Genomic DNA, 56,975 nt, shown 5'->3' with positions numbered 1-56,975 from the left:
CGACGAAGGCGTCCTTCTCGGCGAACCAGGCGCGGTTCCCGTCCAGTTCGAGGGCGCGCATCTCGCCGGGCAGTACGCCCGCGAAGCCGACGGTGCCTTCGCCGCCGGTGGAGGTGAAGTACTGGAAGGCGAGCGATTCGCCCGCGAGGGCGCGCTGGCCGACCTGCATCGCGGTGCCCATGGCGCCCCGCAGCATGCCGCCGAGCCCGCCGCCGCCCGCGCCCGTACCGCCGTCCTGCTGCCCGCCGCCCGGTCCGGAGAGCCGGGTCTCCATCGTGACGTTCGCCGTCTTGAAGAGGAACTTTCCGGCCTCGCAGTAGACGGTCTGGCCGGGTTCCAGGGTGCAGACGGCCATCTGCATGGCGTTGCCGACGATCTCTTGCCGCAAGGTCACAGCAGGTTCTCCTGACGGGTCATGAGGGAGCACGAGCACACATCGAGCGAATGGGGCGCGGCGGAGCCACCCCACCCAGCGGAGTCGCTCCCCAGCAGCGGAGCCACCCCGCCCAACGGACCAAACGACGAATCCGACGGATTTGGTTCCGCGCTCCGGCGACATCGCCGCATACGGCGTGCACAACCATTGCCACGCGGTGTGATGTCGATGAATCATGCACCGAGTCTGCTGCGCACGCGCCACAGGAAACCTCGTTCACCCGAGAGGACCACAGGATGCTCAGAACGCGCCAGGCGGCGGTCGCCGCCCTCGCTCTCTCCCTCGCAGCTCTGCCCCTCAGTACCGCCGGAGCGACGGACCGCGGCGACCGCGGCGGCGGGAGCACGTCCGCCGGCCCGGCCGCCTCGTCCGCGCCCGGGATCACGCCTACGCCCCAGTCCGTACACGCCCGCCACGGCGGCGTGACGATCACCCGCACCGTCGACCTCGTCACCGGCCCGAAGGCCGATCCGGCCGCGGTCGCGCTGGTGCGGCGCGCCCTCGAACAGGCCGGCGCGCACCGCGTCGAGCTACGGTCCGCCGCCCGCCCGGGGCGCCTGGCGGTGTACGTGGACGGTCCGTCGGCGGCGAAGGCGCTGCGCGGCCTGGGGGCGCGCGGCACGGCCGGGCTGCCCGCCGAGGGGTACGCGCTGGTCATCGGCAAGGGCCGGATCGCGCTGGCCGGGGCCGACGCCACCGGCACGTACTACGCCGCGCAGTCGCTGCGCCAGCTGCTCCCGCACACCCGACACCCGTACGCGCACGTCCGTGGCGTCACGGTCCGGGACTGGCCGGCCACGCCGCTGCGCGGGGTCATCGAGGGCTTCTACGGCACCCCGTGGTCGCACGAGGCCCGCCTGGAGCAGCTCGACTTCGACGCCGCGCACAAGATGAACATCTACGCGTACTCGCCCAAGGACGACCCGTATCTGCGCGCGAAGTGGCGCGACCCCTACCCGGCGCCGCAGCTCGGCCAGTTGAAGGAGCTGGTGGACCGGGCGCGCGCCGACCATGTGGAGTTCACCTACGCCCTCTCCCCCGGGCTGTCCGTCTGCTACAGCTCGGACGCCGACGCCAAGGCGCTGACCGCCAAGTTCGAGACGCTGTGGAACATCGGGGTGCGGACCTTCGCCGTGCCGCTCGACGACATCAGCTACACGAAGTGGAACTGCGACGCCGACGAGAAGAAGTTCGGTACGGGCGGGGGCGCGGCCGGGGCGGCCCAGGCGCAGCTGCTCAACCGTGTGAACCACGACTTCATCGCCGCGCACAAGGGGGCTCAGCCCCTGCAGATGGTGCCGACGGAGTACTACGACATCAAGCCGTCCCCGTACAAGAAGGCGATCGCCGACCAGCTCGACCAGAACGTCCTGGTCGAGTGGACCGGCGTCGGGGTGATCGCGCCGACGATGACCCGCGCGCAGGCGAAGACCGCCCGAAGCCTGTTCGGGCATCAGATCCTGACCTGGGACAACTACCCGGTCAACGACTATGTCTCGGACCATCTGCTGCTCGGTCCGTTCAACGGGCGCGAGAAGGGACTGGCGGGGGACCTCGCCGGGATCACCGCCAACCCGATGGTCCAGCCCGCGGCCTCGAAGATCGGGCTCTACACGGTCGCCGACTTCGCCTGGAACGACCAGGCGTACGACGCCCGCACCTCGTGGAACGGCGCGCTGCGCGAGCTCGCCGGCGATGACGCGCGCACCGAACGGGCGCTGCGGGCCTTCGCCGACGCCAACTACGGCTCCCGGCTCAATCCGCAGCAGTCGCCCGAGCTGGCCGCCGCCTTCGGAAAGTTCTGGAAGAGCGGCGATGTGCGGCGGCTGGACGCGACGCTGCGCGCGCTGCGGGCCGCGCCCGACGTGCTCCGCGCCCGGCTGGCGGACCGCGGGTTCATCGACGACGCCGGGCCGTGGCTGGACTCGACGAAGGCGTGGGGCACGGCCGCCCGTACGGCGCTGGCCATGGTCGACGCGGTGCGCGACGGCGACCGGGCGACGGCACAGCGGCTGCGGCAGCGGCTGTCGGGGCAGGTCAAGACCGCCAAGTCGTTCGTCTATGTCGACTTGAACGGCAAGCGGATTCCGGTGGTCGTCGGCGACAAGGTGCTCGACGCCTTCGTGGACAAGGCCGTCGCGGAGTACGACGCGGGCCGCTTCAAGGGAGCCGGCGCGCGCTGACGGTTCCTGCCGGGCCGTCGCGGCAGGGGCGATTTCACTCCCCTGCCGCGACGGCTTTCGGCTTTTCCGTCCGGTGTGCTGAGGATTGTCAGTGGCTTCTGGGAGCCTGGGGGCCGGTTGCCGTCCACGGCGCAGGGAGGCGGAGCGATGGCTCGTACAGCTGAGGAGATCGTGGCGGGGGCGGTACGGGAGCTGGCCCCGGACACCGCCGCGAACCGCTTCGTGCCGCAGGTCGCCGAGGGCAAGGCGCCGCGCGAGGCCATCGCCGCCTTCGCCCTGGAGCAGCACCACATCATCACGAGCGACCGGCGCAGCTTCCATCAGCTGGCGCTGCGGGCGGCGGCGGAGCCGTCGACGTCGCCGTTCTTCGACGCCCTCGCTCAGGGCGAGACCGTGGCCCTGGAGCGGCTGGGGTCGCTCATCGCCGCCTGCGGGCTGGATGACGCGGCGGTACGGGCGTACGAGCCGCGGGCCGGCTGCCAGGCGTATCCGGCATACGCGGCATGGCTCGCGCTGCACGCCGAACCGGCGGACGTGGTGATCGCGCTGGCCGTGAACTTCGCGGCATGGGGCGACTACTGCGCGACCATGCGGGAGGCGCTGCGCGAGCAGTACGGCTTCGGGGCCGAGGCGTGCGGTTTCTTCGACTTCTTCGCCGAGCCCGATCCGAAGGCCGCCGAGCAGTGCCTGTCCGCCGTGCGGGCGGGGCTCGACGCGGGCCGGGTCACGGAGCGGCTGGCGCACCGCTACGGCCGCCTCCTCCAGGAGTACGAGCTGATGTTCTGGAACACGCTCGCGGGGGCGTGACGCCTGGCCGGCGAGTCCGCGTCGTATGCACGGATGCACATATCTGCGCATCCGCGTGCCTGGCCGCCTCTCTGTCCGCCGGGCCGTTCCGTGGCCACTTCATCCCGCCATCCCGTTACTTGGCGGTCTCGTCGTCCCGCCATCCCGTCGCTCGGCGGTCCCGTCGTTCGGCGATCGAGGCCGCCCTGCCCGCCTCGGAACCGCCCGGCGTGCGGTGCGGGCGGGTCAGCCGCCGAGTTCGCGGTGGCGGGCGGCCAGGCGGCGGGCGCCGTCGGCCGTGAGGGAGCCGTGGGCGCGCAGCCGGGCGATGCCGCCGTCGGGGAAGATGTCGATGCGCAGGTGAGTGGCGGCGGGGGCGGCCGGCAGCGGGAAGCGGTGCGCGGTGTCGGGCTGGAGGCGGGTGCGGGGCAGGATCTCGGTCCAGCCGGCGGTGTGGTCGGCGGGGTCGGCGCCGGTGGCGGCGTCGAGCACGTACAGGGCGGCCCAGCCCGCGGCGTTGCCCTTGAGATAGGCCGTGTCGATCTCGACGGCCTTGATCAGGCACTGTTCGGTGAGGCGGTAGCGCACCCAGTCGTGGCCCTGGTCGCGGCGGCGGCGCGTCTCCCAGCCGTCGTCCATTTTGCGGGAGCGGCCGGGGCGGATGGAGTTCAGCGGCGGGGAGTAGAAGCGGTCGGAGGCGTCCTCGGCGTGGCCGCCGTTCTCCAGCGCGGCCGTGTCGAAGGTGCCCAGGGCTGTCAGCCAGCCGGGGTCGGGGGCAGGTTCGCCGTGTACGCGCAGCCGGGCGACGCCGCCGTCGGGGTACTGGCGCAGGCGCAGGTGGGTGAGGCGCCGCCCGGCGTCGACGGCGAAGCCGTTGGCGGCGTGGCCGCCGACCGGGGTGCGGGGGACGAGCACGTGCCACTTCACGTCGTCGGCGAGGAGTTCGGCGGCCGACGGCGCGCCTTCGACGGCCGTGCCCTCGACGCTGACGGCGCCGGGGTAGTTGCCGCGGAAGTGGGCGGTGTCGACCACGAGGCCGCGTACGACGCCGGGCGCGCCGAGCCGGACGAGCGCCCAGTCGTGGTCCTCGTCCGCGGGGTGCGGGGTCTCGGCGGACGGGCCGCGGCGGCGGCGGGTCTCCCAGCCGTCCATGACCTTGCCCTTGTGGCCGAAGTGGTGGGGGTCGAAGCGCGGGGTCTCGGGCCGCAGCAGGTTCTCGCGTTCGGCGAAGAACTCGTCGTTGGCGGCGACGACCCCCGAGCCCAGCAACCGGTCGGCCAGGTTGGGCAGTTGGGTGAAGGGGAACGCGGCGGTGCGGTAGTCGGCGTAGGGGTCGCCGCCGCCGTAGGGCGCCGCGTCGCCGGTGTAGTGGGGGATGCCGGTGCTCATGCGTGCCGCGTCCTTTCGAGGAGCCGGCCGGTGGGCGCGGTGGGCGCTCCGCCGTCGGCGATCTTGTGGCCGCGCAGCCAGGTGGACCGTACGACGCCGTGCAGGGTCCGTCCGGCGTAGGCGGTGATCCGGTTGCGGTGGTGGAGCGCGGCGGGGTCGACGGTGAAGGCGTCCTCGGGGGCGAGGACCGCGAAGTCGGCGTCGCGGCCCGCCGCGATGGCGCCCTTCCTGTCCAGCCCGGCCAGTCGGGCCGGGGCCGTGGACATCCAGCGCGCGACGTCGTCCAGGGTGTGGCCGCGCCGCCGGGCCGCGGTCCAGACGGCGGGCAGGCCGAGCTGGAGGGAGGAGATGCCGCCCCAGGCGGTGTCGAAGTCGCCGGTGTCGGGGTGTTTGAGCTCCGGGGTGCAGGGCGAGTGGTCGGAGACGACGCAGTCGATCGTGCCATCGGCGAGCCCGGCCCACAGCGCGTCCTGGTTGGCCGCTTCACGGATGGGCGGGCAGCACTTGAACTCCGTTGCCCCGTCCGGCACTTCCTCCGCCGCGAGGGTCAGGAAGTGCGGGCAGGTCTCGGCGGTCAGCCGGACTCCGGCGCGCTTCGCCTCGGCGATCAGGGGCAGCGCGTCGCTGGAGGAGAGGTGCAGTACGTGCACCCGGGCGCCCAGTCGGGCGGCGAGCGCGATGAGGGTGGTGACGGCGTCGTTCTCGGCGGCGCGCGGCCGGGAGGCGAGGAAGTCGGCGTAGCGGCGGCCGGTGCGCCGGGGTGCGCTCTCCAGCCGGTCGGGGGCTTCGGCGTGCACGATGAGCAGCCCGCCGAAGCCCGTGATCTCTTCCATGGCGGTGGCGAGCTCGCGCTGGTCGAGCGCGGGGAACTCGTCGACGCCGGAGGGTGAGAGGAAGCACTTGAAGCCGAAGACGCCCGCGTCGTGCAGGGGGCGCAGCGCGCCGGTGTTGCCGGGGATCGCGCCGCCCCAGAAACCGACGTCGATGTGGACCGCGCCCGCCGCGGCCCGCTGTTTGATCAGCAGGTGATCGGGGCTGGTGGTGGGCGGGAGGCTGTTGAGGGGCATGTCAATGAGGGTGGTGACGCCACCCGCGGCGGCGGCGCGGGTGGCGGTGCGAAACCCCTCCCACTCGGTGCGGCCGGGGTCGTTCACATGCACATGGGTGTCGACGAGGCCAGGGAGGAGGGCGGCGTCGCCGAGGTCCTCGGTACGGGCTCGGGGCGGGGCGGCGGTGTCGTAGGGCAGTACGTCCGTGATGTGGCCGTCGGCGACGGCGACGGCCGCGGCGCGCGTTCCCTCGGGTGTGACGACGCGCTTCGAGCGCAGCAGCAGTTCCGTTTCGGGCATCGGTCCCCTGTCCTGTGTCCTGTCTGTCTAGCGCTCTCTCCCTGCCCCCGTCGCTCTCCCCGCCCCCGTCGCTCTCTCCGACACGACCGCCTTCAACGTTCTGTTGAAGGCGTCGGCTTGGGGCGCAGTCTCCAATCCGCGCCCGAACCCGTCAAGACCCCGGCGGCCACAGGGGCTCTGACCGGCCACGACGGGTGCCGCGACGGCTGCCGCACGGCCGGTACGGAGATCGCTTCGGCCCGGTAGGCTGCTGTCACCCGTCCCGGAAGGACCCGTCTCGTGCCCTCGTCCGCCGAGCCCAAAACCGCGCCCACCGGAGGCGTGCAGTCGCTGGAGCGCGCCTTCGATCTGCTGGAGCGGATGGCCGACGCCGGCGGCGAGGTCGGGCTGAGCGAACTGGCCACCAGCAGCGGCCTGCCGCTGCCGACGATCCACCGGCTGATGCGCACGCTGGTCGCCTGCGGCTACGTGCGCCAGCAGCCCAACCGCCGCTACGCCCTCGGCCCGCGCCTGATCCGGCTCGGCGAGAGCGCGTCCCGGCTGCTCGGCACCTGGGCCCGCCCGTACCTGGCGCGGCTGGTGGAGGGCACCGGCGAGACCGCCAACATGGCGCTGCTCGACGGGGACGAGGTCGTGTACGTGGCGCAGGTGCCGTCGAAGCACTCGATGCGGATGTTCACCGAGGTCGGGCGGCGGGTGCTGCCGCACTCCACCGGCGTCGGCAAGGCGCTGCTCGCGCACGCCTCCGACGACGAGGTGCGCGCCCTGCTCGCCCGTACGGGCATGCCGGCCGCGACCGAGAAGACGATCACCACACCCGAGGGCTTCCTGGAGGCGCTCGTCCGGGTCCGCGAGACCGGCTACGCGGTCGACGACAACGAGCAGGAGATCGGCGTCCGCTGCCTGGCGGTCCCCGTGCCCGGCTCCCCCACCGCCACGGCCATCTCGATCTCGGGCCCGGCGGGCCGCGTCACGGACGCCGCCACGGAGACGATCGTGCCGCTGCTACAGGAGGTCGCGAGCCAGCTCGCGACGGAACTGACGACTACGGAACCGGGCTGACGGGCTTTCACAGGCCCCTATAGGCCAAGCCTGACCTGACCGCCCGGTACGACACGACCAACGGACCGTCACCACCAGTGCTACGTCCGGGAGTCGACCCCATCCCGCCTGACGGGGGGCATTCCGGCCAGATTCGGCGACGTGCCGCTTCCCAACCCGCCCCGCGCGAGCGGCCGGGGCCGGGGAGCGGCACGTCGCAGCAGTGATGATGGCGGAACGGCGGCGTCAGCCGCCCGGGTGCGGGCCGGTCGTCCGCCGGCCGCACAGGTCCACCGCGTCCCGGACCTCCCGCAGGGCCGGGGCCAAGGCGCTCACCGAACCCAGGGCCCCTGCCACCAGGAGCAGGGAGCGGTGCAGCCGCGGCTGTTCCAGCTCGCCTGCGCGGGCCATCGCGGCCAGCACGGCCAGTTCGTCCTCGGCTACGGCCCGGTCGGACAACTCGGCCGGGTGCACGGCGAGTTCACGGCGCAGCCGGGATACGGCTACCCCCAGCCCGCTCACCCTCGGGTCCGCACCGGAACCGGCCCTCCGCCTCTGCTCCACGACTACGGCGCCCTCCACCCGCACGGCGCCCGAGGGCACGCCCTGCCCCGTCTGCTGACTTACCGGCACAGTCCTCCCCTTCGTGCTCGTCGACTCCCCTGCGCGCCCCGCGAGTTGATCGGGGCGCTCTCGTGACTGCGGATCAGTTAACGCCACTTTGCGTGCGACACGCCACACTCTGAGCGAAAATCAGACCGCAGAAGGACCTTCCGAGAGTAAAGCGAAGGCCATGACTTGCCTCCGGCATCCCGTATGCCGCACAACGCCGGACGGTGACTGCCGATCCCACGGAGTGTGATCACCGCGGCCGGACTTCGGCGCGAAGCCGTCGGGCCGGGCGCCGGAGGCATCCGCACAAGAAGCGGGTCCGTACGGGCGTACGAGCGTACGGGCCCCGTGTGCGGTATGCAGGGGCCATGGCACGTACGACTGAGGAAGAGCGAGCGCCCGTGGCCGGGCTGCTCCTGGCGGCAGGCGGCGGGCGCAGGCTCGGTGGGCGGCCGAAGGCACTGCTGGAGCACCGCGGGAGGCCCCTGGTGGAGCGGGCGGCGCGGGAGCTGCTGACCGGCGGCTGCGCGCCGGTGCGGGTGGTGCTGGGCGCGGCTGCCGAGCGCGTACGGGCCCGTACCGATCTGGCAGCGCTGACCGGCCACGAGCCGCTGGTCAACCCCGACTGGGAGCAGGGCATGGGGACGTCGCTGCGCGCCGGGCTCCGTTCGCTGGAGGGGTGCGGGGCGTCGGCGGTGCTGGTGATGCTGGTGGACCAGCCGGCGATGGGGGCCGCGGCGGTGGCGCGGGTGCTCGCGGCGCACCGGGCCGGGGCGGACCTGGTGGCCGCCTCGTATGACGGCCGGCGGGGCCATCCGGTGCTGTTCGGCGCGGAGCGCTGGCCGGAGGTCGCGGCGAGCGCGACGGGCGACCAGGGGGCGCGCGCGTATCTGCGGGCCCACGCCGAGGAGATCGCCCTCGTCGAGTGCGCGGACATCGCCGCCCCGGACGACATCGATACGCCGGAGGATCTCGCGTTGCTGGAGTGAGCGGAGGGCGGGCGGGCCTGCGCCGGCGATCGCGGCGGGGATCTGATGGCACGGAATGCGGCACGTCATCAACAAACCATTGAACTTCCACCATGAGGAAACTATTCTCCACTGATCAGCAGTGACGCCCCCGGAAAGCGCCCTCGGCCGCGCCACGGAACATCGCGGCACCCCGTGCCGCGAGGCCGTGGCCCGGCGGCCGTCGGGCGCCGCCCGCCGAAGGAGTGACAGCTCATGTCCGCACCAGCGCCGTCCCCGTCGGCCGCCGTCCGCGCCGAGCCGCTGCCGCGCCAGGAGGAGGTGCTGACCGACGCGGCCCTCGCGTTCCTCGCCGAACTGCACCGCCGGTTCTCCCCGCGCCGCGCCGAGCTGCTCGCCCGGCGCGCCGCGCGCCGCGCGGAGATCGCCCGTACCAGCGCCCTGGACTTCCTGCCGGAGACCGCGCACATCCGCGCGGACGACAGCTGGCGCGTCGCCCCGGCCCCGGCCGCGCTGGAGGACCGGCGAGTGGAGATCACCGGGCCGACCGACCGCAAGATGACCGTCAACGCGCTGAATTCGGGCGCCCGCGTCTGGCTCGCCGACTTCGAGGACGCCACCGCCCCGACGTGGGAGAACGTCGTACTCGGCCAGCTCAATCTGATCGACGCCTACGAGCGGCGCATCGACTTCACCGGCCCGCAGGGCAAGTCGTACGCGCTGCGGCCCGCCGAGGAACTGGCGACCGTCGTGGTCCGGCCGCGCGGCTGGCACTTGACGGAACGTCACCTCACGGTGGACGGCGAACCCGTGCCCGGCGCCCTGGTCGACTTCGGCCTCTACTTCTTCCGCAACGCCCAGCGCCTGATCGATCTCGGCAAGGGGCCGTACTTCTACCTCCCCAAGACCGAGTCGCACCTCGAAGCCCGGTTGTGGAACGACGTGTTCGTCTTCGCGCAGGACTTCCTGGGCATCCCGCAGGGCACCGTCCGCGCCACCGTCCTGATCGAGACCATCACCGCCGCGTACGAGATGGAGGAGATCCTCTACGAGCTGCGGGACCACGCCTCCGGGCTCAACGCGGGCCGCTGGGACTATCTGTTCTCGATCGTCAAGAACTTCCGCGACGGCGGGGCCAAGTTCGTCCTGCCGGACCGCAACGCGGTGACGATGACCGCGCCGTTCATGCGCGCGTACACGGAGCTGCTGGTGCGTACGTGCCACAAGCGCGGCGCGCACGCGATCGGCGGCATGGCGGCGTTCATCCCCTCGCGCCGCGACGAAGAGGTCAACCGGGTCGCCTTCGAGAAGGTCAGGGCCGACAAGGACCGCGAGGCGCGCGACGGCTTCGACGGCTCCTGGGTCGCCCACCCCGACCTCGTCCCCGTCGCCCGCGCCTGCTTCGACGCGGTCCTCGGCGACGCCCCCCACCAGAAGCGGCGACTGCGCGAGGACGTCCACGTCACCGCCGCCGAACTCATCGCCGTCGACTCCCTGAACGCCGCGCCGACCTTCGAGGGACTGCGCAACGCCGTCCAGGTCGGCATCCGCTACATCGAGGCGTGGCTGCGCGGCCACGGCGCCGTGACCATCTTCAACCTCATGGAGGACGCCGCCACCGCCGAGATCTCCCGCTCCCAGATCTGGCAATGGATCAACGCAGGAGTGGAGTTCGACCACGACGGCCGGACCGTACGGGCCACCGCCGAACTGACCCGCGAAGTCGCCGCCGCCGAACTGACCGCGATCCGCACCGAGATCGGCCCGGAAGTCTTCGCCGCCGGGCGCTGGCAGCAGGCCCACGACTTGCTGCTGACGGTCGCCCTGGACGAGGAGTACGCGGAGTTCCTCACCCTGCCGGCGTACGAACTACTGTCCTGACGCGGTCAGTTGCACGGGCGGGCCGCATACGAAGACCTGATTTCGAGAAGCTGGATGCGGATCTCTACCCGCAGTCGCCCAGGATCGGGCCCGCGTCGACGGGCGAGTACGTGGCGTACAGCAGGAAGAGCTCCAGCGGAATCGTCAGTACACCGGGCCACGCACCGATATGAGCGACGAGTCCCAGTTTCGTCTCCGCCAGTCGGGACCCGTGCTGCCGACGAATCCGCCTGGCGAGCAGCACGTAGACAACGACTGCCGAAATCCCGAGGACCGGCCCGCCCCACGCGGCGACATGTTCCATCTTCGGGAAAGGCATGTGCCGGCATGCTGCCTGTTGCAGGTCGACCCAGTCGCTGTCGATACTCTGCACCTGCCACGAGGTGATCACTCCGGCAATGGTCGCGAACGGTACCCACAGTGCGGCGATCAGAGCGCCGGGCGTGCTCGGACGCCTCTCCCCGGTGCGGCCGGACGTGGAGGAAGTCGAATTAGCCATCAGTACCAATTCGAGTATCGCCCATGGGCCCCAGCCAGGATCGGCAGCGGACTGAGCCACTCCCCTCCCCGGCGCACCTGGTGCGTTTTTATGTCTATGTCCATACCCCACCCTCCAATAGCAACTGAATCACTTTAGGACCCACACCGTCTCCACCGGCGACGGTCAGCGAAGCGCGTTCAGCTCGTCGAGGGCGCGATGGCCGCGCTTGACCGCCCCTGGTACGGCATCGTGGCGCCCGTGACGGATGGGGATCTCAAGCATGTGGAGGATCTGCGCCGCCGCGAGCACCGCCGCCCCCTCCCAGCCGACCAGGTCGAGAATCCTCGTCCACAGCCGCCTTCGGACACCGTCCAGCAGCGGATCCCGGAAGGTGTACCACACGAGGGTGGCGAGATCAGTCGCCCGCGTGCCGCTGCCCGCGTTCCCGATATCCACGACCGCCACCACCGCTCCGTCGCGGACCAGGATATTGCCGGGGGTTGAGAGATCGGCATGGACCATGTCAGGTGCCTTTTGCGGTGGTGGGACGTCGGCACACACGAGCCGCAGACGCTCGACCAAGGCCGACACCGTGGAGGAATACCCCGAGAGCCTGGCCACGGACTGGCGGAGAGCCGACTGCTCCGGCGTCTCGTGGAAATCCAGCCCGGCGGCAGCCGATTCCTGACCGGTGGCGACCAGCCAGGCGTACGACCAGTGGTCGTAGGGCTCGGAGGCTTGGCCGGCCTGGAGTTCGATGATTTCCATCAGCTGCTCAACGAGGGACGGGGTCAGCTCTGGCGCGGGAGCCGCGTCGACGAAGTCCATCAGATGCCATACATGAGCGGCTGTGGCCCCCACTCCGAGCCAGGCCGGGGTGGGATAGCCGCGCCTGCGCATGTGCTCGACCACTCTCTGAGCTCGCAACGTCTCGTCCAGGTGGTCGCAGTGTGCCCGGGGCACTGCTTTGAGCACTGCATTTGCCCTGTCGGCCAACTGGACGCGCATGGCACCCCCATTGACGCCTCCGGGGAGGCGACGGAGAAGAGTGATTTCCGCCCCGACCACTCTGGCCACGTCGTCCAGGACCTCGGCCGGCGGCTCTTCGGGATGGGTGCCCTGGTTCATTCTTGTGGAGGGTACTCCTGGCCGCGTGGAGGCCGATGAACGCTGAGCGGGCCGAGCCGCGGCGGCGTCCCAGTGTTCGCGGTCTATCCGCGCGAGTCCTTATTCGACTCCTGATTCGACTCCTTATTCGCCTGTGAATATCCGGGGGCTGCGGATGGCATGGCATCGACTCGCCCGCGCACCCGGCCGCTCAAAGGGAACGCGAACGCCCACGGCCTCCGCCGGAAAACCCGGCATTCCCATCTGGAGATGCCGGGCTCACGTGGCCGAGGAGGCGGCGGTCAGCGTCGGTAGAGCTGTGCGGCGGGGACGATTTCCTGGGGCTGGTTGGGGCTGGACCACAGCAGTTTCATGGTGGCCTCGCCCGTCTGCTCGGTGTGTTCGACGCGGATGGCGTACTTGTGGCCGGCGCGCAGTGCTACGGATGCTTTGTCGACGGCGGCGTCGTGCGGCTTGGTGTTGTCGATGACGAGGCGGCCGTCGATCCAGAGGCGGGCGGTGTCGTCGGAGACGGTGGTGAACGTGTAGGTGTCGCTGAAGCGCGGCTGGATGAAGCCGGTCCAGCGGGTGGAGAAGTGGTCGGCGGGGATGCTCGGTGCGGGTGAACCGCTGAATTTCCAGGAGTAGTTGATGGTGCGGTCGGTGCGGGTCAGCGCGGGCGGGCCGCTGAGTGTGTCATTGGCGAAGATGTCGGCGCGCAGTCCGCTGCCGTGGCCGCGCGGCGCGGGGCGGGGTGTTCTGACGGTCAGTTCGATGACGGTGGCGGACGGGTTGGTCGGCCGGCCGGACGGCGTGATGTCGTAACCGTCCCCCTTAGCAGTCACCTTGACGTGTTGTCGGCTTCCCAGCACCCGCGCCCCGGTCACCTGGAACGGGGACCGCGCGGTGAGGTGCAGTGGCTTCCCGGCGGCGGGCCAGTCGGTGACGGAGGCGTAGAGCTTGTCGCCCGCACCGGAGCGGGAGCGGCTGACCGCGCCCCAGGACGGTTCCTCGACGAGGCCGGCGTACCCGGCCCCGTACACCGCCCTGCCCTGCCCGGCGGTGCGCAGCCACTGGCCGACGTCGTGCAGCCGGTCGAGGGAGGGGCGCGGAATCCGGCCGTGCTTGTCGGGGCCGACGTTGAGCAGGTAGTTGCCGCTGCGGCTCGCGGTGGCGAGGAGGTTGCGGGTGATGGTCGCGGACGACTTCCAGTCCTGGTCGTACTTGGCGAATCCCCAGTGCCCGTTGAGCGTCATGCAGCTCTCCCACAGCTGGCCGTCCACGGGCGCGGCGGGGATCTCCTGCTCGGGGGTGCCGTAGTCGCCGTCGGTCACGCGGCGCTTGCCGACCCGGTTGTTGATGACGAGCTTCGGGTCGAGGCCGCGCAGGTACGACTCCAGGGACTCGCCGTCGCGGGCGGTCCAGGGGTTGTGCGGGTTGTCGGTGTCCCACTCGCCGTCGAACCAGAGGAGCGCCGGGTCGTATCCCTTGACCAACTCCTTGAGCTGCGCGTACATCCGTTCCCGGTACTTGGGGAAGGTGGCCGGGTCGGCGAAGTCGGGGTCGTGCCAGTCCCAGATCGAGTAGTAGAAGCCGAGCTTGATGCCGGCCCGGTCGGCGGCGGTCTTCAGCTCGCGCAGGATGTCGCGGCGCTTGTCGAAGGCGGAGTGGTCGCGCAGGTTCCACGTGTTCACCTTGGTGGGCCACATCGCGTAGCCCTCGTGGTGCTTGGCGGTGATGACGATGTAGCGCTGGCCCGCGTCCTTGGCGGCCTTGACGATGGCCTTGGCGTCGAAGCCGGCGGGGTCGAAGGTGCTCGCCTGCTTCTCGTACGCGTTCATCGGGATGTCGCACTGCCGCTTGATCCACTCTGCGTCGCGGCAGACGGTCCCGTCCGGCCGCCGGTACTCGCCCTCCAGGTTGGAGTACGCGCCGAAGTGGATGAACATCCCGAACCGGTCCTGCCGCCACCAACTGGTGCGGTCGGCGGTGAAAGGGTCGTCCGCCGCGAAGTTGGTGCCGGGCCCGACGCCCGGCCCGGCGGTCGGCCGCTGCGGCGCGGGGGCGGTGGGGTGAGCCGGCCGGGCGGCTGCCGTGGCGGCCGGCAGCACGATGGCCAGCAGAGCGGCGGCGAGCAGCGGCGCGAGCACACGTACTCTCCGCGACTTCCGCTCGGGTCGATGGCGGGGTCTGGTGGGCGTCGTACGCATGGCGGCTCCTGGACTGGGCGGTGGGCGTGCAGGAGGGCCGGCCGGCCGCGTACGGAACTTAGGGCCGCTAAAGGTGGGATGTCAACGGGGAGTGTGGGGCGAATTCCGTTCATCGGTGGGTGGTTTAAGGGGCACACATCCGATGTCTTGCGACTTGGCTGACCGGCTGACTCGTCCCGGACCCGGGCCCCGGCCCCCCGGCCCCGGACCGTACGAGCGGCCTCAGCGCGCCACCGGGACCGACGGTTCCGCAGTCCCCTCGCCCTCCTCCGCCCCCTCCCCCTCACGTGAATCCGCCTCCGCCTCACGCGAATCCCCCTCCACCGACGCCGCCCCTCGTCGCTTGCCGAGGTGGTTGAAGACGAGGTTGAGCACGACGGCGGTGAGGCAGCCGGCGCTGACCCCGGAGTCCAGGATGATCTTCAGGCTCTCGGGAATGGCCGCGTTGTCGTAGAACGTCCTGGAGATCACCGGGATCAGGCCCATGCCGAGCGACGTGGCGGCGATCAGCAGGTTGTCGGCCTTCTCCAGACCCGCCCCGAGCAGCACATTGACGCCGCCGGCCGCGACGGAGCCGAACAGCACGATGCCCGCGCCGCCCAGCACCGGCTGCGGCACGACGGCGATCAGCGAGGCGAAGACCGGGCTCAGCCCCAGCACGACGAGCATGCCGCCGCAGGCGGCCACGGTGAACCTGCTGCGCACCCTGGTGATCGCAACCAGCCCGATGTTCTGCGCGAAGGCGCTGTTGGCGAAGCCGTTGAAGAACGGGCTGACCGCGGAGGACAGGGTGTCCGCGCGCAGCCCCGCGGCGATGGTCCGCTCGTCCGCCGGGCGGCCGACGATCACGCCGAGGGCCAGCATGTCCGCCGTGGACTCCGTCATGCAGACCAGCATGAGGACGCACATCGAAATGATCGCGGAGAGCTGGAACTCGGGGCCGCCGAAGTGGAACGGCGTCGGGAAGCCGACGAGGGCCGCCTGGCGCGTCGCGGTGAAGTCGACGGCCCCGGCGGGTATCGCGATCAACGTGCCTGCCGCCAGGCCCAGCAGTATGGCGATCTGCTGGAGGAAGCCGCGCAGTACGCGCCGCAGCGCCAGCACGATGACCAGCGTCGCCGCCGCCAGCGCGAGGTTGGTCAGCGACGTGGGCCGCTCCGGGTGGCCGCCCTGTATCCAGCCGAACGAGACCGGCAGCAGCGTGATCCCGATGAGAGTGATCACCGTGCCGCTGACGATGGGCGGGAAGAAGCGTACGAGCCGGCAGAAGTAAGGGGCCAGGACGAAGCCCAGCGCCCCGGCGACGATCACGCCGCCGAAGATGACGGGCAGGGCGCGCGTACGGTCGCCGCCCTGGGCGTCGACGATCGCGATCATCGGGGCGACGCCCGCGAAGGAGACGCCGTTGACGAACGGCATCCGCGCGCCGACCCGCCAGAACCCGAGGGTCTGCAGGAGCGTGGCGATGCCCGCGGTGAACAGGGCCGCACCCACCAGGAACGTGAGGTCGCGCGCCGAGAGGCCGACGGCCGCGCCGAGCACCAGCGGCGGCGCGACCACCCCCGCGTAGCTCGCGGCGACGTGTTGCAGTCCGCCGGCGAGCAGCCGGCCGGGCGGAAGCATCCGGTCCACGGGGTGGGGCGCCGCGGCCCCGGTGCGTCGCCGTAGGCGTTCCCGCAGCCGTCGCGGTGGTCGGGCGGTGCTGCCGCCCTTGCTGAACCTGGGCGCTGACGTCACGGCGGTTCCTCCTGTCGCTTGTCGTGCCGCCGATGGCACGGTTTCAGGGAGGCGGTACGGAGGGTGCGCGGTACAGGTGCGGTGGTGGAGCGCGTACGGGCGGGGTGGGATCGAGCGCGTACGGACGGGGTGCGGTGACGCGCGTACGGGCGGGACGGGGTGGAGCGCTTACGGGCCCGGCCCGCGGACGTACGTGGCCGGCCTGCCCATACGGACGGGCCGCCCCGCCGCGTACGAACCCGCCCCCGCGTACCGGCAGGTCCGGGCCGGGGCGCGGTGCTGCGCTCGCGCCCCGGCCCGGTACTCGCGGGCCCCGGCGGAATCCCGTGGCCCGCGAGCCCGGCCGAGGGCCGTCCCCCTCGGCCGGGACTCGGGTGGCGTCGAAGCGGCGGTGAGGGGAGAGGGCTGAGGCGTCAGGCCGACGCAGCGAGCGCCGCCAGCCGGCGGGACTCGTCCCGCGCGGCCCGTGCGACGGCGGCCTCGTCGACGGTCGTCAGCCGGTTGTCCTCGACGACCGCCCGCCCACCCACCAGGGAGAGCGTCACAGGTGCCGCCGCGCCCAGCACGAGGGCGGCGACGGGGTCGGCGATGGTGGAGTGGCCGATGCCGTCGAGCTTCCACAGCACCAGGTCGGCGAGTTTGCCGGGTTCGACGGAGCCGAGTTCGGCGCCCCGACCCAGCACCCGCGCGCCGCCCTGCGTTGCCAGCCGCAGCACTTGACGTGCCGTCAGTGCTGACGGGTCGTCGGCTCCGAGGCGGTTGATGAGCAGCGCGTTGCGCAGTTCGGTGTGCAGTTCCCCGGATTCGTTGGAGGCCGTGCCGTCCACGCCGAGGCCGACTGGGACGCCGGCCGCCAGCATGGCGGGGACGCGGGCGATGCCCGCGGCGACACGGGCGTTGGAGGACGGGCAGTGCCCGACCCCGGTGCCCGTACGGGCGAAGGCGGCGATGTCCGCGTCGTTCATGTGGATGCAGTGGGCCATCCATACGTCCTCGCCGAGCCAGCCCGTCGATTCGAAGTAGTCGGTCGGCCCCATGCCGAACCGCTCGCGGCAGAACTGGTCCTCCTGCGCGGTCTCCGAGCCGTGCGTATGCAGCCGCACCCCCTTGCGACGCGCCAACTCAGCGCTTTCTCGCATCAGTTGAGGGGTGACGGAGAACGGAGAGCAGGGGGCCGCGGCAATATGCGTCATCGAGCCGAAGGAGGGGTCGTGGTGCTCGTCGATCGCCTTCTCGGTCGCGGCGAGCGCGTCGTCGGTGGACTCGACGGCGAAGTCCGGCGGCAGCCCGCCGTCGGAGGCGCCGAGGTCCATGGAGCCGCGGGCGAGGGTGAAGCGGACGCCCAGTTCGGCGGCGGCCGACAGTTCGGCGCCCACCAGGTCGCCGGAGCCGCTGGGGAAGATGTAGTGGTGATCGGCGGCGGTGGTGACCCCGCCGCGCGCCATCATGGCGAGCGAGCCGCGGGCCGCCGCGTGCACCATGGGCTCGTCGATCCGTGCCCAGATGGGGTAGAGCGCGACCAGCCAGTCGAAGAGGCGGTGCTCCGTGGCGAGACCGCGGGTCAGCCACTGGTAGAAGTGGTGGTGAGTGTTGACCAGGCCCGGAGTGAGCAGGTGGCCCGTACCGTCGACGCGCCGGACGACGTTCGCGAGCTCTTCCGGGGCCCGGCCCGCGCCCAGGGATTCGATCCGGTCTCCGGCGATGACGACGTGGCCGCTCGTGTACTCGGTGCCGTCGGCGTCGACGGTCGCGATGGCGCAGTTCTCGATGACCGTGCGCGATACGGCGCCGGGGGATGCCGATGCTGCCATGGTGCGTCCTCGTCCTTTCGGTGGGGAGTGCCGCGGGCCCGGCGCCTAAAGGTTCGTCAGCTCCGGAGGGATGCCGGGCTCGACGCCCTCGCGCAGGACGGTGGCCTCTATGAGGCCGTACGGGCGGTCGGCCGCGTGGTAGACGGCCGCGTCGGCGGTGTCGTTCTCCAGCCCGAACGGCTCCAGGTCCACGAGGAAGTGATGCTTGTTCGGGAGCGAGAACCGCACCTCGTCGATCTCGTCGCCGCCGGAGATGACGCGCGTGCCCATCTCGTAGAGGGTCTGCTGGAGCGAGCGGCTGTACGTCTCGGCGAACGCCTGGAGCATGTCCGTCCTGACCCGTTGATACGAGCGCTCCCAGTCGGGTTCCCGGTGCGGTTCGCCGTCCCAGCCGAACCGCCAGCGGGCGGACACCTCGGTGGCGAGGACACGGTCGTACGCCTCCTCAAGCGTCGTGTACGCATCCTTGATGTAGCCCCAGAACTCCGAGTCGGTGGAGTTCAGCACGACCAGGTCCTTGAGGCCGGAGACGACCTGCCAGCGCTCACCGTCGAAGGTGACCTGGACGAGGCGGGTCTCCTGCCCCCGGCGGACGAACGAATGCCCGCCCGCTCCCCCGGTTCCGCTGCCCCCCTCGGGCCCGCCGTCTCCCTCGGCCTCGCCCGTCCTCCCCGTCCTCCCGGTCCTGCCGGCGATCCGCTCCCAGGCGTATTCCTCGATGCGAATGCGCGCCCGCTTGATCGGCCCCTGGCTGGTGACGAAGTGACGGGCCAACAGAATGGCGAAGTGTTCTGCGGATTCGATGCCGTGCTTCTTCGCGAAGGCGTACACGGTGTTCTTGGTCGTGTCGGTGGGCAGGCAGTTGGCGTTGGAGCCGGAGAGGTGGACGTCCTCCAAGTCGCCGGAGAGGGCGACGGAGACACTGAGATCCTTGATGTGGTGAGTGGCGCCGTCCCGCGTGATCCTGACGACGTGACACTCGGCCTTGCCGTACTGGTTCTGACCGAGGACGACGGCGGCGGGGGCCGGCCGGGAATGGACTGTCATATTGGTGCTAGCTCCCTCGGTATACGGAGTAGCCGAACGGGTTGAGCAGCAGCGGTACGTGGTAGTGCGCGCCCGGCGCGACGGCGAAGGCGACCGCCACTTCGGGGAAGAAGACCCCGGACTCGGATCGGTCTCCGGACTCGAAGTAGTCCGCGGTCTCAAATACCAGCCGGGCGTGAGTAATTGACTCCGGGAGGGCCGGCAGGTCCCGGCAGCGCCCGTCGGCGTCGGTCCGGGACGCGCCGTGGTCCCGCCACTGGCCGGCACCCCCGGTACGCACCGAGAGCGTGACGGGGACACCCCGCGCGGGGCGTCCGGCAGTGGTGTCCAGGATGTGGGTGGACACCGACGCGGTGGCGGCGGGGGTGCCGGTGCTCATGGCCGCAGGGCTCCTTCGGTGACGAGGCGGGTCAGCCGGACGCGGTTGATTCTGGCCAGTTCGGTCCGCACGATCTCGTTCTCCCGCTCGGGCGTGTTGCCGATCCGGGCCCGTACCGCGTCACGCAACTGCTCGCCGGACAGGCCGGTGGCGCAGATCAGGAAGACGTGTCCGAACCGTCGCCGGTAGGCCCGGTCGAGTTCGATCGTCTCGGCTCTGACCTGCGCGGACGCCTCGGTCATACCCAGCTGCTCGTGGGCGGACACGGCGTCCCCGGCGGAAGGGCGTCCGAGCGGCGGGTGCCCGGCCACCGCCGCGGCCAGCTCCGCCGGGCCGAGCCGGGCGGTGGCGTCGTCGCTGGCGCCGGAGAGGGTTTCGGAGTCGGGGTACGGGCGCCGCGCGAGGAGCGTGGCGCACCACTCCTCGCTGGCGCAGACCTCGTGGAGCACGGCGTGGGCCGCGTTGTCGTCGGCTGCGTTGAACTGGGCGAGGTCCGGATCTGTGCTCGGCCTCACGTGGGCCTCCGTGGCTGCGATCTGAGGGTTTCGCTGGTCCTGCTCGCGCGTCGGCGGTGCCGGGGACGGCGGGCTGGGCATAGCTAACGCCCTCGAAATCGCATCGTCAACAGTTTGTTGAAACCATCCGGTGAAATCCGCGACCGCGAGTCCGGCCGGCCCGCCGGCCCGTTCAACCCGCCGAATCGCCCAACGCGCCAGCTCACTCAACCTGTAGGCCCGATCGGCCCGTTCAGCCCCTCGGCCCGATCGGCCTGTTCAGCTCGCCCAGTCCGATCGGTTCGTTCAGCCCGCTCAGTTCGTTCAGTCCATTCAGCCCGTTCAGTCCGTCAGCGCCTGCGCGATGCGGTCGAAGTCATCGAGAAGCGCGGCCAGTCGACCCTCCGGGACCGCCTGGACCATGCGGGCCTCAATGGCGTAGACGGCGACCTGTGCGGCGTCCAGACGGCGGCGCCCCTCGCCGGTGAGGGTGGCGGGGCGGGCGCGGCCGTGGTCGACGGTGGAGGGGCGGGTGAGCAGCCCGCCGTCCTGGAGGCCGCGCAGGACGACGTTCATGGACTGGCGGGTCACGAAGGTGGCGCGGGCGAGTTCGGCGTTGGACATGCCCGGCCGGGCGGCGAGGACTTCCAGGCAGGCGTACTGCGGAACGGTCAGCCCGTGCTCGCGCAGCACCACATCCATGGCGGCGCGCAGGGCGGCGTGTGCGCGTTTGAGGCGGTATCCCACGTGATCGAGTACGTCTGCGGCCGGGTGGGGCGATTCTGCCTGCGAGCTCTCCTGCATGTCCATATTTTGACATCTCCGGGGGTCGGGTTTAGCTTCGAGTATGTCAAAGTCCTGACATCGAAACACCAGGGCATCGAGACCGGCGCCCAAGAATCGGCACCCGAGACCCAGCACCCCGGCCCCGGCAGCCAAGCCCTGGTACTCCGAGTCCCGGCGTCCACAGCCCCACCCCGAGGAGAGCCCCCATGACCGTCAGCATCGATGGCCCCGACTTCATCGCCTTGCAGGTACGCGACCTGGAGGCGGCCGCGGAGTTCTGCGAGAAGAACCTCGGCCTGCGCCGCGCCCCCTACTCGCCGCCCCACGCGGTCGTCTTCGACACCAAGCCGACCCCGATGGCCGTACGCGAACCGCTGCCCGGCACCGACCTGGACTCCGGGCGCCCCGGCCTCGGCGTCGCCCTGTGGTTCGCCACCCCCGACACCCAGGCCTTTCACGACCAGCTCACCGCGAACGGGATCGAGATCCTCACCCCGATCACCGAGAGCCCGTTCGGCCCGATGTTCTCCTTCGCCGGCCCCGAGGGCTACGTCCTGACCGTGCACCAGGCGGGCTGACCGTGACCGCCGCCTCCTTCACCCCCGCCGGGCCGTTCTCGCTGGCCGCCGCCATCCGGTTCCTGGAGGCCTTCACTCCCGCCTCCTACGACGGCTCTCCTGACGGAGTGCTGCGGATGGCCTTCCCATCGGATGACGGCGAAGCCGTCATCGGGTGCGCCGTGCGGCAGGAGGAGGCGGCGGACGGGGCCGAGGCGGCGGCAGGCGGGGCCCCCGCCACGGTGCACGCCGAGTACAGCCTCCACGTCGACGGGCGAGCGGTCCGGCCCGTCGACGGCGCCCCGGCCGCCGAGGCGGCGCGGGCCCAGATCGCCCGCATCCTCTCCCTCGACGTCGACGCCACCGGCTTCCCCGGCCTCGGCGACGCCGACCCTGTGGTCGCCGGGCTCCAGGCCGAGTACCCCGGCCTGCGGCCCGTACTGTTCTACTCGCCGTACGAGGCCGCCGCCTGGACGATCATCGGCAACCGCATCCGCATGGACCAGGCCGCCCGCATCAAGGCCCGCCTGGCCGAGGAGCACGGCCAGGCCGTGGAGGTCGCCGGCCGCCGGCTCCACGCCTTCCCCGCCCCGTCGGCGCTGCGCCGCCTCGACCGTTTCGCGGGACTGACCGACATCAAGACCGAGCGACTGCGCACCCTCGCCGACGCGGCCCTTGACGGGCGCCTGATCGCCACTCAACTTCGTTCATTGCCAGCCGAGTTCGCGCTGACCGACCTGAAGGAGCTACCGGGGATCGGGCCGTTCTCCGCCGAGCTCGTACTGATCCGCGGAGCCGGCCACCCCGACGTCTTCCCCGCGCATGAACCCCGCCTGCACCAGGCCATGGCCACCGCGTACGGCCTCGACGCAGCAGCGGCCGACACCGCCCGGCTCACCGCGGTCGCCGCCGCCTGGCGCCCGTACCGCAGCTGGATCGGACTCCTCCTGCGCGCCCACGCGCAAGAGAGGGCCGCCGCACGCCCGTAGCCCTCGCCTCGCGGACCGCTTCCCCTGGCCCGATGCGGGAGGGCGCCGAGGCGCTGACCTCGTTCGACTGCCGCGGGAGTGCGCGGCGACCCGACCATGACCACGATTCTAATACCGGTATAGTATGGCCGGTATAGTTATTGGTTGCATGCGAAGGACGCCACATGATCGAGATCCTGAACCCCACCCAGCTGGGCCGAGCCAAGGACACCGGCGCCCTGGTCGCCGATATCCTGCAGACGCTGAAGGGCCGCAGCACGGTCGGCACGAACCTGCTGGACATCGACCGGTGGGCCAAGGCCATGATCGTCGAGGCGGGAGCGGTGTCCTGTTACGTCGACTACGAGCCGTCCTTCGGGCGCGGCCCGTTCGGCCACTACATCTGCACGGCCGTCAACGACGCCGTGCTCCACGGACGGCCGCACGACTACGCGCTCGCCGACGGCGACCTGCTGACGCTCGACCTCGCCGTCTCCAAGGCCGGAGTCGCCGCGGACGCCGCCATCAGCTTCATCGTGGGCGACGCGGCGCCCCCGGAGAGCGTCGCGATGATCAGCACGACCGAGCGCGCGCTGGCCGCGGGAATCGCCGCCGCCGGGCCCGGGGCCCGCATCGGCGACCTCTCCCACGCCATCGGCACGGTCCTCAGCGAGGCGGGGTACCCGATCAACACCGAGTTCGGCGGCCATGGCATCGGCTCGACCATGCACCAGGACCCGCACGTCTCGAACACCGGACGGCCCGGCCGCGGATACAAACTGCGCCCGGGGCTGCTGCTCGCACTGGAGCCGTGGGTCATGGAGGACACCGCCAAGCTCGTCACCGACGCCGACGGGTGGACGCTCCGCAGCGCGACGGGCTGCCGAACGGCGCACAGCGAGCACACGATCGCCATCACCGACGACGGAGCCGAGATCCTCACCCTGCCGAGCGGGGCGCGCCCGTAAGGCTGTGAAGCCGCGTGATGCCGTGAGGCCGTGAGGTTCAAAACCCTCACCTGAGGTTCAAAACCCGTGTGAGGTCAGCGAGTTCGCAGCCCGTTGCCCGACGTCCCGGCCTCTCTGTTCAAGTAGTTGTAGATGGTGAAGCGGCTGACGCCGAGCGCGCTCGCCACCGTCTCCACGCCGTGCCGCACGGAGAACGCGCCCCGCTGCTCCAAAACCCGGACGACCGACTGCTTGGTCTTGCGGTCGAGGTCGGGCAGCGGCATGCCGTGCCGCCGCTCCAGGGCGGCCAGTATGTGGTCGAGCGAGTCGGACAGATGCGGCAGCCGCACGGCGACGACGTCCCTGCCCTCCCAGGAGAGCACGACGTCGTCGCCGCTCGCCTGCTCCGGCGCGAGGAGGTCGCCGCCCATGGCGTCGACGAGCGGCTTGATCGCCAGCAGGAACGGGTGGTCACCGGGCGGCGGCGGATCCCCGGGACCGGTCGCGCCCGTCATGAGTCGCCCTCCGCGACGACGTTGACCTGCAACGACACCCGGGTGGCGCCGGCCGCCAGCGTCTCGCGCAGCATCGAGTCCACCGCGGTCAGCACCGTGTCCGCCGTCCCCTCGGCGGTGTTGCCGAACGGGCCGACGTCCACCGCGTCCAGCGCGGCGGACTGCACGACCTCGCGCGCTATCACCGCGTGCTGCGGAGGCTCGTCGAGGTCGAAGGGCTCGGTCGTGAACTCGACCCTCAATCGCACTGTGCCCCCAACTCTGCCCGCGCCTCTGCCCGCATCTGCGCCCGCATCGGAATCTGGCCCCCATCGCGTCGAACCGCTTCCGCCCGCGCCGCGCCGCGGCGCACGGGGCCCGCACTCGCCGGGGCCCACGGCGGTGACCAGTCTAGGAGCGGCCCACTTCGGAGAGCGTAAGGAACGTTCCAGCCCGGCCGGGGTGCGAAATCCGGTTGTCCCGGCGCGCGGGCGTCCGGCACGGTCGCGGCATGACGATCCACGACGCCCCGTTCGTACCCGGCATCGAGCTGGCCAGGGCGCTGTACGAGGAGGCGGTACGGCCGATCCTCAATGACGCGTATCCGGGGCTGCGGTACGCCGCCGGGCGGGTGGGCGGCGGTTCGGAGGTGCTGGGCTTCGACACGCCGCGGTCCGCGGACCACGAGTGGGGCCCGCGGCTGGAGCTCTTCCTCACGCCGCGGGACCGCGCCCGGCACGGCGCGGACATCCACCGGCTCCTGGCGGACCGGCTGCCGAAGCAAGTACGCGGCTGGCCCACCCACTTCGAGGAGAGTGACGATCCGCTGGACCCCGTCGGCCTGATGCGGCTGACCGACGGGCCGGTCAACCACCGCGTGGCCGTGCGCGACGTGGACGAATGGCTCAGCGCGCAGCTCGGGCTGAGCGGCGGGCTGAGTTCCACGCCAGGCGGCGGGCTGGACTCCGGGCCGGGCAGCACTGGCAGGGAGCCCAGCACGCGCGAATGGCTGGCGATGCCGCAGCAGCGGCTGGCCGAGACCACCGGCGGTGCGGTGTTCCACGACGGCCCCGGCTCCCTCACCGCCGCGCGGCGCGCGCTGGCGTGGTATCCGGAGCAGGTGTGGCGGTATCTCCTGGCCTGCCAGTGGCAGCGGATCTCGCAGGAGGAGGCGTTCGTGGGGCGCTGCGCCGAGGTCGGGGACGACCTGGGTTCGGCGGTGGTGGCCGGGCGGCTGGTGCGGGACCTGATGAGGCTCTGCCTGCTGCTGGAGCGCCGGTACGCGCCGTACGGCAAATGGCTCGGCAGCGCGTTCCGGCAGCTGGCGGCGGCCGAGTCGCTCACCCCGTCGCTGCGGGGCGCGCTGGCGGCGACGGACCACGCGGAGCGGGAGCGGCGGCTGGCCCACGCCTACGAGACCGTCGCCGGCTTGCAGAACGCGTCGGGGCTCAGCGCCCCGGTGGACCCGAAGCCCCGGCCGTACCACTCCCGCCCCTTCCTGGTCCTGCACGCCGAACGCTTCGCACAAGCACTATCGCGTACGGTCACGGACCCTTGGCTGCGGGAACGGCCCCTGACGGGCGGCGTGGACCAGTGGTCCGACAGCACCGACTTCCTCGACCAGTACGCCGGCCGGCATGACGATGGGTCAGCCGCGACCGGCCGACCGCCGGAGGAACCGCAGGAGGAGTCTCAGGAGCCGCCCGCTCAGAGCTGATGCCCTTTCAATTCGATGGTTTCGACGGGCGGTTCGGCCGGAGCGGTGAACTCCGGGTCACCGGCTCCCTCGCCGCCGGGCGCGAAAAAGGCTTCGGCCGCGCGGCGGCCGATGAGCTGGTTCTCGGCCGCGTAGTCGCGCATCTCCTTCTCGAAGGCAGCGAAGGCCGGCCCGTGGTCGCCCGCCGCTGCCGCGAGCTCGCCGGCCAGGACGTACGCGCCGGCCATCGCCTGCGACGTCCCCATGCCCGAGGACGGGGCGGCGCAGCAGGCGGCATCGCCGAGGAGCACGACGCGCCCGCGCGACCAGGTGTCCATCCGGATCTGGCTGAGGGTGTCGAAGATGAAGTCGTCGGCGCTCTCCATGATGTCGAGGAGCCGCGGCATCTCCCAGCCCTCCCCGCGAACCGCTCCGCGACGAGGCGCTTCCGCGCGGCGGGGTCGTGCCGGTCGTAGTCCGGCGTCCCCTCGGCGAAGAGTCCCGCCCGGCCCGGACGTCGACGCGGTACGGGAGTTCGAGCCCGTACCGTCCGGGTAATCCCCGGTCTCGCCCAGCGGCGCGAGCGTCCTTCGCGCCCGCTCGGATCGCGCCGCTGGGCGGCCCCACCTGGATCTCCGCGAGGCGAACCGGGGTTTCCGTCCCCAACTCGTCGCACATCATGGACGATGGACAGAACCTCCCCTACGGACCGCGCAGGAGCCGAACATGGCAGAGAGCGTGCCGGTGTGCTGCCCGGCGTGCCGCCGCGAGCACTGTTTCACCCCGCCGACCTTCCCCTGCGCGTGCGGAGCCCCGCTCACCCTGCCCGTACTGCCGGGCTGCAGGCCCGAGTTGCTGGAGCACCGCACGTGGCAGGAGTCGTGGGTGACGGTGCGCTGCCCGTCCTGCGACCGCCGGGACTCCTGGCCCGCGCCGGAGCTGGGCTGCACCTGCGGCGCGGTCGTCCGGCTGCCCGTCACTCCCCCGCCGGGCCTCGACTGCCGAGACGCCGGCCGCGCGGCGGGCGCGTCCACGGGTTCCGGCCGGCCTCCGTCGCCCACCTCGGCGGTGCTGCGGCCCGCGTTCCGCCCGGTGACCATCCGTACGGCGCGGGACGCCGTGACGGCGGCCGCTCAGTACCTGAAGTGGCTGGGCTTCGCGGGCATCAGGCAGTCCCAGGACCGGTCCATATCCGGGGTGGACCTCCGGGGCCCGGGCATCATCGCCCAGGTCGACCCGACCACCCACCCCACCGGGCTGCGCGCCATCGAGTGCCTGTGGCTGCACGGCATGGGCGATTCGGCGCTCGGCGTCTTCTTCTCACTGGCCGGGTACGGGCGCGACGCGCGGCAGCGCGCGGACGACCTGCTGATACCCCTGTTCGTCATGGACCTCACGGGCACCCCGCAGCCGGTCAACGACCCGGCGGACGAACTGATCCGGATGGGCCCGTGACCCGCTCCGCACAGCCGCGCCGAAAGGCTCCGTGCGGTCGCGAGGCCGGATCGGGGCCGGAAGACGGGCCGATGCCGGAGGCCGCACCGGTGCCGGGCCAGAGGGTCGGCCAAGGGGGCCGCCAGCGGGTGTGAAGCAGCCGTGCGCGCAGCTCGTCCAGCTCGGCCTCGGGGACGGCGATCAAGGGCGTGGTGCTGGTCGCTGAGGGTCTCCAAGGCGTCGTACGCGCCTGAACAGCTGGGCGGACGCCTGGACTTCGGAGCCATTCCGCGTGCCGCACGCTCTCGGGACGGCGGCGGGCCGGTCGTACAGCCGCGAGCCCGGTCCGTACAACTGCCGCACCTGCCCGGGCCGGCGACCGCGCGAGGCGCGGGGCGCGGGTGACGGCCGGACCGCCCGCTGTTCGCGCGGCGGCTACGTGCCGGAGGGCCGCGCCGCCGCCTCCTCGCGCAGTTCGATCTTGCGGACCTTGCCGCTGACCGTCATCGGGAAGGCGTCGAGGATGCGCAGATAGCGCGGGACCTTGTAGTGCGCGAGCCGGCCGCGGCAGTAGCGGGCGAGTTCCTCGCGGCTGAGCGTCCCGGCCCGGTCACGGAGTATGACGCAGGCCATGATCTCCTCGCCGTACTTCTCGTCGGGGACGCCGATGACCTGGACGTCCGAGATCTTGGGGTGGGAGTAGAGGAACTCCTCGATCTCTCGCGGGTAGACGTTCTCGCCGCCCCGGATGATCATGTCCTTGATGCGGCCCACGATGACGACATAGCCGTCCTCGCGCATGACCGCGAGGTCCCCGGTGTGCATCCAGTGGCTGCCGTCGACGACCTCGGCGGTGCGCTCGGGCTCGTCCCAGTAGCCGAGCATCACCGAGTAGCCGCGGGTGCACAGCTCACCGGCCTCGCCGCGCTCCAGGGTGGTGCCGGTCGCCGGGTCGACGACCTTCACCTCGATGTGCGGCAGCACCCGGCCGACGGTGCCGGTGCGGCGCTCCAGATCGTCCTCGCGCCGGGTCTGGGTGGAGACCGGGGAGGTCTCGGTCATGCCGTAGCAGATGGAGACCTCGGCCATGTTCATCTCGTGGACCACGCGCTTCATGACCTCGGCGGGGCACGGCGAGCCGGCCATGATGCCGGTGCGCAGCGTCGAGAGGTCGTACGTCGCGAAGTCGGGCAGGTCCAGTTCGGCGATGAACATGGTGGGGACGCCGTAGAGCGAGGTGCAGCGCTCGCGTTCGACGGCGTGCAGGGTGGCGACGGCGTCGAAGGACGGCGCGGGGATGACCACGCAGGCGCCGTGGCTGGTCGCGCCGAGGTTGCCCATCACCATGCCGAAGCAGTGGTAGAAGGGCACGGGCAGGCAGATCCGGTCCCGCTCGGTGTAGCCGACGGTCTCCCCCACGAAGTAGCCGTTGTTGAGGATGTTGTGGTGGGAGAGAGTGGCGCCCTTGGGGAAGCCGGTGGTGCCCGAGGTGTACTGGATGTTGACGGGGTCGTCGCAGGAGAGCTGCGCCTCGCGCTCGGCGAGCCGGGCGGGCGGCACCCCGGCGCCCGCGCGTACCAGGCCCTGCCAGGTCGGGTCGCCGATGTAGACGACGTCGCGCAGCGCGGGGCAGCGGGAGCGGACCTGCTCGATCATCCGCCGGTAGTCGCTGCTCTTGTGCTCGACGGAGGCGACCAGCACCTCGATGCCGGACTGCCCGAGGACGAACTCCAGCTCGTGCACGCGGTAGGCCGGGTTGACGTTGACCATGATCGCGCCGAGCCGCGCGGTGGCGTACTGGACCAGCACCCATTCGGGGCAGTTGACCGCCCAGATGCCGACCCGGTCGCCTTTGGCGACGCCCTTGGCCAGCAGTCCGAGGGCGACTTCCTCGACGGCCCGGCCGAACTCGGCGTACGTCCAGCGGCGGCCGCTCGGGACGTCGACGAGCGCGTCCCGGTCGCCGAACCGCTCGACGGCGCGGGCCAGGTTCGCGCCGATCGTGTCGCCGAGCAGCGGGACCTCTCCGACGCCGCTCGCGTACGACAGGGAACTGCTGTGCGGTGCGCTCATCGGTGGTCTTCCTCTCGGAACTCCGCACCGCCGCCCTGCGCCGTGCGCTCGCGCAGCTCGATGCGGCGGATCTTCCCGGAGACGGTCTTGGGCAGTTCCGCGAATTCCAGGCGCCGGATGCGCTTGTACGGCGCGAGGGCCGCCCGTGAGTGGGCGAAGAGGGCCGTGGCCGTCTCGGTGTCGGGCTCCCAGCCCGCCGCGAGGACGATGTACGCCTTGGGCACGGCGAGCCGCAGCGGGTCGGGGGCGGGGACGACGGCCGCCTCGGCGACGGCCTCGTGCTCCAGCAGCGCGCTCTCCAGCTCGAAGGGCGAGATCTTGTAGTCGGACGCCTTGAAGACGTCGTCGGCGCGCCCGATGTAGGTGATGTAGCCGTCGGGGTCGCGCGCGCCGATGTCGCCGGTGCGGTAGTAGCCGCCCGCCATCGCCTCGGCGGTGCGCTCCGGGTCGCCCTCGTACCCGGTCATCAGCCCGACCGGCCGGGCGGAGAGGTCGAGGCTGATCTCGCCCTCGTCGCCGGGCTTGCCGGTCACCGGGTCGAGGAGGACGACGCTGAAGCCGGGGCTCGGGCGGCCCATGGAGCCGGACTTGACGGCCTGGCCGGGGCAGTTGGCGATCTGTACGGACGTCTCGGTCTGCCCGAACCCGTCGCGGATGGCCACGCCCCAGGCCCGCCGCACGGAGTCGATGACCTCGGGGTTGAGCGGCTCACCTGCGGCGACGGCCTCGCGGGGCGGGGTGCGCAGCGCGCCGAGGTCCGCCTGGATGAGCATCCGCCACACGGTGGGCGGCGCGCAGAAGCTGGTGATGCCGCAGCGGTCCATCTCGGCCATGAGGCGGGCGGCGTCGAAGCGGGTGTAGTTGTGGACGAAGACGGTGGCCTCGGCGTTCCACGGCGCGAAGAGGTTCGACCAGGCGTGTTTGGCCCAGCCGGGCGAGGAGATGTTGAGGTGGATGTCGCCGGGCCGCAGCCCGATCCAGTACATCGTCGACAGATGGCCGATGGGGTAGGAGACGTGGGTGTGCTCGACCAGCTTCGGCTGGGCCGTGGTCCCGGAGGTGAAGTACAGCATGAGGGGGTCGCTCGCGAGGGTGGGCCCGTCGGGCTGGTACGCGCCGGGGCACTGGTAGGCGTCCTCGTAGACGAGCCATCCGTCGTCCGTGCCGACTGCGCTGTCCGTGCCTTGCGGTCCCCCGCCGACGACGATCCGCGTGTAGTCGCCCGGCACGTCCGTGAACTTGTCGCGGTCCTCGGCCCGTACGAGCACGTGGGCGGCGCGGCCGCGCTCGATGCGGTCGGCGAGGTCCGCGGGGCCGAGCAGCGGGGTGGCGGGGATGACGACGGCGCGCAGCTTCATCGCGGCGAGCGCGGTCTCCCACAGCTCGGCCTGGTTGCCGAGCATGACGACGATGCGGTCCCCGGCCCGTACGCCCTGGGCGCGCAGCCAGTTCGCGACCCGTCCGGAGCGGTCGCGCAGCGCGTCGAAGGAGAGCCGGGTCTCGCCGCCGTCCTCCTCCACGATCCACAGGGCGGTCCGCTCGTTGCCCGCGGCGATCCGGTCGAACCAGTCGAGCGCCCAGTTGAATTCCTGGGGGCGGGGCCAGGAGAATCCCGCGCAGGCGGCCGTGTAGTCCTCCCGGTGCCCGAGCAGGAAGTCCCGTGCCGCGCGGAACTCTTCGGTCACGTCGGTTGCCGTCACATGTCCTCCTCATTGCAGAACCCGCTCGTTAGCATCGTGCGACGAGTGATCTGAGTCTCACCACCCCCGGACGGGGGTGGCCGTAATTCGCGAATTCGGGAGTTGGCCGTGGCGCAACCGGACGGGGCGACAGAAGTACGTGCGGCGCTGCTGCGGATGCGCCGGAACAGCGGGCTGCCGGTCGCCTTCGGCGGGCTGTTCGCCGGGCCCCGGCAGTTCCGGATCTCGGAGCTGGCCGGCACGGAGTCGGGGGCGCTGGGCGGGCTCGCGATCCGGCCCGGGGCGGGGCTCGGCGGCAAGGCGGCCACGCTGAGCCGGCCGCTGTCGGTGACGGACTATCACGCCTCGCGCGTGATCAGCCACGAGTACGACACGGCGGTGGCGGCGGAGGGGCTGCGCTCGATGCTGGCGGTGCCCGTGGTCGTACGGGGCCGGGTGCGCGGCGTCCTGTACGGGGCGCTGCGCCAGCCGTTCACGCTGGGCGATCGCCCGCTGTCGGCGGCGGTCGAGGCGGCGCGCGAGCTGGAGCAGGCGCTCGCCGTGCGGGACGAGACGCGGCGGCTGCTGTCCATGGCCCGGCAGCCCGCGGCCGATCCGGCGGTGTGGGAGGAGGTGCGCGAGGCGCACGGCGATCTGCGGGCGCTCGCGCACCGGGTCGTCGATCCCGGCCTGCGGCAGGAGCTGCTGGCGGCGTGCGGCAGGCTGGCGGCGGCCTCGGGCGCCGCCCCGGACCGGGGGCAGCCCGCGGTCGAGCTGTCGCCGCGCGAGGTGGACGTGCTGGCCCGGGTGGCCGCGGGCGCGACGAACGCGAGCGCGGCGGAGCTGCTGGGGCTGCGGCCGGAGACGGTCAAGAGCTATCTGCGGTCGTCGATGCGGAAGCTGGGCGCGCACACCCGGCTGGAGGCGGTGGTCGCGGCGCGCCGGGCGGGGCTGCTGCCGTGACCTGACGCCCCGCCTTGCCCGGCGGGGCGATGCTGCGCGGTGGCTCACGGTGAGGTGCCGCCCTGGGGTGTCCGTCGTCGGCGCGCCACGATGGAGTGAAGACCCGGCACTGTGACGACTCGTTCGAGTGAAATTGCCCGATGGGGTGACCCGACCCCCGTGACGGGTCACCCCATCGGTTCTCACACGTGGTACGTCACAGCCCGGCCAGCCGTTCAAAGGGGAACGGCGGCTGGGCCAGTGGGCGGACCGCGAGCCGCGTGAGCGGCAGCGCGTTGTCGTCGCCCGCCGTCCGGTTGGCGTGCAGCACGCCGCAGCCGGTGCAGCGGTGGACGATCACCCACTCGCCGTCCTTGCGGACGGATATGGCGAGCGGCTCCATCCGCGCACCGCAGTCGGCCGCCCGGTCGCCTGGGGTGTCGTCGAGGTGACGGCTCCACAGGCAGTTGGGGCAGTGATTGCGGTGACTGGTGCCGGCGGCGCTCATCGGTACGTCGAGGCCGCAGTTGAGGCAGCGGAAGGAATCGGCACGCGCCTGCTTGGCGGTGGCGCGGATGATGCGGGTGGTATGGCTGGTACGGCTGGTGCGGAGTTCCTGCTGGTCGCTGGATTCGCCGTATCCACCGTTGCCGCGGCGTCGGCCGCCGTCACGGCGGTCGTCGCCGTCGCGGTATGCGCGGCGGTCGCGACGTTTGTGTCGGTCACGGTTTTCATGCTGGTCGCGGTGGTCGCGGGACATGGTGATGAGGACTCCTGGCTACTGCGAGCTGACGGGACCGTACGATCACCGCTCGCGCCCGAGGAGTACGTGCCGTGGTCAGCCCTGCCGTACAGGCAGCGCCGCCGATGCGGACCGTCCTCGATGACGAGAGCGATTCCGCGGGGCCCCGGGCATACAACACCACCTCTTCAGCACTGCTCCGGCCGTGTGCCGGAGTCCCGTGTCGCCCTTGATGAAAGCCGGTGCGTTCGCCTCGGGGCAACCGGTTTTCCGCGGCGTGCGGCTACCCGCCGTCCCGGCCGAAGAGCCCGGAGACGGCGGGCGTGTACAGGTCGGCCACCTCGTCCGCGGTGAGGTCGGCGACGGCGGGGACGCGCAGGAGGTAGCGGGTGAGGGCGAGGCCGAGGAGCTGGGAGCAGAGCAGCCCGATACGGCGCTCGTCGGCGAAGGCGCCGAGCGCCGGCGCGACCTGTTCGGTCAGGAGCCCGCGTACGCGCTCGGCGGCCCGTTCGTTGGTGACCGCGCAGCGCAGCAGGAGCAGCAGCGCGTCGTCCGTGGGCTCGCCCTCCCAGCGGGCCAGGAAGTGGCGCACGAGCCGGCCCGGGATGTCGGCGCGGGGCACGTCCCGCAGGTCCGGCAGGCGCAGATCGATGGCGAGGGCCGCGTCGAAGAGCCGGTCCTTGCTGCCGTAGTAGCGCATGACCATGGCGGGGTCGATTCCGGCGTCGGCGGCCACGGCGCGGATGGTGGTGCGCTCGTACCCGTGCTCGGCGAAGCGGTAGCGGGCGGCGGCGAGGATGGCGGCGCGCGTGCCGTCCGACCGCCGTACGGCGCGGTCCTCGCGCCCGCCGCGGCCGTCGTTCCCGGTCTGTGTCGTCACGCCGCCGACTGTAGGCCAACGCCCGTTGGCAGGTCACTCCGGCGGGCGGCGGAACCGTCGGCCGTGCCCCGCCGCGCCCCGCGGGCCGGTCCCCCTCCGCGCCCCTCCGCGCCCCGCGGGCCGATCCCCCGCCGCCCTCGTCGGTCGGCCGCCGCGGCCCTTCGAACGACGTCGACGTCAACAGCACGTCAAATCACCGTGACGGGGAATCAACAGCATGTCAGGGCCCGGTACCGGGCCGCCCCGGGCGGCCTAGCGTGTGGAGTGCACTGTTCCGACGCCTTGCAAGGACCGTCATGCATATCAGCCGCACCCCCGCCGAGACCTTCACCGCCGAGCCGCGCTCCGCCGGCGCACCCTGCGCCGCCGAGGACGGCGACCCCTCCGATAGTCACGAGGCAGGGCCGCTGTACGTACCCGTACGCGCCTGCCCCGCCGGCTGCGCCCTGCGCGTCTTCCGCACCCCGCTCGGCACCCGGACCGCCGTCGCCTTCACCTCCAGGCGGCGGCTCTCGCACGTCCTGGGCCCGCAGCAGCCCTTCATCCGGCTCGCCCGGCCCGCCGTGCTGGCGCTGGCCGAACCGCTGGGCATCGCACGGCTCTCGGTGGACCCGCTGCTCACCGCCCGCGCGCCGAAGGCGCGGCAGGGCGAGCCCGGCCCGAAGCAGCACGCGCCCCGGCGGCTCTCCTGGGACCCGGACGCCGTCGGCGCGCCGCGCGTGACCGGTGCGGCGGCGGCCGTGGCCGCGCTCCAGGCCTTCCTCGCCTGAGCCGGGCCCGCCCCGCCCGCCCTCACCGTTTCCGTGGCTCCCGGTCTCCCGCGCGTTCCAGACTGTCCGCGCGCCCCCGGCCGTCCGCGTGCTCCGGACCGTCCACGTGCTCCCAGCCCGTCGTGTGCTCCGGGCCGCCCGTGCGTGCCCGGCCGCGCACGCACTACGCACCGCCCGCGCGTTCCCGTCCCCGGCTGTCCGTACACCGTGGTCCCGCCGCACGCCCCGATCCATCCGCTCGACGGCCCACCGCCCCCGCGGCGGCCCTCCCGCTCCGTCCCTGAAGGAGGCACTCCCATGTCTCTGTCACTCGCGCCCGTGCCCGTGTCCCCGCCGCCGTCCCAGCCGTCCCCGCCGCCCGCCGACGACGGCGCCGCGGCCTCCCCGTGGCCCGCCTCGACGCGGGCCCTGCCGTCGGGCGACCTGTCGGTCGGCGGCGTCGCGCTCGCCCGGCTCGCCGACCGCTTCGGCACCCCCGCCTACATCGTCGACGAACAGGAGGTACGCGACCGGGCCCGCGCCTGGCGCGCGGCGCTGCCGCACGCCGAGGTCGCCTACGCGGGCAAGGCGTTCCTCTCCCGGGCCATGGTCCGCTGGGTCGAGGAGGAGGGGCTGTCCCTCGACGTCTGCTCCGCGGGCGAGCTGGAACTGGCCGCCCACGCGGGGTTCCCGGCCGAGCGGCTCGTCCTGCACGGCAACGCCAAGAGCCCCGCCGACCTGCGCACCGCCCTGCGGCTGGGCGTCGGCCGGATCGTCATCGACTCCACCGGGGAGATCGCCCGGCTCGCCGCCCTGGTGCCCGCGGGCAGTCGGCAGCGGGTGCTGGTCCGCGTCGTGCCCGGCGTCGAGGCGGGCGCGCACGCGGCCGTACGGACCGGGGTGGAGGGCCAGAAGTTCGGGGTTCCGGTGGCGGGCGGCGAGGCGGCGGACGCCGTCGCGCGCATCCTGGGCCAGCCCCGGCTGAACCTGGTCGGCCTGCACTGCCACCTCGGCTCGCAGATCGCCGGCCTGGACCCGTACGTCACGGCCGTACGGCGGCTGGTGCCGCTGCTCGCCGAGATCCGCGACCGGCACGGCGTGGCCCTGCCCGAGCTGGACCTCGGCGGCGGCTTCGCCATCGCCTACCGCGCGGGCGAACCGACGCTGGAGCCGCGGGCGTACGCGGACCGGGTCGGCGGCGAACTCGCCCTGAACTGCGCCCGGTTCGGCCTTCCCGTGCCCCGGCTGGCGATCGAGCCCGGCCGGTGGATCGCCGGCCCGGCGGGCGTCGCGCTGTACCACGTGCTGTCCGTCAAGCACACCGGCGACCGCACGTTCGTCGCCGTCGACGGCGGCATGAGCGACAACCCGCGCCCCGCGCTGTACGGGGTGCGCTACACCGTCCGGCTGGTGGGCCGCGCCTCCGACGCGGCTCCCCGCTCCGTGACGGTCGTCGGCCGGCACTGCGAGGCGGGCGACATCCTCGCCGACGACGTCGAGCTGCCCTCGGACATCCGCCCCGGCGACCTCCTCGCCGTCCCGGCCGCCGGCGCATATCACGTCTCCATGGCCTCCGGATACAACCTCGTGGGCCGGCCGCCGGTGGCCGCCGTCCGCGACGGCCACGCCCGGCTGCTCGTACGCCGTGAGACGCTGGCGGACCTGCGGAGCCGCGACGTCGGCGAATGACACGGGACTGCGGCCGGGACGAGTGCGCCCCGGCCCCCGGCCGCAGTCCGCAGTCCGCAGTCCGCAGTCCGCAGTCCGCCCAGCCTTCACGGTCCCCGCCTTCACGGTCGCGCGATTCGGCCCGTATATCCTGCTCTGTGCTCCAGCGGTCCGAAGTGGTCCGGTCACAGCGCGGGCCGGGCGGCAGCGTCCGCCCGGTGTACCCGCCCGTCCAGCGACTGCGACCGTGAAGGAATCCCGATGCCCGATCGCCGGAAACCGCCCCGGAGGACCGGGGCCTCCATCAAGAAGCACGGCTGGCTGCGGCCGCCCGGAGCGCCCGGCGAGCCGGCCCCGCCGGCGGCCGGGGAGCCCGAAGCGGCGGAACCGGCCGGCCGGGGCAGCATCGTGCGGGCCGCGGTCTACCGGGACGGCCACCGCGTCGCCACTCCGGCCACGCTCGCCGAGACCTACCGGCAGCTGCACGCGGAGCCGTCCGGCATGGCGTGGATCGGGCTGCACCGCCCCAGCGAGGCCGAACTGGTCTCCCTGGCCGAGGAGTTCGACCTGCACCAGCTGGCGGTGGAGGACGCGCTCGAAGCGCACCAGCGCCCCAAGCTGGAGCGGTACGGCGAGACGCTCTTCGTCGTGCTGCGCGCCGCCCGCTACCTCGACGCCCCGGAGGAGGTGGACTTCGGCGAGCTGCACGTCTTCGTCGGCCCGGACTTCGTCATCACCGTCCGGCACGGCGCGGCCCCCGACCTGTCAACTGTGCGCAGCCGCATGGAGGCCACCCCCGAGCTGATGGCACTGGGCCCGGAGGCGGTCCTCTACGCGATCCTCGACACGGTCGTCGACGGCTACGCCCCGGTCGTGGAGGGGGTGCAGAACGACCTCGACGAGATCGAGACCGAGGTGTTCGGCGGCGACCCCGCCGTGTCGCGGCGCATCTACGAACTCTCCCGCGAAATGGTGGAGTTCCAGCGCGCCACCCGCCCCTTGGTGGGGATGCTGCGGGGGCTGATGGCGGGGTTCACGAAATACGGCACCGACGAGGAGTTGCAGCGCTATCTCCGCGACGTCGCCGACCACGTCACCCACACCAGCGAGCGCGTCGACGGCTTCCGGTCGGCTCTCGCCGACATCCTCGCCGTCAACGCGACGCTGGTCACCCAGCAGCAGAACGCCGAGATGCGGGCGCTCGCCGAGGCCGGTTTCGAGCAGAACGAAGAGATCAAAAAGATCTCCAGCTGGGCGGCCATCCTCTTCGCCCCGACCCTCGTCGGCACGATCTACGGCATGAACTTCGATCACATGCCGGAGCTGCACTGGCTGTTCGGCTACCCGTTCGCGATCGGCCTGATGGCGCTGGTCTGTGTGAGCCTGTACTTCATCTTCAAGCGGCGCGACTGGCTGTAGCGAGGAGCCGAGAAGCTAATCTACTTCGCTTATGCGAATGACTCAGAGGGCTCCGTCGAGCCCTCTGAGGGAATGGACGGAGCTGGGGAGCGGCGCGCCGTCCGCATCGTCAGCCACTCCGCAAGCCTCTCCCAACCAACTTCCGTCGGCTTCCTACGTAGGCCGTTACGGTGAGTGTTGACTGAACGGCCACATGGAACCGCGTACACCGGGAGGATCGGTTGGAACCGAGGAGCGCCGCGGAGGTAGGGAAGGACTTCCCCTACGCCGCACGTACGACGTGCTATATAGAGGTCCACGAAGACGGAAGAGTGACGCACGGGGACGATCGCGCCGCGTACGAGCGGGCCGTGGCCGGCAAGTCCCGCCTGTTCGCGGTCTGGCCCGGCGAGTGGTCGAGTCACTTGTTCGTGATCGATGACCTGGACGAGTACGCGAAAGCCCACGGCATCAAGCACGATGAGGAGCGCACCGGTCTCAAGGAGCATGTCCACGACGTGCGATGGGAGCCGAACCCCTACGCGTCGGACAGCCCTCGAAGCCCCTACATCAGCGTCAGCGTCACGCTGGACTGCGGCTGCGAAATCCACGATCTGCGCGCCTTCGCCGACCAGATGAAGGAACAGCGCGGGTGGAACGTAGCCACGAGCGGCGGCTGGGGCAGCAGCGGCCGGCCTGGAGAAAGCCGGACGTACTCCCTGCGCGTTCGCCGCAAGAGCCTTACGCAATGACCCCAACTGGCCGCCAGAGTCCGCACAACAGAATGGGTGGCACAGCAGACGCTGTGCCACCCATTCTCTGCCTCACGCCCGAGCCAGGTCGTCCGATATGTACTCGGGAACCACACCGAGCAGTGCGTCGACGGCCGCCCGCCCCTTCCCACCGGCCTCCGGCATGAAATGCGCGTAGTGGTCGAGGGTGATGGTCGGGCTGGAGTGGCCGAGCCATCGGGCCAGGGTGACGACAGACTCGCCCGCTTCGAGGATGATCGAGGCGAAGGAGTGCCTTGTGTCCGCAGAGGCCGTGTGCGGATGACCTCGTGTCGCGATTGAGCAGGCCAGGTGTCGAGGCCGCATTCGCGACGCAGATCGTCGGTCGTGTTGCTTTCCACGGGGTTTCCTGTGATGCGGATCACTTGCTACTGCTGTTCGTGGTGCCGTGTTGTCAGTGGGTGCTGAGATCGTGCCTCCGTGAGCGAACTGGTTGAGCATGTCGATGAGCATGACCGCGTGTTGGGGATAGTCGAGCGAGACGAGGCGGTGCGCGAGCACTGGCCGCATCGCATTGCAACAACGATCTGCCGTGACTGCGAGGGGCGGATCTTGATGCTGCGGCGGGCCGAGACGATGTCCCGGTTCCCGGGCCACTACGACGTGATGGTCGGCGGCGCAGTGGACGTGGGCGAGTCGTATGAGGAGGCGGCGGTCCGCGAGCTGGCTGAAGAGCTCAGCGTTCGCGTGCCGGTGCGCTTCCTGTTCAAGTTCTTCTGCAGGGAAGGGATCAGCCCCATATGGTTCGGGGTGCATGAGGCCCTCTTGTCGACGGAGTCCCTGGCCCCGGACCCGGGTGAGATCGGCTGGCTGGACTGGCTGACGTTGCACGAACTGCGCGACGTACTTGATCAATGGTGCTTCGTTCCGGGAGGGCGGGAAGCTCTGCGCCGATATCTGGATTCCGGGTCCGACGGCGGTGCGGGCGAAGTGGCAGCTGGGTGATCGGCGATGCGGGTGGTCTCGGTTCAGGGCGGGTATTTCAGCTGCATGACCCGATCACTGTGGTTCGTGGTGCTGGAAGGCGCCTGACCTGGGTGGTTTCGGCGGAAGGTTCGCGGAGCCGGACGATCTCTTCGTGTTGTGCGGCGAGCCGGGCCAGGGCCTGAGTGCGGAAGTCGGTGAGGTCGTCGATCGTCTGTTCCGACTGGGTCAGCCGGTCTTTGAGCTTGGTGATCTCCGCCTTGAGTCGGACGATTTGAGCTTCGCGGGGGTCGGGGATCTTTCCGGCCTGGTGCAGGGCCTGGAGGCGCCGCTCGAACTCGACGCGGAGGTGAGAGTAGGGGCGGGTGCCGTAGAACGCGGTGCGGTCGACTGCAGCCTCGTTGGCGAGGGTCTTGATGTCGCACTTTCCGCCGGGCGGGATCTCGCCTCGGAGGAGCCGATCCATGGCGGCCCGGATGCGGTTCTCGTTCTCGGTGCGCTGGGCTGCGGAGACTCTCATGCGGATTCCTCGTCCATGGTGCTGGCGGCGTCGATCTCGGCGACGCGGAGGGCTCGGTCGTAGTCGGACTGGAGTCGGGTGCATTCCGCCTTACGGGTGGTGCCGAGTTGGCCGATGAAGATCTTTGTTCTGTCGGCGCTCGGCCCAGACGGGGCGGTGACCGGGGTGGTGGGTGGCCTGCGGGCAGCGGGCGGAGTCACACATCCCAATCAGCGGACGGTCGGGGGTGGGGGTGCCCGCGAGTTTGAGGCAGAGCGCCCGGGAGGGGTCAGTGAACCAGCAGTAGTTCGCGGGCCCGAGGTGAAGGACCTTGGCGCGTTTGGTCAGCAGGTTGAGGACGTCGCGGTCACTGCGCTGGGTCTTGGGCGCTGGTGCGGTTGTCAGGTCGAGCTTTTCGTCGATGCTGGAGAAGAACTCGGTGAGGCTCCGGGCGCCGGGGCTGGCCGGGAGGATGCCCTGCTGGTAGTTCCGGAACTCGGGGCAACTCCCCAACCCGGGCCAGAGCAAGTCGGAACGGAGCCCCTGCCGCGTCGGCCGATCCGTCGACGAGGGTTACCAGCTTCCACACGGGCCGCTCGTCCTCAACCGCCGGCGACAGGAACCAGACAGCGGCACCGCGCGAACGCATTTCGAGCGGTGCTCGGGTTCGAGCCGTCGGTCGTCGAGAACGCCGTAGGCGAAGCCCATCGGTCGCCGACGGCTACCGCCCCGATCGCTTTGACGTCACCGGCACCCTGGTTTGACTCACCGGCACGACGGTCATCATGTACGCACCTCGCGGAAACTGACTTGCCGCTCGCCCCAGTAGGACAGCCGGCCAAACTTGCTTCCGCGTCACGAACGGCACCTCAAGGTTGTACGCGACGACCTTGGCGCGGGCTTCGCCCCCGTCACCACCGATGCCACGGACGAAGGCCGGACGTGAGCACACGTACCAACCCGGCCTGATCGCCCCTAACACTGGGGCATCTGCAGACGCCCCCGGGTCCCGCCATTCACTTTGCGCCACAAATCATCTGCAGACAGCGACCTCTACTGGTTGACCGATCAGGCCACCAGGGCGTGCTGACACTGACGCCATCGGCGAACGAGGCCCTCCAGTGAGTCTCCCCTCATCGGCCCCAACCTGCGTAGAGGCCCGTGCGGCAGGTCCGCTAGGCACAGTCGCCACACGGACCGGCCCAAGGCGACCTGCCTTCCCGACAGTGTGCGTGGGGATCGGAGCCGCGAGTAAATTCGGTCATCCTCATAGAAGCCCATTGCTGCGTAATTGAACGGCCCTCATTCTGGAACGTTCGTCAGCAGCCGGGAGGAGAATGGTGAACGTTCCGCGACGCCACGCGAGTGATCCTGACGTGATCGGGCAAACGGCAGGGTTGGTCAACTTCCTGCGTGACGTGGTCCACAGCAGCCATCAGCGTCAGCGTGACGACCGTGGTCGTGAACGCTTGTGGCTGGCCCGGCTCCCGGAGTCGGTCCGCAGGCCGACACCACGTGACGACGGTCTACTGCTGTCGCTCGACCACGTTCCGCAGTCTGCACCGCCTGATCTGCCCCAATCGCTCGACGGCTGGGTGGAACCGGCACGTTGCCTGGACCCGGGCAGCGGTGATCCACCCCTCGCAGACGAGGGCCCAGGGCGCGAACTCATACGCGCCGCGGACGCAAGGGAACGCTGGGAGGAGGAAGGCACCCTTCGGCGTGAAGAAGCCGGCGACGTGCTCCGGGAGTACAGCACGTGGTTGGAGCGATGGCGAAGGTGGGCAGAGCGCGAGCGCGCGGAACGACCGTTGCGCGAGCTCTACGACGGCATCTACGCGTGGCACCAGCGGCTGGCCCAGGAGGACGACCAGACTGAACTCGTCTTCGCCATCGGCCTGCTGGCTTGGCGCGACCCGAACGAAGACGTGTTGCACCGGCACCTGTTCACCCATCGTGCGGAAACCTCGGTGGACCGCCGCACGGCGAAGCTGACGGTGCGGCTGTCGTCAGAAGGCGCCCTGCGGCTAGAGGACCAGGACTTCCTGGACAGCGACGACGGATGGGTGCGTGAGCGCGGAGCAGCTCTCTCGGAGGAGGTCACCGCTCGGGCTATGCATCCGCTGGGCCCCGAGGCCCTCGACCAGCTGGCTCAGTGGCAGGAGCGGGCAACCACGCGCCCGATGGGATTCAGCGCCGAGTGGGAACCGCCGCGCGCACCGGAACCAGGAGCCCGGCTCACGTACGCGCCTGCCCTCGTGATGCGCCCGCGCAACCTCAACGCACTACTGCGGCTCTACGACCAGATCGCTGAGACCGTGGCGACGGAGGGCCATGCGCCACTCGGTCTGGCTCAGATGGTGCTGCCGCTCAAGTCCGAGGAACGCGCCACCTGGAACGGAGCCGAGACAACACCGCTGTTCGGGGACGATCCACTCTTCCCTGGCAAGACAAACGCTCAGCAGCGCAGCGTGCTCGGGCGCCTGGAGCACGACACCGGCGTAGTCGTCCAGGGTCCTCCCGGCACGGGTAAGACCCACACAATCGCCAACCTGGTCTCCGCGCTGCTCGCGCAAGGACAGAGAGTTCTCGTCACCAGTGCCCGCGACCAGGCACTGACCGTGCTGCGCGAGAAACTCCCACCCGCCGTACGGGATTTGTGCGTGCTACTGCTCAGCTCTACCCGCCACGACGGCGCGGGCGAACTGGAGCGCACGATCAACTCTCTAACCGATCAGGTGGCCACCAGCGACCCCGACGAATTGCGCGCCGGCATCCGACGCCTCACCGGTGAACGAGACGAGATACGGGGAAGGATCGACACGCTCACGGAACAGGTGATCTCGCTCCGGGAAGCCGAGTACCGGCATCGAAACGTGGCACCGGGCTACGGGGGAACGCTCGCCGAGATCGTGGAACGCGTGCACACCGGTGCCGAGAAGTACCGATGGATCGCCCCTCTCGCAGACACTGCCGAGGACGAACCACCCTTGACCGCCGAGCAGGCCCAGGAGCTCCTCCTGCTGCTGCGCGACGGGGCGGGCGAGCCTCGCGCGGGCGGTGCGCTTCCCTCACCTGATGCGTTGCCCTCGCCCGAGCACGTCGCGGACGCCTTCGTGGACAGTCGCCTCATCGACGACGGACTGGCCACGGAGACGATCGGGATGCGCGACATACTCGCCGGTCTCGATTCCTCCGTAACCACCGAGTTGACCTCGCTGCTCGAAGCCTGCGTGACGGCCCTACATCACTTGGGTGTGCCCACGGATTCCGCGCACTGGGATCCGGACTCGTGGATCACCCGAGCACTCACGGACCGTCTGTCCCGCTCCAATCTCGCGCTGTGGCAGCGCGTGGTCGCCGCAACGGACGAGATCCGTGAAGTCGCCCAAGCCGTGAACGCGTTGGGCCTGCGCCTGGTGTCCGTGCCCGAGGACCTGACCCCGCAGAAGGCCAGGCAGATGGCGACCGTAGGAACCGTGCTCCGTGACCATCTGGCCGCCGGCAAGTCGTTGCGCCCCCGATTTGCGGCCAAGGCACAGAAGAACGCCCAGGAGCTGCTGGACTCCTGCACCGTCGACGGCCGTGCGCCGCAGACGGCCGAGGACCTAGACGCCGTGCTGGTGCACCTCCGGGCCCATGCCACGCTCGCCGGTGCGGCCACCCGCTGGCAGCAGGTGAGCGCCGTGGTCGCCCTCGGGGACGTGGAGGTACGGCTGGCCGAATTGACCGCACGGGCAGACCGCCTCGAACACATCCAGGCTTTCGGCTCGGCACGGGAGCGCATCGACGAGCTCCTGGTACATCACGGGGTACGCCTGACGATCACCTCCCGCCGGTCATGGGGAGACTTCACCGCTGCCGTGGCCGCTCTAGCAGGCCGGCGTGCTGCCGACGAGGCCATCCGGCAGTTGGCCTCTTGGGACGAGTTCCTGCGTACGCCCGTGAGTGGGACACACCCGTCCGCGGAGGCCATGGCTTTGGCGCAGGCGCTTCGGTCTCAGGATACGGATGCCTATACGGAGGCGTTGGGGGCGCTGGCCTCCGCGCACCGCCGAGAGCACCACACACGTCGGTGCGCCGAATTGATGGGCGCCCTCCACACCGCGCACCCGCTGCTCGCGGGTCGCCTCATGGACAACCGTGACGCTCCTGCCTGGGAAGAACGATTGGCGGCGCTGAAACAAGCCTGGTCGTGGGCGAAGGCTTCACAGTTCGTACGCAGGCAGCGCACGCCCGGACTGGAGCGCAAGCTCGAAGGTGACCTGGGCGAGCACGAGGCCAGGCTGGAGAATGTGACGGGCGAACTTGCCGCGGCCTGGGGCCGGTTGCACTGTCTTGAGCGGATGACGCAGGAACAGCGCTCGGCGCTGCAGGCATATCGGACGCACATGGCGTCCTACGGCAAGGGCAAGGGGCGGCACGCAGGCCGCTTCCGAGCTGCGGCACGCGACGCGATGTCCATAGCCCAAGGCGCGGTACCCGCGTGGGTCATGCCGATTCCGCAGGTCGCCGAGATGATCCAGGCCAGAAGGGACGCCTTCGACGTCGTCATCGTCGACGAGGCCAGTCAGGCCGGCATGGACGCGCTGTTCCTCATGTGGCTGGCTCCCCGCGTGATCGTCGTCGGCGACGACAAGCAGTGCGCGCCCGCCATCACTGGCAAGGGCCGTCTCCAGGCCATCCAGGACAAGCTGGCCGCCCACCTGCCGGACATGCCTTCCCGGCTGCGGGAGCTCTACACGCCGCACACCAACCTCTACCAGCTCCTGTCCACATTCTTCCCGAAGGTGATCCGTCTCGAAGAGCACTTCCGCTGCGTGCCCGAGATCATCAACTGGTCCTCCAGCACCTTCTACGACAACAAGCTGCTGCCCCTGCGCCAGTACGGCAGCGAACGGCTCGATCCGCTGCGCACCCACTACGTCGAAGACGCCGTGGCGAAGGGCCGTGAGAGCCGTATCCACAACCCCATGGAAGCCGAGGCAGTCGTCGACTGCTTGGCCCGTCTGGTCGAGGACCCCGTCTATCAGGACAAGACCATGGGCGTGATCGTGCTCCAGGGCTTCGGTCAGACCAGGCTCCTGGAGTCCCTCATCGAGCAGCGTCTGCCGGCCACGGTGCGCGAGCGCCACAGGATCCGCGTCGGCAATGCGGCCTCTTTCCAGGGCGACGAACGCCACATCATCCTCCTGTCCATGGTCGTGACGAACCCGCCGCGTGTCCAGGGCGGGGCCAAGAGTGACCAGCAGGCGTACAACGTCGCCGCCAGCCGGGCCCAAGACCAGATGTGGCTCTTCTACTCGGTCCCGCCTGACCGCCTCAAACCGCACGACCTTCGGCTCAACCTCCTGACGTACATGGAGAACCCGCCCGCCGCGCTGGAGGCCGCCGACGACATCGGCCCGGTCCTGCCCGACGTCCGAAGGACCCCCTTCGACTCGCTGTTCGAACAGCAGGTGTACGTGCGGATCAAGGAGCGGGGCTACCACGTGGTCCCCCAGTTCCCAGCAGGGAGCAAGCGCATCGACCTGGTGGTCGTCGGAGCTCGCGGCCGCCTCGCTGTCGAGTGCGACGGCGACCCCTTCCACCGCGCCACGCGGGAGCAGATCGAGAGCGACCAACGACGCGACCGCGAACTGCAGCGTGTGGGCTGGCAGTTCTGGCGTATCCGGGACAGCGATTTCCGCTTCGACCCCGACACCGCGCTCAACGGTCTCTGGGAAGAGCTCGACCGCCAGGAGATCCGGCCCGCGAGTTACACCCGCCCGGCGACAGCCACCCCACCGCCGTGCCCCACGACCGAGTGGAAACCGCTCGACCTCTCCTCGGACGAGGCCCTTACCGAAGAGGGCACCGACAACGAACAACCCGACGAAGACACCGAAGACACCACGGAGGACGCCGCGTGACGCAGGAAACGACCGTTCTGGGCCGACTTGACGGCAACACCCTGAAGGAACTGGCTCGCGTCATCTGCGGCGATGAGCACCTCTACTACCGCCGAGGCTTCGAGATCGCCGAATTCCTGGAGAGCGCTGGGTGGCTCGACGTGCCCGAGTACGAGGGCGAGTACCGCAGTGAATGGGCGCTCCAGCAGCTCATCGCTCGTCGGGAGACCCCCACCGATTTGGAGAAGGTGCTCATCAGGCTCGCCGACGCGCGCGAGTACCTTGAGGAACCCGACCTGCTTGCAACGGTGATCAACGCGGTCAACACCTTCCTCGTGCACGAAGGTTTCCGCCTGGAGAACCCGGGCGGCAGGCCCAGGGTCGTCGTTTGCGACCCAGCCTTGGCGCACCCGGGCCAGCAGGCGCCAGTCGAGCTCAAGGCCACCATGGCCGACATCATCCGCGAGCCACGGATAGCGGCACTGCTTCAGCGACGCCTGGATGAAGCGCGCACCTGCTATGCCAACGGCGCTCACGTCGCAGCCATCATCATGCTGGGCAGTCTCCTTGAAGGCGTCCTGCTCACCGTGATCGAGGAACGGGACGCCTCTCTGCTACGCGGCAAGAACCCCGATTTCATCGGCCTCAAGGCCCTCATCGACATCTGTCACGAGGCAGGCTGGATCGACGTCGACGTCGAACGCTTCAGCCAGGCCCTTCGTGAGTACCGCAACTTCGTCCACCCGCGGGCCGAGTTCCGTGAGGCGCACACTCCCGACCGCGACACGCTCACCGTGTCCTGGTACGTCGTGAACAGCGCCCTCAACGATCTCGCCGCCACTCAACCCGAAGCCAGCGCGTAGGCCGGACGCGGACGAAAGCTGCCGCGCGGCTGCTGGACCACGGCACTCAGACCAGGCACAACGGATCATGAGGGGAGCAAGTTGAAGATCACGGCGGAGGTACTGAGAGACCTTGCGGAGCCGTCGAACGTCGCGGTCCACTCAAACCCAGAGCTGGCCGGAGATGTGAGCGCTGCTATATCGGACGACGACAATCAGAGGAAGGAGAAGGAGCTCGACCAGCTTCGACGAAAGCCGCAACTGCGGCCCCTGCCCTCGAAGGACCTGAACCGACTCGTGCAGCTCACCCCCTGGGATGTACTGCACACCTTCGGCCGGGCGATCACCTTGGCCCGGCGCGGAGCGGGACGCGGACTCGCCGAGCACTGGGGCTGCCTGAAATACAGCCAAGCTCTCAACGGAAACTCAGATTCCTTCATGGCCCTTTCAGCCGAGGGCCGAGAGACCGCGGACTACTACAAGGCCCTTCAGTCGGGAGAACTCGGCGTCGGTTTCGCGGTGGCGCTCGCCACTCGACTCCTGAACAAGCGCTACCCGGATCACTTCGTCTCGATCGTGCCAGCCGACACAGCGCTGCGCGCAGGGTGGGCCCTGACCAGCAGGGATTCCGGCCCGAAGTCGGGTTACCGGTACCGTCCTCAGTTCTTCGCCGAGGTATGGAGGCCCGGTGAGCCCTCGCGTGTCTTCCCGATCGCATGCAAGGGCAACCACAGCGGACTCTCCACATCGCATACTCAGCTCGCCTCGGCTTCCGCCCACGCCGAGGCGGTGCACATCGGAGCATGGGATGAGACACCGTGTCTGGTGTTCAGCACGGAGCTCCCTCTCGACGGCCCGCTTACGGTGCACGCGCTGGAGGCCAAGGGAGATGGAGGCTGGCTGGACGCCCCGGCCCGCGTCCTTGACCACACATTGGAGGACGAGAACGTCTACCCCGGCATCCAGCCGCCCACAGAGGGCGACAAGCCCGTGGAGCCCGAGCCCGGCTATCACGTGAAGCCTGACGTCTACGCGTGGTTCCAGCACGCCCTCGCCCGCACCGCCGCAGCCGGTCTCACCGCCTTCGCCGGGGACGGAAGGGCGACCGCCCCGTACCTCACGAAACGGCAAGGACAACGACACTTCACAGGCTTGACGCACGCAGCCACCGACAGTGTCCAGGACGCACGACACCGGTTCCTCGGCATCGACTTCGTCGGCACGGACCACGTGTTCCGGCTGAACCGGAAGCGCGTCGAGACGTTCTCCGGAGTCGCGGAGGATCTTTTCCGCCACCTTGCGGAGGGACGGGTGGAACAGTATCGCCGCGAAATCTACTCACGCCGGTCCACCTGGCCGCGTGATACCTGGGCCTCACGGTGGAACGGTCCCATCTCCGTGCATCCTGACGGTTCCGTGCTCGCCATGCGCCTACTGCGCCATTAGCCCACGAGCATGCAGGTGCGGGCGCGCCGCTCGGCCTTGCACAGGCTACGGTCGTGCGTCTGATCCAGATTGTGGAGCAGGCTCACGACCGCCGGCGCGACACTCACAGCGCTCCACGTCTCGTGGGATGCCCGTGATACGCAGTACCCGGTCACTATCGCGAACATGCCAATGCCGTTGTCCTCCGTGCGAACAGACTTCGTTCAAGCGGCTTGCTCTCACCTCGATGGCAGCCCTTGGGTCTGCTGAGGCCGCCGAGAGGTCGTCAGCTTCGGTGGCGCCGAGGGAAGGCATCGCCGACCGGCCAGTTCTTGGGCAGACCAAGGGCAGTGTTGGTGGGACAGGCCGCTGGCCGGTGTTCGACTTGGGCCTCGCCCAATTGTGCGGTTGCCCAGGTAGGGAGGACAGGGGCCGGAAGCGACTTGGGGTCGGGACTTTGCCAGAGGACGGGGGTGTTCTTCGTCCAGGTCCAGGGTGCTGGGTTGTCGACAATGAGCACGCCACTGACCCGGCTGTGGGCATGCTCGTAGGTGGCAGTCCAGTAGCCGTCGAGCATTCGGCCGAAGGCCGGTGTGCTGGCATGGGCGTACTCGACCGAGGTCCCGTACAGCGCAGTCTCGGTTTCCTCGTCTTCGGGGAACACGGCCGCATGGCCAACCGCCACGATGAACGGCAGCGCTAGGTCGCCGTACTTCCCGCCCTTCCTCTTGACTGCGGCGAGCACACGATTCGATTCGTCGACCCAAATCGCGGAGTGGATACCGATCGTCCTGCTCGTTGGATTGCCTCGCTTGCCGGGGCTTCGTGGGATCGCCTCGAACGTGAGGCACCAGGCAGCCTCCTGCCAAGTGTGCTTGGGCAGTGGCACCTTGCGCTCGTACTCGGCGATGACTTGGTCGGGGTCCAGGCTCGCGAGCCACCGCGTCAGCCTGGCCTTGAGTCGCTTCTGCGGCGGCGTTGCCGACCCGGTCCTGTCAAGCTTGTGCGACACGAAGAAGTTTGGGCTCAGCACGCCATCAATGGCATCGGCTAGCTGAGGCGGGAGCGGGTTAGACACGGTGTCGCCCAGGCGCTGGGCCGTCCAGATTGCCTCGACGACAAATTGCTCGCCGTCACGGGTGACCAGGAAATCGGGGTTCTTGCCACGCGTGCCTACTTGATGCTCGATCTCCACGGTACAACCGGAACCGAGCAGCATCTCGTGCAGGTACAGCTCCCACAGTGCTGAGGAGACGTTTACGTCGGAGTTCCGGTCTAGCAGCCGACTACGCAGGCCGGGCTGAGCCTGGTCCGGGAAGTGCGACCACCACTCGTTGATCACACCCCGAACCTGGTCCCAGAACGGACCGGCAATCCTGTCGAAGAACTCGGCATCCGGCTCCGACGCTCGTTTCGGCGACGCATCCGCCCGATTCCAACTCGTGTATACGGCCATGACCAACGATCGTAGGTCGCCCCGCCGACCACTCCCACAAATTTTCCGCGGCGCCGCAGCCAACGACGTTGACGACATCCTTTACGTTTACTGCGGCGTCGACGGATACCCGAGGCTTCTTCTGCGTCGTCACCGCTGTATTTACCGAGGGCGTCCAGTGCGACGTTGGTCGCTCAGCCGGCTGTGGACGCGGCCGCAGCTCCGGCCTCCGAAGCACCGGTGAACAAGCCCGCCATGGCACTGTGCGGGTGCTATGCGTAGACGCCGAGCCCGTAGTGAGACACCCCGGCATACACGGTCACTGCGCCGTCGCCGTGTACTTCCCCCCAGGGGCGATCCGGTAGCGAGATGTCGAGGGAGGTCCCGCCGCAGCCCTCGCAGCAGTCGAAGTGGTCCTGCCACGCTGCCACGTCAACTCCGGTGTGGGGGTTGCGCATCGTATGGATGTCGTGACCACTGCACTCGTCGTTCGGGCACGGTTCACCATGACCGCAGTCCGGGGTGCCGCACGGGCAAGGGCAGTCACACTCCGCCGGTTCCCAAGCCTGGGTGGTCACCGCGCGTTCTCGGGGAGACATCCGATCCGCTGTCAGGGCTGCCACAACTTCTCGGTGGGATTTCCTGGTCGCTGCATGAATGGCGTCGGTGAGTGCGACCACGTCCATCAGATCGGGATTATGACCCACAAGCCAGACGGTCGGCGGGCCGGAAAGATCGTCCCCGTTGCGGTAGAGCCGCGCGAAGAATGAACAGGTCCCCGTGTCGTATCCCCAGTCGCTGGCCTGGTCCCACCCAGGAAGCGGCAGAGCGAGACTGAAGTCTTCGAAAACTCGTTGGCCTGGTTGCACATAAAGCGCTGCCATACGGTGCCAGTGGCAATGTGCCAGATCACCATGAACGACGGCCGTGCACTTGTCTTCAAGAGCAGGATTCCCCCGGCAACGTCGCTTGGCTCGATGGGCCCGGCAATACGTTTCCGTGAACGGGATCAGCTGATCGCACTGCCTCTTCCCCGTGTCACCCGGCGCCATACAGCGTTGCCGGTGTACGGCTACCGGATGGCGATTGGGCACAACTCCATCGGCCCTCTGCAGTTCGATCTCCCGGTGGATACGGGCAACACTCTCATTGCGAGCTAATCCCGCCAGCTTGTAGACCGTTCCTCTCGTCATCAGCAGGTTCGTGAAGGCATCCGGCGCGAGTTGGGGCTCCAGCAACAGCCGCAGATCATCCTCGCTGAGCACGTACTCCAGCGATTCTCTTGGCCCCCGAACGCTACGAAGACGTCGGCTGGTGACCAGTTCGAGCCAGAGCTCCAGCGTGATTTCGCAATCATCAGAAACAGGCTGGAAGAACCAGCGCTCCTCCGCGTCACTGAAGGTTCTGATGCCACGGTGTGCCTCAGTCCGGGACTCCTTCTTTGCCCGCTCGCGCAGCCCCTGAGCCTGAGCCAAGGAGGTGAGGTCAAGACCAGCCGCACGAGGCACGCCACCGGTGACCATGTGCCGAGCGGCATACAGCGTGTCGACCGTCTTCGCGACCAACCGGCCGACGTCCACCAAGTCGCCGTACGTGCGCAGGCATCGATAGTCTCCGTCGAAAAGGTTGTGACCGATGATCAAGTCTACGTCCTCGGCCGCAGCATTGAGGTCCGACAGATTCTGATCCCGAAACGCATGGAAAGCCACTTGTCGCCATAACTCTCGCCCAGGCATGCCGACAACTTCCTGCCGTTCCATCACCAACAGGCCCACGACGTCGATATCCCAGCGCTCAGGCAGTAGCTGACCCGCTACCCGCGCATAGTCCACGTCGAGCACGCCAACCTTGCGAGGCGCCCCCGGAGGCAGCTGCTTCACCGCGGGCGTGCTGTAGCCAGGCGCGTGACCTCCATAACGGTCTGCGTCCACGATGCTTGGGTCCGGCGCCACAATGGGAGTCCACGTGTCGATCAGCTCCGCGCTCACGTAAGCGCAATCTCTTCCGCCGCGCGTACACACGGAATGTGCCACGTACACGGCGAATCCCCGTTGACGTAGATCCAAAGCTCCCGGATCACTGGCGAGTTGTCTCTCCGAGAACACCCAAATGTAGATCGGCACTGCCAGGTCGGATCGCAGATACCAACCCGACTGGAGCGGCGCACGGGGAGAATCGACCTGCGGACAGAAATCAGACGTATATCCTTCGGGAGCTTCCGCCGTGAACTCCACGGGCGGCTGACCCGATTCCCATGCGGCGTCGATCAGCGCTTGGAAGGCCCAGCCGCGCGAGGGCACGCGTGGACCTCCGAGCGTGATCGTGGAGGGCAGTTGCGCGTACGGAGGAACCGCGCCCGTCCGCCGGGCGTGCGGCGGCTTCTTCTTCCGCTTCTTCGGCATACAGCGGACAGTAGCCGCCCCCTCTGACAGCGGTATGGGCCTTCGCCGAGCAACCCGGCCTCATCGATACAGTGGGTGACGGCCGTTGACGTCCGAGAGGCGCTTCGGATCAGCCCTCTGTCACTGCCCGCCGACCATCGCTGGGGAGAATCTGGGGAGAACGAAGCCCCGTTTGGGAGCGCCTGGGGAGAATCGAGCGTGCAAGCGCGCAGCACGCCGAGGAAGCCAGAAATGCTCATCGCCCCAGGCCGAAGCGGGGAACCAACCGATCTCCGCAGGCCAGCGCCCCGAGGGCGGCAACTTCAAGAAGATCTCCAGCTGGGCGGCCATCCTCTTCGCCCCGACCCTCGTCGGCACGATCTACGGCATGAACCTCGATCACATGCCGAAGCTGCACTGGCTGTTCGGCTACCCGTTCGCGATCGGCCTGATGGCAATGGTCTGTGTGAGCCTGTACTTCATCTTCAAGCGGCGCGACTGGCTGTGAGGCTGTCGCCGGGCTGACCTGGCCGGCCGCGCCGCCTTACATTCCTGCGCTCCTGCGTTCCGGCGGGCGTCAGCGGCCGGCCGGGGCCTTCTCGCAGGTGGTGTCCTTCGCGGGCAGCCGGCCGGTGCTCAGGTAGTCGTTGACCTGCCGGTCCACGCAGCCGTTCTGGTAGAAGCCGTACACCCCGTGCACCCGGGCCTTGAGGGTGATCAGGCGGGAGTTCGGCATCTTGTGGTGCAGGCCCTGGCCGTTGGCGTAGCTGGTGCGGGGGTCGCCGGTGGACTGGACGATGAGGCCGGGCACGTCGTTGCCGGTGAGCACCGGGGCCTCCACCGGCTTGCCGGGCCAGTACGCACAGGGGGACACACCGCTGAACAGCGGGCCGTAGAGCGGGGCCTTCGCCCGGCTGGCCTCGACGTTGTGCCGGTACCAGGACAGATCGTGCGGCGCCTGTCGGTCCGCGCAGATCAGGGACATCTGCAAGGAGGTCTGGTTGTCCGTCTCGGCGTCGGGTGCGCCGAACTCGGCGGTCAGCTCCTCGGTCGGCTCAACGGTCCGCCCCTGGGCGGCTTCGTGCAGCAGCCGGATGTTCTCCGCCGCATTGGCGAACTTCCGGTCGTCGGACATCATCATGGCCAGCGCCATCGGCACCTGCTGGCCGTCGGCGGTGTACGGGCCGACCTTCAGCGGCTTGCGGGCCGCCTGCCGGGCTATGCCCTCGACGGTCGCCCGCGCCTTCGCGGGCGTGTCACCAAGCCCGTACGTGCCGTTCCGGGGAGCCGCCCATCGCGCCCAGGCGTCCAGGAACTCCTCGTTGGCCTGGGTCGCGTCCTTGAACGCCTGCGTGCCCCACCGCGCGGGGTCTATGGCGCTGTCCAGCAGCAGCCGGTCGACGTGGCCGGGGAACATGTTGGCGTAGACCGCCCCCAGATACGTGCCGTACGAGACGCCGAAGTAGGACGTCTTCCGCTCCCCCAGGACCGCGCGGAGCAGGTCCGTGTCGCGGGCCGTGTTGCGGGTGGTGAAGTGCCGCAGATACGGCATCTTCTTCCCGTACTTCTGCTGACAGGACTTCACCAAGTCGGCCTCGTAGCGCGCTTGGGCCTTGAACCCGGCGTCGTCGTAGCCGGCGGAGCGGAGCCAGTGGCCGCTGGTTCCGCAGTGCAGGGGGCTGCTGCGGCCGACGCCGCGCGGGTCCATGCCGATCAGGTCGTACCGGGCCGCCAGCTTCTCGCCCATCGCCGCCTTCGACCCCAGGGGCATGTCGAGGCTGGGCCCGCCGGGGCCGCCGGAGTTGTGCATCATCAGCCCGACGCGGTGGCGGGTGTCGGTGGCCTTGATCCGGGAGAAGCCGATGGCCAGCGTGGGGCCGTCCGGCCGGCTGTAGTCCAGCGGCACCCGGATCGACGCGCACCGCGCCCCGGCCGCGTCCAGGTCCTTGACCCCGCACTTCTCCCAACGCACTTTCTGGTGGGTGAACTTGCCGAGGTTCGACGGCTCGGCTCGCTGCTGGGCGGACGCGGTCTGCGCGGGGGCGAGCAGACCGGCGGTGGTGGCCGCCGCCAGCGCGGCGACGGCGGCGGTGCGGCGCAGGGGTCGCAGTCTCTTCACGGAGGGTGTGCTCCTCATTCGGGAGTTGGGTGGAATATCTTGTGCGGTAAGGGAATTGATGAGTGGTCAGCTCTACTCGGCTGCCGGCACGGCCTGGAAGATGCGGTCGACCGCGTCCACGACGGCCTGGGAGGCGTCCTCGCGCGCGGGGACCTCGTTGACGGCGACGAACACGGCCCGGCCGTCCTCAGTGACCCCGCCGCGGGTGCGGGTCCCGTCGACGGTGCCGCCGTGGCCCCAGAACCGGCCCCCGGCGCCGCCGTCGATCGGGTAACTCACCAGCCCCAGGCCGTACTCGGCGCCTCGGGCGAGGTCCGCGGCAGGCATGGTGTCGCGCATCAGCGCGAGCTGCGCGGGCGGCAGCAGCTCCCCGGCCAGCTGGGCCGTGTAGAGCGTGGTGAGGTCCTGTGCCGTGGACACCAGGGCCCCCGCCGAGCCGATCAGCGACGTGTTGATGAAGGTGATCTCCCGGTGCCCGCCGCCCGCGACCGGTGCGTACGCCTTCGGGTGCGGGCCCCGCAGCCGCTGTTCGGGCCAGCGCGGCCAGTAGGTGTGCGCCAGTCCCAGCGGCTCGATGACCCGCCGCTCCACCTCGCGTTCGTAGCCGTGCCCGGTGACCCGCTCGACGAGCATGCCCAGCAGGATGTAGTTGAGGTTGCAGTACCACCACCGGTCGCCGGGCGGAAACAGCGGCGGCTGGGACAGGAGGCGCCGGACCACCGCCTCGGGGGTGAAGTGCCCGGGGGTCTCGTCGGTCAGGTCGTCGGGGAAGTCGGGCAGGCCGCTGGTGTGCTGGAGCATCTGGTGCACGCTGATGCGGCGGCCGTCGTTGCCGTGCCCCCGGACGACCCCGGGGAGATAGCGCTCGACCGGCGCCTCCAGCCGTACCCGTCCCTCCGCCACCAGTTGAAGTACGACCGTCGCGATGAACGACTTGGTGTGACTGGCCACCCGCAGCCGGGAGAGGTGCGGATACGGGCGTCCCGAGGCCAGGTCGCCGGCTCCGACGCCCACCTCCCGTACCCGGCCGTCGGCGCCGGTGATCACCGCCTGCGCGCCGGGCAGCCCCTCGGCCTCGATCAGTCCGGCCAGCACCTTCCGTACCGCCCCCAGGTCGGGCGCGGCCCGGCTGCCGAGCGGGCGCGGCGACGCGGCGTGGTCCTCTGCGGGCGGCGACGCGGCGTGCGCCGCTCCTAACCCGGACCCCACGCCGAGCGCGGCCACGGCGGCAACGGACGTACCGCGCAGGATCTGGCGCCTGGTGACGGGCGATGGCCGGATGGCCGCCGGGGTGGGTGTGGCCAAAGGTTCTCTGTGAGCTGCTGTCATGTCACAGCAGCTTCCAAGACCCCTGGCCCTCCGCCAATGGGGCTCCCTCCCCAGTGGGGGGTACACCCAAGTCGCCGTCGAAGGGTGGGGGTTACCCGCTTGTGCGGGTAGTGCCGCGCCTTCCGACGCCCCCGGTTCGCGTCGGCGTGCGGCGGAACCGGACAATGGGGCCATGTCCTCCGTCGCACCGCCCCCGCACCCGGCCGACCGGCCTCCGGCCGGGGGCCATCCCGTTCCCGATGCCGCGGCCTATCTGTCCGGCGCCTGGGCGGTCGACCGCGAGCTGCACGACCTGAGCGCGGGCACGAGCGGCCGCTTCCGCGGCACCGCCGTCTTCCGCCGCGAAGACGGTGACGACGGCGACACCGACGGCGGGGCACTGCTGCACATCGAGGAGGGCGAGCTGACCTGGGGCGGCACGGTGAGCACGGCGGGGCGCACCCTGCGGCTGCTCCCCCGCCCGGACGGCACGGCGGAGGTGACCTTCGCCGACGGGCGCCCGTTCCACGGCCTCGACCTGCGAACCGGCGTCTGGACCGCGCGGCACCCGTGCGTCGACGACCTGTACGAGGGCGCGTTCACCGTCGTCTCGCCGGACGAGTGGCGGGTGAGCTGGCGCGTGGGCGGCCCGGCGAAGGACCAGTCGCTGCGCTCGGTCTACCGGCGGCGCGGGCCCGGCGCAGCGGACTGAAACCGGAGGGCCTGGCGGAACGGGCCGACCCGGCGAATCAGGTAGACCGGCCGGGCGGATCAGTACGCCCGTAACCGCTCGGCAGGCGGCCCGGCGGGGCGGCTCCCGGCCCGGACGCGCGCACTCAGAAGGACACTCGGAAGGCCAAGCGGAAAGGCATGCGGAAGGGCATGCGGAAGGGCATGCGGAAGGACCGGGCGAGCCCTGGGCTCACCCGGTCCGAGGCCACGCGCCCCCTCCGTCCGCGCGGCCGGGGCGCCGGCCGCGCGGGGATTCAGGCCGTCTGCCGGTCGTCGTCCATTTCCGCGATGAGGCTCTTCGGACGCATGTCGGTCCAGTTCTCCTCGATGTACTCGATGCACGCCGCCCGGGTGTCCTCGGGGTGCACGACGTCCCAGCCGTCGGGCACTTCGGCGAAGGCGGGCCAGAGCGAGTGCTGCCCTTCGTCGTTGACGAGCACCAGGAAGGTGCCGTTCTCGTTGTCGAACGGGTTGGTCATGGTTTCAGTCCTTTTCGATGGCGGTGGCGATGATCGTGGTGATGCCAATGGCGATGGCGATGTCGAAGGAGATCGCGATGGTCATGGCCGTGAAAGCGTCCGTTCCGGATGCCGGCGTGCGCGGCCCCGTCATGCCGACGGCGCCGCCGAGTCGGAGAGCGCGTGCTGCCGCTCCACCGCCTCGTACAGGGCCTTGATGTTGTTGCTGCCGAACGTGCGCGCCCCGCGCCGTTCGATCAGCTCGTAGAAGAGGGTCCGCCGCGGATGCCTGGACTCGCTGAAGATCTGGAGCATCGCGCCCGAACTGTCACGGTCGGCAAGAATGTTGAGCTCGCGCAGCGCCGCCACGGACACGGGCAGCTCGCCCACCCGCTCCGTGAGGGTGTCGTAGTACGCGGCCGGGGTGGACAGGAAGCGCGCGCCCCGGTCGGACACGGTGCGTACCGCCTCCGTGATGTCGTCGGTGAGGAAGGCCACGTGCTGGACGCCCGCGCCGCCGTGCGCGGACACGAAGGCGTCGATCTGGCCCAGTTCGCGGGTGATGTCGGGCTCGATGAGGGTGAGCGTCACCTTCTCCGAGCCGCTCTGCACCACCTTCGAGTCCATGGCCTGGTGCCCCACCACGATCCGCTCCTCGAAGGTCTGGGCGAACCCGAAGACCTCCTGGTAGTGGCGTACGGCCGCGTCGAGTTCGCCCGCGGGCAGGCAGACCGCGAGGTGGTCGACGCTCTCGAAGAGCGTGGGACCGGCCGGGTCCGCGGGCCCGGTCTCCTCGATCAGCCCCGGCGCGAACGGCGCGCGGGCCCCTTCCCGCGAGGTGAACCGGTGTTCCACGTCCCCGAATCCGAGCACCGACGCGAACGTCACGCGGTCTCCCGCGCCGCCCAGCACCATCGGCGGAACGGTCGGCACGGCCCCGCGTTCGACCGCCTCGGAGAACGCGGCGTCCGCGTCGTCGACGGCGAGTCCGATGACCGCGACCCCGTCGCCGTGCCTGGCGACGTACTCCCCGGCCGGGTGGTCGCCCGGCAGCGCCGACGTCACGAGCAGGACGATCTCCCGCTGACGGAGCAGAACCGTCCGGCAGTCCCCCAGACCGGTTTCGCGGCCGCCGCGCCCGTGCACGGTGAACCCGTACGCGTCGCGCAGGTGGGCGGCCGCCTCCTCGGCGTCCTCCACGTACAGCTCAAGATGGTCTATCGCGCGTACATCCATTCGATTTCCC

49 protein-coding genes and 2 pseudogenes (1 of these 51 cut by a window edge) are annotated in these 56,975 nt (G+C 70.3%); 21 read left to right on the top strand and 30 right to left on the bottom strand.

Annotated features, from left to right (window positions below; genetic code table 11):
* Positions 1-394, bottom strand: partial view of an AIM24 family protein gene (locus tag AB0I22_RS09120; protein ID WP_363130026.1) — the 5' portion only. The gene continues 425 nt to the left of window position 1, outside the view; 394 of the gene's 819 nt are visible here — the first part of the coding sequence; the start codon lies at positions 392-394; its stop codon lies off the left edge, out of view.
* 278 nt (positions 395-672) lie between these two features.
* On the opposite strand from AB0I22_RS09120, the gene AB0I22_RS09115 reads away from it, so the two are divergent.
* Both AB0I22_RS09115 and AB0I22_RS09110 read left to right on the top strand, forming a co-directional pair.
* Positions 673-2,619: a beta-N-acetylglucosaminidase domain-containing protein gene (locus AB0I22_RS09115; protein ID WP_363130025.1), complete on the top strand. Its 1,947-nt coding sequence runs from the start codon at positions 673-675 to the stop codon at positions 2,617-2,619.
* 147 nt (positions 2,620-2,766) lie between these two features.
* Positions 2,767-3,426 carry a transcriptional regulator gene (locus AB0I22_RS09110; protein ID WP_363130024.1) on the top strand — a complete coding sequence of 220 codons (660 nt, stop codon included), beginning with the start codon at positions 2,767-2,769 and terminating at the stop codon, positions 3,424-3,426.
* A gap of 225 nt (positions 3,427-3,651) precedes the next feature.
* On the opposite strand, the gene alc is transcribed toward AB0I22_RS09110, so the two are convergent.
* Positions 3,652-4,794 carry an allantoicase gene (gene alc, locus AB0I22_RS09105; protein ID WP_363130023.1) on the bottom strand — a complete coding sequence of 381 codons (1,143 nt, stop codon included), beginning with the start codon at positions 4,792-4,794 and terminating at the stop codon, positions 3,652-3,654.
* The gene (allB, locus tag AB0I22_RS09100) at positions 4,791-6,143 is read right to left on the bottom strand and encodes an allantoinase AllB (RefSeq protein ID WP_363130022.1); all 1,353 of its coding nucleotides are present in this window, start codon (positions 6,141-6,143) and stop codon (positions 4,791-4,793) included. Before allB ends, alc begins: the two co-directional genes overlap by 4 nt.
* Before the next feature lie 279 nt (positions 6,144-6,422).
* Between allB and AB0I22_RS09095 the strand changes: the two genes are divergently transcribed.
* A complete protein-coding gene (locus AB0I22_RS09095) occupies positions 6,423-7,205 on the top strand; it encodes an IclR family transcriptional regulator (RefSeq protein ID WP_363130021.1) in 783 nt (260 codons plus the stop codon).
* 225 nt (positions 7,206-7,430) lie between these two features.
* Here the strand turns inward: AB0I22_RS09095 and AB0I22_RS09090 are convergent, their stop codons facing one another.
* Positions 7,431-7,772, bottom strand: coding sequence for a DUF5955 family protein (locus AB0I22_RS09090; protein ID WP_363130106.1), 342 nt, complete (start codon positions 7,770-7,772; stop codon positions 7,431-7,433).
* Between the two features lie 392 nt (positions 7,773-8,164).
* On the opposite strand from AB0I22_RS09090, the gene AB0I22_RS09085 reads away from it, so the two are divergent.
* Together AB0I22_RS09085 and aceB are read left to right on the top strand one after the other, a co-directional pair.
* Positions 8,165-8,785 carry a nucleotidyltransferase family protein gene (locus AB0I22_RS09085; RefSeq protein WP_363130020.1) on the top strand — a complete coding sequence of 207 codons (621 nt, stop codon included), beginning with the start codon at positions 8,165-8,167 and terminating at the stop codon, positions 8,783-8,785.
* A gap of 234 nt (positions 8,786-9,019) precedes the next feature.
* Positions 9,020-10,645: a malate synthase A gene (aceB, locus tag AB0I22_RS09080; protein ID WP_363130018.1), complete on the top strand. Its 1,626-nt coding sequence runs from the start codon at positions 9,020-9,022 to the stop codon at positions 10,643-10,645.
* Between the two features lie 64 nt (positions 10,646-10,709).
* Here the strand turns inward: aceB and AB0I22_RS09075 are convergent, their stop codons facing one another.
* The 9 genes from AB0I22_RS09075 to AB0I22_RS09035 form a co-directional block, all read right to left on the bottom strand.
* Positions 10,710-11,036, bottom strand: coding sequence for a hypothetical protein (locus AB0I22_RS09075; protein ID WP_363130017.1), 327 nt, complete (start codon positions 11,034-11,036; stop codon positions 10,710-10,712).
* Between the two features lie 273 nt (positions 11,037-11,309).
* The gene (locus tag AB0I22_RS09070; protein ID WP_363130016.1) at positions 11,310-12,254 is read right to left on the bottom strand and encodes a phosphotransferase; all 945 of its coding nucleotides are present in this window, start codon (positions 12,252-12,254) and stop codon (positions 11,310-11,312) included.
* 281 nt (positions 12,255-12,535) lie between these two features.
* Positions 12,536-14,443 (bottom strand): alpha-L-fucosidase, encoded by a 1,908-nt coding sequence (locus tag AB0I22_RS09065; protein WP_363130015.1) that lies wholly within the window; start codon positions 14,441-14,443, stop codon positions 12,536-12,538.
* Positions 14,444-14,665: 222 nt separating this feature from the next.
* On the bottom strand, positions 14,666-16,066 hold the full coding sequence (locus AB0I22_RS09060; protein WP_363130105.1) for a nucleobase:cation symporter-2 family protein: 1,401 nt from the start codon (positions 16,064-16,066) through the stop codon (positions 14,666-14,668).
* 527 nt (positions 16,067-16,593) lie between these two features.
* Positions 16,594-17,991 carry an 8-oxoguanine deaminase gene (locus tag AB0I22_RS09055; protein ID WP_363130014.1) on the bottom strand — a complete coding sequence of 466 codons (1,398 nt, stop codon included), beginning with the start codon at positions 17,989-17,991 and terminating at the stop codon, positions 16,594-16,596.
* A gap of 45 nt (positions 17,992-18,036) precedes the next feature.
* The gene (gene pucL, locus AB0I22_RS09050; RefSeq protein WP_363130013.1) at positions 18,037-19,038 is read right to left on the bottom strand and encodes a factor-independent urate hydroxylase; all 1,002 of its coding nucleotides are present in this window, start codon (positions 19,036-19,038) and stop codon (positions 18,037-18,039) included.
* Between the two features lie 7 nt (positions 19,039-19,045).
* Positions 19,046-19,417, bottom strand: a complete 372-nt coding sequence (uraH, locus tag AB0I22_RS09045) for a hydroxyisourate hydrolase (protein WP_363130012.1) — start codon at positions 19,415-19,417, stop codon at positions 19,046-19,048.
* Complete coding sequence (gene uraD / locus AB0I22_RS09040) at positions 19,414-19,932, bottom strand: 2-oxo-4-hydroxy-4-carboxy-5-ureidoimidazoline decarboxylase (protein WP_363130011.1); 519 nt, start codon at positions 19,930-19,932, stop codon at positions 19,414-19,416. The genes uraH and uraD overlap by 4 nt, the downstream gene beginning before the upstream one ends.
* 321 nt (positions 19,933-20,253) lie before the next feature.
* Positions 20,254-20,715 (bottom strand): MarR family transcriptional regulator, encoded by a 462-nt coding sequence (locus AB0I22_RS09035; protein WP_363130010.1) that lies wholly within the window; start codon positions 20,713-20,715, stop codon positions 20,254-20,256.
* A 188-nt stretch (positions 20,716-20,903) separates the two neighbouring features.
* On the opposite strand from AB0I22_RS09035, the gene AB0I22_RS09030 reads away from it, so the two are divergent.
* The 3 genes from AB0I22_RS09030 (at position 20,904) to map (ending at position 23,190) form a co-directional block, all read left to right on the top strand.
* Positions 20,904-21,275 carry a VOC family protein gene (locus tag AB0I22_RS09030; protein WP_363130009.1) on the top strand — a complete coding sequence of 124 codons (372 nt, stop codon included), beginning with the start codon at positions 20,904-20,906 and terminating at the stop codon, positions 21,273-21,275.
* Positions 21,276-21,277: 2 nt separating this feature from the next.
* Positions 21,278-22,243 carry a DNA-3-methyladenine glycosylase 2 family protein gene (locus tag AB0I22_RS09025; RefSeq protein ID WP_363130008.1) on the top strand — a complete coding sequence of 322 codons (966 nt, stop codon included), beginning with the start codon at positions 21,278-21,280 and terminating at the stop codon, positions 22,241-22,243.
* A 164-nt stretch (positions 22,244-22,407) separates the two neighbouring features.
* Entirely contained in the window at positions 22,408-23,190 is a 783-nt protein-coding gene (map, locus tag AB0I22_RS09020; protein ID WP_363130007.1) for a type I methionyl aminopeptidase, read from the top strand.
* A gap of 74 nt (positions 23,191-23,264) precedes the next feature.
* Here map and AB0I22_RS09015 read toward each other — a convergent pair whose 3' ends face one another.
* Positions 23,265-23,684: a helix-turn-helix domain-containing protein gene (locus tag AB0I22_RS09015; RefSeq protein ID WP_363130006.1), complete on the bottom strand. Its 420-nt coding sequence runs from the start codon at positions 23,682-23,684 to the stop codon at positions 23,265-23,267.
* Positions 23,681-23,932, bottom strand: a complete 252-nt coding sequence (locus AB0I22_RS09010; RefSeq protein ID WP_363130005.1) for a hypothetical protein — start codon at positions 23,930-23,932, stop codon at positions 23,681-23,683. Before AB0I22_RS09010 ends, AB0I22_RS09015 begins: the two co-directional genes overlap by 4 nt.
* A 242-nt stretch (positions 23,933-24,174) precedes the next feature.
* On the opposite strand from AB0I22_RS09010, the gene AB0I22_RS09005 reads away from it, so the two are divergent.
* On the top strand, positions 24,175-25,380 hold the full coding sequence (locus AB0I22_RS09005) for a DUF4037 domain-containing protein (RefSeq protein ID WP_363130004.1): 1,206 nt from the start codon (positions 24,175-24,177) through the stop codon (positions 25,378-25,380).
* Here the strand turns inward: AB0I22_RS09005 and AB0I22_RS09000 are convergent.
* Positions 25,371-25,766 carry an FAD-dependent monooxygenase gene (locus AB0I22_RS09000; RefSeq protein ID WP_363130003.1) on the bottom strand — a complete coding sequence of 132 codons (396 nt, stop codon included), beginning with the start codon at positions 25,764-25,766 and terminating at the stop codon, positions 25,371-25,373. The genes AB0I22_RS09005 and AB0I22_RS09000 overlap by 10 nt on opposite strands.
* A gap of 319 nt (positions 25,767-26,085) precedes the next feature.
* On the opposite strand from AB0I22_RS09000, the gene AB0I22_RS08995 reads away from it, so the two are divergent.
* Positions 26,086-26,814 (top strand): hypothetical protein, encoded by a 729-nt coding sequence (locus tag AB0I22_RS08995; protein WP_363130002.1) that lies wholly within the window; start codon positions 26,086-26,088, stop codon positions 26,812-26,814.
* A gap of 414 nt (positions 26,815-27,228) precedes the next feature.
* On the opposite strand, the gene AB0I22_RS08990 is transcribed toward AB0I22_RS08995, so the two are convergent.
* Both AB0I22_RS08990 and AB0I22_RS08985 read right to left on the bottom strand, forming a co-directional pair.
* Positions 27,229-28,866 carry an AMP-binding protein gene (locus AB0I22_RS08990; protein WP_363130001.1) on the bottom strand — a complete coding sequence of 546 codons (1,638 nt, stop codon included), beginning with the start codon at positions 28,864-28,866 and terminating at the stop codon, positions 27,229-27,231.
* Entirely contained in the window at positions 28,863-30,566 is a 1,704-nt protein-coding gene (locus AB0I22_RS08985) for an AMP-binding protein (protein ID WP_363130000.1), read from the bottom strand. The genes AB0I22_RS08990 and AB0I22_RS08985 overlap by 4 nt, the downstream gene beginning before the upstream one ends.
* Before the next feature lie 156 nt (positions 30,567-30,722).
* Here AB0I22_RS08985 and AB0I22_RS08980 point away from each other — a divergent pair, with 156 nt between their 5' ends.
* Positions 30,723-31,508 carry a LuxR C-terminal-related transcriptional regulator gene (locus tag AB0I22_RS08980; protein ID WP_363130104.1) on the top strand — a complete coding sequence of 262 codons (786 nt, stop codon included), beginning with the start codon at positions 30,723-30,725 and terminating at the stop codon, positions 31,506-31,508.
* A gap of 196 nt (positions 31,509-31,704) precedes the next feature.
* On the opposite strand, the gene AB0I22_RS08975 is transcribed toward AB0I22_RS08980, so the two are convergent.
* Both AB0I22_RS08975 and AB0I22_RS08970 read right to left on the bottom strand, forming a co-directional pair.
* Positions 31,705-32,067: an RNHCP domain-containing protein gene (locus tag AB0I22_RS08975; protein WP_363130103.1), complete on the bottom strand. Its 363-nt coding sequence runs from the start codon at positions 32,065-32,067 to the stop codon at positions 31,705-31,707.
* 445 nt (positions 32,068-32,512) lie between these two features.
* Positions 32,513-33,109, bottom strand: a complete 597-nt coding sequence (locus AB0I22_RS08970) for a TetR family transcriptional regulator (protein WP_363129999.1) — start codon at positions 33,107-33,109, stop codon at positions 32,513-32,515.
* Between the two features lie 296 nt (positions 33,110-33,405).
* Between AB0I22_RS08970 and AB0I22_RS08965 the strand changes: the two genes are divergently transcribed.
* The 4 genes from AB0I22_RS08965 to AB0I22_RS08950 all read left to right on the top strand — a co-directional run bounded on the left by AB0I22_RS08965 (position 33,406) and on the right by AB0I22_RS08950 (position 37,676).
* Entirely contained in the window at positions 33,406-33,879 is a 474-nt protein-coding gene (locus tag AB0I22_RS08965) for an SAV_915 family protein (RefSeq protein ID WP_363129998.1), read from the top strand.
* Positions 33,880-34,176: 297 nt separating this feature from the next.
* The gene (gene lysA / locus AB0I22_RS08960; protein WP_363129997.1) at positions 34,177-35,547 is read left to right on the top strand and encodes a diaminopimelate decarboxylase; all 1,371 of its coding nucleotides are present in this window, start codon (positions 34,177-34,179) and stop codon (positions 35,545-35,547) included.
* Positions 35,548-35,787: 240 nt separating this feature from the next.
* Positions 35,788-36,945, top strand: coding sequence for a magnesium and cobalt transport protein CorA (locus tag AB0I22_RS08955; RefSeq protein WP_363129995.1), 1,158 nt, complete (start codon positions 35,788-35,790; stop codon positions 36,943-36,945).
* Between the two features lie 350 nt (positions 36,946-37,295).
* Positions 37,296-37,676, top strand: a complete 381-nt coding sequence (locus AB0I22_RS08950) for a hypothetical protein (RefSeq protein WP_363129993.1) — start codon at positions 37,296-37,298, stop codon at positions 37,674-37,676.
* Between the two features lie 72 nt (positions 37,677-37,748).
* Here the strand turns inward: AB0I22_RS08950 and AB0I22_RS08945 are convergent.
* Positions 37,749-37,952: pseudogene (locus tag AB0I22_RS08945) on the bottom strand (site-specific integrase); the annotation flags it as partial.
* A 183-nt stretch (positions 37,953-38,135) separates the two neighbouring features.
* Between AB0I22_RS08945 and AB0I22_RS08940 the strand changes: the two are divergent.
* On the top strand, positions 38,136-38,660 hold the full coding sequence (locus AB0I22_RS08940; protein WP_363129992.1) for an NUDIX domain-containing protein: 525 nt from the start codon (positions 38,136-38,138) through the stop codon (positions 38,658-38,660).
* A gap of 37 nt (positions 38,661-38,697) precedes the next feature.
* On the opposite strand, the gene AB0I22_RS08935 is transcribed toward AB0I22_RS08940, so the two are convergent.
* Positions 38,698-39,159, bottom strand: a complete 462-nt coding sequence (locus AB0I22_RS08935) for a hypothetical protein (RefSeq protein ID WP_363129991.1) — start codon at positions 39,157-39,159, stop codon at positions 38,698-38,700.
* A 90-nt stretch (positions 39,160-39,249) separates the two neighbouring features.
* Entirely contained in the window at positions 39,250-39,666 is a 417-nt protein-coding gene (locus AB0I22_RS08930) for a hypothetical protein (protein ID WP_363129990.1), read from the bottom strand.
* A gap of 809 nt (positions 39,667-40,475) precedes the next feature.
* Between AB0I22_RS08930 and AB0I22_RS08925 the strand changes: the two genes are divergently transcribed.
* The 3 genes from AB0I22_RS08925 (at position 40,476) to AB0I22_RS08915 (ending at position 47,317) form a co-directional block, all read left to right on the top strand.
* Positions 40,476-45,050, top strand: coding sequence for an AAA domain-containing protein (locus AB0I22_RS08925; protein ID WP_363129989.1), 4,575 nt, complete (start codon positions 40,476-40,478; stop codon positions 45,048-45,050).
* Positions 45,047-45,892, top strand: a complete 846-nt coding sequence (locus AB0I22_RS08920; RefSeq protein ID WP_363129988.1) for a hypothetical protein — start codon at positions 45,047-45,049, stop codon at positions 45,890-45,892. The genes AB0I22_RS08925 and AB0I22_RS08920 overlap by 4 nt, the downstream gene beginning before the upstream one ends.
* Positions 45,893-45,973: 81 nt before the next feature.
* Positions 45,974-47,317: a hypothetical protein gene (locus AB0I22_RS08915; protein WP_363129987.1), complete on the top strand. Its 1,344-nt coding sequence runs from the start codon at positions 45,974-45,976 to the stop codon at positions 47,315-47,317.
* A gap of 265 nt (positions 47,318-47,582) precedes the next feature.
* On the opposite strand, the gene AB0I22_RS08910 is transcribed toward AB0I22_RS08915, so the two are convergent.
* Positions 47,583-48,752, bottom strand: coding sequence for a hypothetical protein (locus AB0I22_RS08910; protein ID WP_363129986.1), 1,170 nt, complete (start codon positions 48,750-48,752; stop codon positions 47,583-47,585).
* A 251-nt stretch (positions 48,753-49,003) separates the two neighbouring features.
* Positions 49,004-51,133 carry a hypothetical protein gene (locus AB0I22_RS08905; RefSeq protein ID WP_363129985.1) on the bottom strand — a complete coding sequence of 710 codons (2,130 nt, stop codon included), beginning with the start codon at positions 51,131-51,133 and terminating at the stop codon, positions 49,004-49,006.
* A 304-nt stretch (positions 51,134-51,437) separates the two neighbouring features.
* Here AB0I22_RS08905 and AB0I22_RS08900 point away from each other — a divergent pair.
* Positions 51,438-51,620, top strand: a pseudogene (locus AB0I22_RS08900) (CorA family divalent cation transporter); the annotation flags it as partial.
* 69 nt (positions 51,621-51,689) lie between these two features.
* On the opposite strand, the gene AB0I22_RS08895 reads toward AB0I22_RS08900, so the two are convergent.
* Both AB0I22_RS08895 and AB0I22_RS08890 read right to left on the bottom strand, forming a co-directional pair.
* Positions 51,690-53,231, bottom strand: a complete 1,542-nt coding sequence (locus AB0I22_RS08895) for an alpha/beta hydrolase (RefSeq protein WP_363129984.1) — start codon at positions 53,229-53,231, stop codon at positions 51,690-51,692.
* Between the two features lie 72 nt (positions 53,232-53,303).
* Positions 53,304-54,536, bottom strand: coding sequence for a serine hydrolase domain-containing protein (locus tag AB0I22_RS08890; RefSeq protein ID WP_363129983.1), 1,233 nt, complete (start codon positions 54,534-54,536; stop codon positions 53,304-53,306).
* 196 nt (positions 54,537-54,732) lie between these two features.
* On the opposite strand from AB0I22_RS08890, the gene AB0I22_RS08885 reads away from it, so the two are divergent.
* A complete protein-coding gene (locus AB0I22_RS08885; protein WP_363129982.1) occupies positions 54,733-55,251 on the top strand; it encodes a DUF6314 family protein in 519 nt (172 codons plus the stop codon).
* A 274-nt stretch (positions 55,252-55,525) separates the two neighbouring features.
* Here AB0I22_RS08885 and AB0I22_RS08880 read toward each other — a convergent pair whose 3' ends face one another.
* From AB0I22_RS08880 to hppD, 3 genes are read right to left on the bottom strand one after another with little or no spacing between them, the layout of a single operon-like run.
* Positions 55,526-55,750, bottom strand: a complete 225-nt coding sequence (locus tag AB0I22_RS08880) for an MbtH family protein (protein ID WP_363129981.1) — start codon at positions 55,748-55,750, stop codon at positions 55,526-55,528.
* Positions 55,751-55,754: 4 nt separating this feature from the next.
* Positions 55,755-55,883 (bottom strand): hypothetical protein, encoded by a 129-nt coding sequence (locus AB0I22_RS08875; RefSeq protein WP_363129980.1) that lies wholly within the window; start codon positions 55,881-55,883, stop codon positions 55,755-55,757.
* Entirely contained in the window at positions 55,880-56,965 is a 1,086-nt protein-coding gene (gene hppD / locus AB0I22_RS08870; RefSeq protein WP_363129978.1) for a 4-hydroxyphenylpyruvate dioxygenase, read from the bottom strand. Before hppD ends, AB0I22_RS08875 begins: the two co-directional genes overlap by 4 nt.
* Positions 56,966-56,975: the final 10 nt, after the last annotated feature.

Source organism: Streptomyces sp. NPDC050610 (genome assembly GCF_040654875.1).
In the GTDB taxonomy this organism is placed as follows: domain Bacteria; phylum Actinomycetota; class Actinomycetes; order Streptomycetales; family Streptomycetaceae; genus Streptomyces.
This window is presented reverse-complemented; position numbering and strand designations above follow the sequence as displayed.

What these genes read in the sequence shown, in the direction of transcription:
- map (WP_363130007.1), top strand. Translation starts at nt 22,408, where the DNA reads ATGATCGAGATCCTGAACCCCACCCAGCTGGGCCGAGCCAAGGACACC.
- AB0I22_RS09065 (WP_363130015.1), bottom strand. Translation starts at nt 14,443, where the DNA reads ATGCGTACGACGCCCACCAGACCCCGCCATCGACCCGAGCGGAAGTCG.
- AB0I22_RS09110 (WP_363130024.1), top strand. Translation starts at nt 2,767, where the DNA reads ATGGCTCGTACAGCTGAGGAGATCGTGGCGGGGGCGGTACGGGAGCTG.
- aceB (WP_363130018.1), top strand. Translation starts at nt 9,020, where the DNA reads ATGTCCGCACCAGCGCCGTCCCCGTCGGCCGCCGTCCGCGCCGAGCCG.
- AB0I22_RS08935 (WP_363129991.1), bottom strand. Translation starts at nt 39,159, where the DNA reads ATGAGAGTCTCCGCAGCCCAGCGCACCGAGAACGAGAACCGCATCCGG.
- allB (WP_363130022.1), bottom strand. Translation starts at nt 6,143, where the DNA reads ATGCCCGAAACGGAACTGCTGCTGCGCTCGAAGCGCGTCGTCACACCC.
- AB0I22_RS08875 (WP_363129980.1), bottom strand. Translation starts at nt 55,883, where the DNA reads ATGACGGGGCCGCGCACGCCGGCATCCGGAACGGACGCTTTCACGGCC.
- AB0I22_RS09085 (WP_363130020.1), top strand. Translation starts at nt 8,165, where the DNA reads ATGGCACGTACGACTGAGGAAGAGCGAGCGCCCGTGGCCGGGCTGCTC.
- hppD (WP_363129978.1), bottom strand. Translation starts at nt 56,965, where the DNA reads ATGGATGTACGCGCGATAGACCATCTTGAGCTGTACGTGGAGGACGCC.
- AB0I22_RS08965 (WP_363129998.1), top strand. Translation starts at nt 33,406, where the DNA reads ATGCATATCAGCCGCACCCCCGCCGAGACCTTCACCGCCGAGCCGCGC.
- lysA (WP_363129997.1), top strand. Translation starts at nt 34,177, where the DNA reads ATGTCTCTGTCACTCGCGCCCGTGCCCGTGTCCCCGCCGCCGTCCCAG.
- AB0I22_RS09060 (WP_363130105.1), bottom strand. Translation starts at nt 16,066, where the DNA reads ATGCTTCCGCCCGGCCGGCTGCTCGCCGGCGGACTGCAACACGTCGCC.
- AB0I22_RS08910 (WP_363129986.1), bottom strand. Translation starts at nt 48,752, where the DNA reads ATGGCCGTATACACGAGTTGGAATCGGGCGGATGCGTCGCCGAAACGA.
- pucL (WP_363130013.1), bottom strand. Translation starts at nt 19,038, where the DNA reads ATGACAGTCCATTCCCGGCCGGCCCCCGCCGCCGTCGTCCTCGGTCAG.
- AB0I22_RS09055 (WP_363130014.1), bottom strand. Translation starts at nt 17,991, where the DNA reads ATGGCAGCATCGGCATCCCCCGGCGCCGTATCGCGCACGGTCATCGAG.
- AB0I22_RS09115 (WP_363130025.1), top strand. Translation starts at nt 673, where the DNA reads ATGCTCAGAACGCGCCAGGCGGCGGTCGCCGCCCTCGCTCTCTCCCTC.
- AB0I22_RS08880 (WP_363129981.1), bottom strand. Translation starts at nt 55,750, where the DNA reads ATGACCAACCCGTTCGACAACGAGAACGGCACCTTCCTGGTGCTCGTC.
- AB0I22_RS09070 (WP_363130016.1), bottom strand. Translation starts at nt 12,254, where the DNA reads ATGAACCAGGGCACCCATCCCGAAGAGCCGCCGGCCGAGGTCCTGGAC.
- AB0I22_RS09015 (WP_363130006.1), bottom strand. Translation starts at nt 23,684, where the DNA reads ATGACGGGCGCGACCGGTCCCGGGGATCCGCCGCCGCCCGGTGACCAC.
- AB0I22_RS09000 (WP_363130003.1), bottom strand. Translation starts at nt 25,766, where the DNA reads ATGCCGCGGCTCCTCGACATCATGGAGAGCGCCGACGACTTCATCTTC.
- AB0I22_RS09035 (WP_363130010.1), bottom strand. Translation starts at nt 20,715, where the DNA reads ATGCAGGAGAGCTCGCAGGCAGAATCGCCCCACCCGGCCGCAGACGTA.
- AB0I22_RS09030 (WP_363130009.1), top strand. Translation starts at nt 20,904, where the DNA reads ATGACCGTCAGCATCGATGGCCCCGACTTCATCGCCTTGCAGGTACGC.
- AB0I22_RS08885 (WP_363129982.1), top strand. Translation starts at nt 54,733, where the DNA reads ATGTCCTCCGTCGCACCGCCCCCGCACCCGGCCGACCGGCCTCCGGCC.
- AB0I22_RS09005 (WP_363130004.1), top strand. Translation starts at nt 24,175, where the DNA reads ATGACGATCCACGACGCCCCGTTCGTACCCGGCATCGAGCTGGCCAGG.
- uraH (WP_363130012.1), bottom strand. Translation starts at nt 19,417, where the DNA reads ATGAGCACCGGCACCCCCGCCGCCACCGCGTCGGTGTCCACCCACATC.
- AB0I22_RS08925 (WP_363129989.1), top strand. Translation starts at nt 40,476, where the DNA reads ATGGTGAACGTTCCGCGACGCCACGCGAGTGATCCTGACGTGATCGGG.
- AB0I22_RS08990 (WP_363130001.1), bottom strand. Translation starts at nt 28,866, where the DNA reads ATGAGCGCACCGCACAGCAGTTCCCTGTCGTACGCGAGCGGCGTCGGA.
- AB0I22_RS08905 (WP_363129985.1), bottom strand. Translation starts at nt 51,133, where the DNA reads ATGCCGAAGAAGCGGAAGAAGAAGCCGCCGCACGCCCGGCGGACGGGC.
- AB0I22_RS08980 (WP_363130104.1), top strand. Translation starts at nt 30,723, where the DNA reads ATGCGCCGGAACAGCGGGCTGCCGGTCGCCTTCGGCGGGCTGTTCGCC.
- AB0I22_RS08995 (WP_363130002.1), top strand. Translation starts at nt 26,086, where the DNA reads ATGGCAGAGAGCGTGCCGGTGTGCTGCCCGGCGTGCCGCCGCGAGCAC.
- alc (WP_363130023.1), bottom strand. Translation starts at nt 4,794, where the DNA reads ATGAGCACCGGCATCCCCCACTACACCGGCGACGCGGCGCCCTACGGC.
- AB0I22_RS08955 (WP_363129995.1), top strand. Translation starts at nt 35,788, where the DNA reads ATGCCCGATCGCCGGAAACCGCCCCGGAGGACCGGGGCCTCCATCAAG.